52 protein-coding genes and 11 pseudogenes are annotated in these 57671 nt (G+C 36.8%); 20 read left to right on the top strand and 43 right to left on the bottom strand.

Features of this window, described 5'->3' with window-relative positions; all coding sequences use genetic code 11:
* Window positions 1–3 precede the first annotated feature (3 nt).
* The 7 genes and pseudogenes from HED61_RS03795 to HED61_RS03765 all read right to left on the bottom strand — a co-directional run.
* The gene (locus HED61_RS03795) at window positions 4–1425 is read right to left on the bottom strand and encodes an MDR family MFS transporter (protein WP_003129285.1); all 1422 of its coding nucleotides are present in this window, start codon (window positions 1423–1425) and stop codon (window positions 4–6) included.
* A complete protein-coding gene (locus HED61_RS03790; RefSeq protein ID WP_005469888.1) occupies window positions 1409–1864 on the bottom strand; it encodes a MarR family winged helix-turn-helix transcriptional regulator in 456 nt (151 codons plus the stop codon). Before HED61_RS03790 ends, HED61_RS03795 begins: the two co-directional genes overlap by 17 nt.
* 148 nt (window positions 1865–2012) lie before the next feature.
* A complete protein-coding gene (locus tag HED61_RS03785; RefSeq protein WP_005469887.1) occupies window positions 2013–3026 on the bottom strand; it encodes a tRNA dihydrouridine synthase in 1014 nt (337 codons plus the stop codon).
* A 111-nt stretch (window positions 3027–3137) separates the two neighbouring features.
* Window positions 3138–4313, bottom strand: a complete 1176-nt coding sequence (locus tag HED61_RS03780; protein WP_005469885.1) for a multidrug effflux MFS transporter — start codon at window positions 4311–4313, stop codon at window positions 3138–3140.
* Window positions 4314–4649: 336 nt separating this feature from the next.
* The gene (locus tag HED61_RS03775) at window positions 4650–5141 is read right to left on the bottom strand and encodes a hypothetical protein (protein WP_003129279.1); all 492 of its coding nucleotides are present in this window, start codon (window positions 5139–5141) and stop codon (window positions 4650–4652) included.
* A gap of 15 nt (window positions 5142–5156) precedes the next feature.
* Window positions 5157–5624: a GNAT family N-acetyltransferase gene (locus tag HED61_RS03770; RefSeq protein WP_003129278.1), complete on the bottom strand. Its 468-nt coding sequence runs from the start codon at window positions 5622–5624 to the stop codon at window positions 5157–5159.
* A 147-nt stretch (window positions 5625–5771) separates the two neighbouring features.
* A pseudogene (locus tag HED61_RS03765) lies at window positions 5772–6494 on the bottom strand (BglG family transcription antiterminator); the annotation flags it as partial.
* Between the two features lie 76 nt (window positions 6495–6570).
* On the opposite strand from HED61_RS03765, the gene HED61_RS03760 reads away from it, so the two are divergent.
* Window positions 6571–7251 (top strand): IS6-like element ISEnfa1 family transposase, encoded by a 681-nt coding sequence (locus HED61_RS03760; protein ID WP_000191454.1) that lies wholly within the window; start codon window positions 6571–6573, stop codon window positions 7249–7251.
* Window positions 7252–7458: 207 nt separating this feature from the next.
* Here the strand turns inward: HED61_RS03760 and bcrD are convergent, their stop codons facing one another.
* The 5 genes from bcrD to HED61_RS17050 form a co-directional block, all read right to left on the bottom strand.
* The gene (gene bcrD / locus HED61_RS03755) at window positions 7459–8286 is read right to left on the bottom strand and encodes a bacitracin resistance undecaprenyl-diphosphatase BcrD (RefSeq protein WP_086321365.1); all 828 of its coding nucleotides are present in this window, start codon (window positions 8284–8286) and stop codon (window positions 7459–7461) included.
* A complete protein-coding gene (locus HED61_RS03750) occupies window positions 8286–9035 on the bottom strand; it encodes an ABC transporter permease (protein WP_000933358.1) in 750 nt (249 codons plus the stop codon). The genes bcrD and HED61_RS03750 overlap by 1 nt, the downstream gene beginning before the upstream one ends.
* Window positions 9028–9945 (bottom strand): bacitracin ABC transporter ATP-binding protein BcrA, encoded by a 918-nt coding sequence (gene bcrA, locus HED61_RS03745; protein ID WP_002346952.1) that lies wholly within the window; start codon window positions 9943–9945, stop codon window positions 9028–9030. The genes HED61_RS03750 and bcrA overlap by 8 nt, the downstream gene beginning before the upstream one ends.
* Before the next feature lie 182 nt (window positions 9946–10127).
* Complete coding sequence (gene bcrR, locus HED61_RS03740) at window positions 10128–10742, bottom strand: bacitracin resistance transcriptional activator BcrR (protein ID WP_000395511.1); 615 nt, start codon at window positions 10740–10742, stop codon at window positions 10128–10130.
* The gene (locus HED61_RS17050; protein ID WP_174122861.1) at window positions 10732–11058 is read right to left on the bottom strand and encodes a DNA-binding protein; all 327 of its coding nucleotides are present in this window, start codon (window positions 11056–11058) and stop codon (window positions 10732–10734) included. Before HED61_RS17050 ends, bcrR begins: the two co-directional genes overlap by 11 nt.
* 36 nt (window positions 11059–11094) lie before the next feature.
* Between HED61_RS17050 and HED61_RS03730 the strand changes: the two genes are divergently transcribed.
* Window positions 11095–11259, top strand: coding sequence for a helix-turn-helix domain-containing protein (locus HED61_RS03730; RefSeq protein ID WP_001808810.1), 165 nt, complete (start codon window positions 11095–11097; stop codon window positions 11257–11259).
* A 38-nt stretch (window positions 11260–11297) separates the two neighbouring features.
* Window positions 11298–11978 (top strand): IS6-like element ISEnfa1 family transposase, encoded by a 681-nt coding sequence (locus tag HED61_RS03725; RefSeq protein WP_000191454.1) that lies wholly within the window; start codon window positions 11298–11300, stop codon window positions 11976–11978.
* Between the two features lie 132 nt (window positions 11979–12110).
* Here the strand turns inward: HED61_RS03725 and HED61_RS03720 are convergent, their stop codons facing one another.
* From HED61_RS03720 to HED61_RS03635, 18 genes and pseudogenes are all read right to left on the bottom strand, one after another.
* Window positions 12111–12383, bottom strand: a complete 273-nt coding sequence (locus HED61_RS03720) for an antitoxin (protein ID WP_002326825.1) — start codon at window positions 12381–12383, stop codon at window positions 12111–12113.
* 17 nt (window positions 12384–12400) lie between these two features.
* On the bottom strand, window positions 12401–12616 hold the full coding sequence (locus tag HED61_RS03715; RefSeq protein WP_001835296.1) for a peptide-binding protein: 216 nt from the start codon (window positions 12614–12616) through the stop codon (window positions 12401–12403).
* A gap of 91 nt (window positions 12617–12707) precedes the next feature.
* Complete coding sequence (locus HED61_RS03710) at window positions 12708–13604, bottom strand: ParA family protein (RefSeq protein ID WP_002326827.1); 897 nt, start codon at window positions 13602–13604, stop codon at window positions 12708–12710.
* Between the two features lie 102 nt (window positions 13605–13706).
* A pseudogene (locus HED61_RS03705) lies at window positions 13707–13967 on the bottom strand (topoisomerase DNA-binding C4 zinc finger domain-containing protein); the annotation flags it as partial.
* 169 nt (window positions 13968–14136) lie between these two features.
* A complete protein-coding gene (erm(B), locus tag HED61_RS03700) occupies window positions 14137–14874 on the bottom strand; it encodes a 23S rRNA (adenine(2058)-N(6))-methyltransferase Erm(B) (protein WP_002292226.1) in 738 nt (245 codons plus the stop codon).
* 124 nt (window positions 14875–14998) lie between these two features.
* Window positions 14999–15082, bottom strand: coding sequence for a 23S rRNA methyltransferase attenuation leader peptide (locus tag HED61_RS03695; RefSeq protein ID WP_001814874.1), 84 nt, complete (start codon window positions 15080–15082; stop codon window positions 14999–15001).
* A gap of 48 nt (window positions 15083–15130) precedes the next feature.
* A pseudogene (locus tag HED61_RS17045) lies at window positions 15131–15300 on the bottom strand (MLS leader peptide).
* Between the two features lie 316 nt (window positions 15301–15616).
* A complete protein-coding gene (locus tag HED61_RS03685; RefSeq protein ID WP_197696175.1) occupies window positions 15617–17188 on the bottom strand; it encodes an IS1182 family transposase in 1572 nt (523 codons plus the stop codon).
* A gap of 160 nt (window positions 17189–17348) precedes the next feature.
* Window positions 17349–17987 (bottom strand): oxygen-binding di-iron domain-containing protein, encoded by a 639-nt coding sequence (locus tag HED61_RS03680; protein ID WP_002343778.1) that lies wholly within the window; start codon window positions 17985–17987, stop codon window positions 17349–17351.
* 67 nt (window positions 17988–18054) lie between these two features.
* Window positions 18055–18330 (bottom strand): annotated as a pseudogene (locus HED61_RS03675) (hypothetical protein); the annotation flags it as partial.
* The gene (locus HED61_RS03670; RefSeq protein WP_001255866.1) at window positions 18327–19235 is read right to left on the bottom strand and encodes an aminoglycoside nucleotidyltransferase ANT(6)-Ia; all 909 of its coding nucleotides are present in this window, start codon (window positions 19233–19235) and stop codon (window positions 18327–18329) included. The gene HED61_RS03670 and the pseudogene HED61_RS03675, both read right to left, overlap by 4 nt.
* 18 nt (window positions 19236–19253) lie before the next feature.
* A pseudogene (locus HED61_RS16900) lies at window positions 19254–19370 on the bottom strand (topoisomerase DNA-binding C4 zinc finger domain-containing protein); the annotation flags it as partial.
* Between the two features lie 169 nt (window positions 19371–19539).
* Window positions 19540–20277: a 23S rRNA (adenine(2058)-N(6))-methyltransferase Erm(B) gene (gene erm(B) / locus HED61_RS03660; protein ID WP_002292226.1), complete on the bottom strand. Its 738-nt coding sequence runs from the start codon at window positions 20275–20277 to the stop codon at window positions 19540–19542.
* 124 nt (window positions 20278–20401) lie between these two features.
* Entirely contained in the window at window positions 20402–20491 is a 90-nt protein-coding gene (locus tag HED61_RS03655; RefSeq protein WP_104775479.1) for a 23S rRNA methyltransferase attenuation leader peptide, read from the bottom strand.
* A gap of 48 nt (window positions 20492–20539) precedes the next feature.
* A pseudogene (locus HED61_RS17040) lies at window positions 20540–20709 on the bottom strand (MLS leader peptide).
* 205 nt (window positions 20710–20914) lie between these two features.
* Window positions 20915–23059, bottom strand: a complete 2145-nt coding sequence (locus HED61_RS03645) for a type IA DNA topoisomerase (RefSeq protein ID WP_013438841.1) — start codon at window positions 23057–23059, stop codon at window positions 20915–20917.
* Complete coding sequence (locus HED61_RS03640; RefSeq protein ID WP_001062587.1) at window positions 23059–23676, bottom strand: recombinase family protein; 618 nt, start codon at window positions 23674–23676, stop codon at window positions 23059–23061. Before HED61_RS03640 ends, HED61_RS03645 begins: the two co-directional genes overlap by 1 nt.
* A gap of 13 nt (window positions 23677–23689) precedes the next feature.
* A complete protein-coding gene (locus tag HED61_RS03635; RefSeq protein WP_000713595.1) occupies window positions 23690–23860 on the bottom strand; it encodes a hypothetical protein in 171 nt (56 codons plus the stop codon).
* A gap of 443 nt (window positions 23861–24303) precedes the next feature.
* On the opposite strand from HED61_RS03635, the gene HED61_RS03630 reads away from it, so the two are divergent.
* The 16 genes and pseudogenes from HED61_RS03630 (at window position 24304) to dfrG (ending at window position 40475) form a co-directional block, all read left to right on the top strand.
* Window positions 24304–24618 carry a YdcP family protein gene (locus HED61_RS03630; RefSeq protein ID WP_000420682.1) on the top strand — a complete coding sequence of 105 codons (315 nt, stop codon included), beginning with the start codon at window positions 24304–24306 and terminating at the stop codon, window positions 24616–24618.
* 15 nt (window positions 24619–24633) lie between these two features.
* A complete protein-coding gene (locus HED61_RS03625; protein WP_000985015.1) occupies window positions 24634–25020 on the top strand; it encodes a YdcP family protein in 387 nt (128 codons plus the stop codon).
* Between the two features lie 28 nt (window positions 25021–25048).
* Window positions 25049–26434, top strand: a complete 1386-nt coding sequence (locus tag HED61_RS03620; protein ID WP_000813488.1) for an FtsK/SpoIIIE domain-containing protein — start codon at window positions 25049–25051, stop codon at window positions 26432–26434.
* A 177-nt stretch (window positions 26435–26611) separates the two neighbouring features.
* The gene (mobT, locus tag HED61_RS03610) at window positions 26612–27817 is read left to right on the top strand and encodes a MobT family relaxase (RefSeq protein WP_000398284.1); all 1206 of its coding nucleotides are present in this window, start codon (window positions 26612–26614) and stop codon (window positions 27815–27817) included.
* Window positions 27818–27859: 42 nt separating this feature from the next.
* Window positions 27860–28081: a hypothetical protein gene (locus HED61_RS03605; protein WP_001009056.1), complete on the top strand. Its 222-nt coding sequence runs from the start codon at window positions 27860–27862 to the stop codon at window positions 28079–28081.
* Between the two features lie 116 nt (window positions 28082–28197).
* Window positions 28198–28695 (top strand): antirestriction protein ArdA, encoded by a 498-nt coding sequence (locus HED61_RS03600; RefSeq protein ID WP_000342539.1) that lies wholly within the window; start codon window positions 28198–28200, stop codon window positions 28693–28695.
* An 88-nt stretch (window positions 28696–28783) separates the two neighbouring features.
* The gene (locus HED61_RS03595; RefSeq protein WP_000723888.1) at window positions 28784–29176 is read left to right on the top strand and encodes a conjugal transfer protein; all 393 of its coding nucleotides are present in this window, start codon (window positions 28784–28786) and stop codon (window positions 29174–29176) included.
* Window positions 29160–31607, top strand: coding sequence for a conjugal transfer ATPase TcpF (gene tcpF, locus HED61_RS03590; RefSeq protein ID WP_000331160.1), 2448 nt, complete (start codon window positions 29160–29162; stop codon window positions 31605–31607). Before HED61_RS03595 ends, tcpF begins: the two co-directional genes overlap by 17 nt.
* Window positions 31608–31609: 2 nt before the next feature.
* Window positions 31610–33787, top strand: coding sequence for a CD3337/EF1877 family mobilome membrane protein (locus HED61_RS03585; protein WP_001574271.1), 2178 nt, complete (start codon window positions 31610–31612; stop codon window positions 33785–33787).
* Window positions 33784–34785, top strand: coding sequence for a bifunctional lytic transglycosylase/C40 family peptidase (locus HED61_RS03580; RefSeq protein WP_001574272.1), 1002 nt, complete (start codon window positions 33784–33786; stop codon window positions 34783–34785). The genes HED61_RS03585 and HED61_RS03580 overlap by 4 nt, the downstream gene beginning before the upstream one ends.
* Window positions 34782–35714 carry a conjugal transfer protein gene (locus HED61_RS03575; RefSeq protein ID WP_001224319.1) on the top strand — a complete coding sequence of 311 codons (933 nt, stop codon included), beginning with the start codon at window positions 34782–34784 and terminating at the stop codon, window positions 35712–35714. The genes HED61_RS03580 and HED61_RS03575 overlap by 4 nt, the downstream gene beginning before the upstream one ends.
* 313 nt (window positions 35715–36027) lie before the next feature.
* Window positions 36028–36075 (top strand): annotated as a pseudogene (locus tag HED61_RS17005) (hypothetical protein); the annotation flags it as partial.
* Between the two features lie 15 nt (window positions 36076–36090).
* Window positions 36091–38010 (top strand): tetracycline resistance ribosomal protection protein Tet(M), encoded by a 1920-nt coding sequence (tet(M), locus tag HED61_RS03565; protein ID WP_001574275.1) that lies wholly within the window; start codon window positions 36091–36093, stop codon window positions 38008–38010.
* Window positions 38011–38107: 97 nt separating this feature from the next.
* Window positions 38108–38170, top strand: a pseudogene (locus HED61_RS17000) (tetracycline resistance efflux system leader peptide).
* Window positions 38171–38203: 33 nt separating this feature from the next.
* Window positions 38204–39580: a tetracycline efflux MFS transporter Tet(L) gene (tet(L), locus tag HED61_RS03560; RefSeq protein ID WP_001574277.1), complete on the top strand. Its 1377-nt coding sequence runs from the start codon at window positions 38204–38206 to the stop codon at window positions 39578–39580.
* A gap of 397 nt (window positions 39581–39977) precedes the next feature.
* On the top strand, window positions 39978–40475 hold the full coding sequence (gene dfrG, locus HED61_RS03555; protein ID WP_000868795.1) for a trimethoprim-resistant dihydrofolate reductase DfrG: 498 nt from the start codon (window positions 39978–39980) through the stop codon (window positions 40473–40475).
* A 71-nt stretch (window positions 40476–40546) separates the two neighbouring features.
* Here the strand turns inward: dfrG and HED61_RS03550 are convergent.
* The 13 genes and pseudogenes from HED61_RS03550 to HED61_RS03490 form a co-directional block, all read right to left on the bottom strand.
* Window positions 40547–41830: pseudogene (locus HED61_RS03550) on the bottom strand (insertion element protein); the annotation flags it as partial.
* A gap of 54 nt (window positions 41831–41884) precedes the next feature.
* Window positions 41885–42565: an IS6-like element IS1216 family transposase gene (locus tag HED61_RS03545; protein WP_185080512.1), complete on the bottom strand. Its 681-nt coding sequence runs from the start codon at window positions 42563–42565 to the stop codon at window positions 41885–41887.
* A gap of 268 nt (window positions 42566–42833) precedes the next feature.
* A complete protein-coding gene (gene gtfA, locus HED61_RS03540; RefSeq protein ID WP_002335326.1) occupies window positions 42834–44294 on the bottom strand; it encodes a sucrose phosphorylase in 1461 nt (486 codons plus the stop codon).
* Window positions 44291–45511: an alpha-amylase family glycosyl hydrolase gene (locus HED61_RS03535; protein ID WP_002342361.1), complete on the bottom strand. Its 1221-nt coding sequence runs from the start codon at window positions 45509–45511 to the stop codon at window positions 44291–44293. The genes gtfA and HED61_RS03535 overlap by 4 nt, the downstream gene beginning before the upstream one ends.
* A gap of 60 nt (window positions 45512–45571) precedes the next feature.
* On the bottom strand, window positions 45572–47755 hold the full coding sequence (locus HED61_RS03530; protein WP_002343072.1) for an alpha-galactosidase: 2184 nt from the start codon (window positions 47753–47755) through the stop codon (window positions 45572–45574).
* Between the two features lie 39 nt (window positions 47756–47794).
* Window positions 47795–48625 carry a carbohydrate ABC transporter permease gene (locus tag HED61_RS03525; protein ID WP_002343071.1) on the bottom strand — a complete coding sequence of 277 codons (831 nt, stop codon included), beginning with the start codon at window positions 48623–48625 and terminating at the stop codon, window positions 47795–47797.
* Window positions 48626–48636: 11 nt separating this feature from the next.
* A complete protein-coding gene (locus HED61_RS03520; protein WP_002290370.1) occupies window positions 48637–49509 on the bottom strand; it encodes a carbohydrate ABC transporter permease in 873 nt (290 codons plus the stop codon).
* A gap of 9 nt (window positions 49510–49518) precedes the next feature.
* Window positions 49519–50778: an extracellular solute-binding protein gene (locus HED61_RS03515; protein ID WP_029486207.1), complete on the bottom strand. Its 1260-nt coding sequence runs from the start codon at window positions 50776–50778 to the stop codon at window positions 49519–49521.
* Window positions 50779–50926: 148 nt separating this feature from the next.
* Window positions 50927–52237 (bottom strand): alpha-glucosidase/alpha-galactosidase, encoded by a 1311-nt coding sequence (melA, locus tag HED61_RS03510; protein WP_002329911.1) that lies wholly within the window; start codon window positions 52235–52237, stop codon window positions 50927–50929.
* Window positions 52238–52268: 31 nt separating this feature from the next.
* A pseudogene (locus HED61_RS03505) lies at window positions 52269–53092 on the bottom strand (carbohydrate ABC transporter permease).
* A gap of 15 nt (window positions 53093–53107) precedes the next feature.
* A pseudogene (locus HED61_RS03500) lies at window positions 53108–54004 on the bottom strand (carbohydrate ABC transporter permease).
* Window positions 54005–54086: 82 nt separating this feature from the next.
* Window positions 54087–55352, bottom strand: coding sequence for an extracellular solute-binding protein (locus HED61_RS03495; RefSeq protein ID WP_016853349.1), 1266 nt, complete (start codon window positions 55350–55352; stop codon window positions 54087–54089).
* Between the two features lie 136 nt (window positions 55353–55488).
* Entirely contained in the window at window positions 55489–56514 is a 1026-nt protein-coding gene (locus HED61_RS03490; RefSeq protein WP_002338088.1) for a LacI family DNA-binding transcriptional regulator, read from the bottom strand.
* A gap of 347 nt (window positions 56515–56861) precedes the next feature.
* On the opposite strand from HED61_RS03490, the gene HED61_RS03485 reads away from it, so the two are divergent.
* Window positions 56862–57542: an IS6 family transposase gene (locus tag HED61_RS03485; RefSeq protein WP_060815326.1), complete on the top strand. Its 681-nt coding sequence runs from the start codon at window positions 56862–56864 to the stop codon at window positions 57540–57542.
* Window positions 57543–57671: the final 129 nt, after the last annotated feature.

The following is a 57671-nucleotide window of genomic DNA, read 5'->3' as shown; positions in this document are numbered from 1 at the left end:
TGATTAATTTTCTACTTCTATCAGAACTTCTGTGCGACTATCTTTGATCAAAAATAATCCCGTGAACAATAGCAGTCCCGAAGCGACGGTCATGACTAAAAACGAAACATTCATGCCGTGGAGCAAAGCGGCGGAGCCAGTCAATGTATGACTGTTGCGGGCGACCGTATTCATGATCCCAACAAAAACAGCTGTGCCGATGGCGCCGGCGACCGTCCGCAGCGATGTCAGTAATGCGGTACCATGAGCAGTCAATTCTGGCGGGATATTTTTATTACCCCAGGTAACAAATGGCATCAATAAACAGCCCGTGGCGGCACAGCGTAAAATATTCAGGCAGACCGCCATCCAAATTCCTGTGTGTATATGAATAAAAAACATACCGATATTACTTAAAACTAACGAACTGCCGCCAATGATCGTTATGATGCGGATACCGACTTTGTCATAGATACGGCCAGCGATAGGACTCAAAAAGGCAGAAACTAACGAACCTGGCAATACCACCAACCCTGAGATTGTTGCAGATTTTCCAAGAATGGATTGTACATACAAGGGCATCAGCATTGAAGAGCCCATTAAAACAAGATAGAGTAAAATACTCCCAAACACACTTAGCGCATACTCTTTCGTTTTGAGGACCCGCAGATCCAAGAAGGGCACTGCCGCTTTCATTTGGCGGTGGGCAAATAAGATGCCGCCAATCAAACCTATGAGCAATGCACCCAAGACAGGGAGACTGGCAAAGCCATAGGTTCCTAGATTCCCGAATCCTAATGTGAAGCCGCCAAAAGTCACAGCGCTGAGTAAAAAGGAGAGCAGATCAAATTTTTTCTTCGTTACATCCAAGACATCTTCAAAGACATTCAACGCCCAAATCAACGAAACAAAAACAATGGCACCGACAATATAAAAAATGGCATGCCAGTTCAATTTATCAACGATCATTCCAGCTAATGTAGGGGCGATCACTGGTGCGGCAGTGATCGATAACCCATACCAACCCATGATTGCACCAATTCGATCCATTGGATAGATCGTCAATAGAATCACTTGAGCCATTGAGATCAAAATACCATTACCAATGGCTTGGAGGATACGAGACATCATCATAATGGGGAAGTTCGGTGCTAACGCACATAGAACCATCCCAATAAGAGCGATTACCAATGCGGAAAGATATAATTTTTTGGTAGGTACCCGATTCATCAAAAAAGCGGTCAACGGCATGACGATAGCCATGGCGAGGGAATAGCCGCTGGTCAGCCACTGTCCAGTGGTCACAGAAATTTGCAAGTCGGCCACGATGGCCGGTAATGCGGTGGTCAATGCGGTGGATAACATCGTTAGTGCGATACAAGTAAGAATCAGATTAATAAAAATAAAGGTTCTTTTACGGTTTGTCAGATTACTCGGTTGGTTCAATAGATTCCGCCTCCATGCGTTGGTAATAAGCTTCAATTTTTTCTAACCCGCGACCAAAGGCTTGTTTTTCTTCTTCTGTTAGATCGGTCAGCATATCTTGGTGTGCTTTGCTGCGTTTTTGTTTCATCGCAGCAGCTTCAGCTCTTCCTTCTTTCGTTAATGAGATCAACTGGATTCGTTTATCTTGCGGAGATGTTTCTTTTTTGATCCAGCCTTTTTTCTCCATTTTTTTTAAGAGCTCCCCTGCTGATGTCGAGCGGATCGCCAAATAGGCGGCTAAGTCTTTCTGATTCAGTGTGCCGCGCTCGTCCAAAACTAACAAACAGTTGAACTGTCCCCGCCCAGGCATGAAGGGACCATATTTTCTTTCAGAATAACGACGATTCAATTTATACACTTCAAAAAACCGTTCAACGATCTTTTGCTCTGAGTAAGACATATGTATTGCTCCTTTTTTGTTCATTAAAACCAATTAAATAGGTACCTACTTAACAGACTGCTCTCTATTTTACATAGGTACCTATCTATTGTCAAGGTTACTTCTACATACAAAAAAAGCATTTCTCTCCTTGGAGAGAAATGCTCAGTTATTTGTGCTCCTCAGCAGCATCAGATACTTCTTCAGACAATGTTCCCGCAGCTTTATTAGCATGAAACTCTGCTAGAAGTCTGCGAACTTCATCTGTCGACTTAGTTGTCATCAATTGTGCGCGCAAATCGCTCGCCCCAGGAAATCCTTTGACATAAATCTTAAAGAAGCGATGCAATCCGGCAATGGATCGGGGAACCATCGTAGCATAATGGTCTTGCAGGTCTAGCTGCAATTGCAGCAACCCTAATAATTCCTCCGATGAGTGTTCTTTTGGTTCTTTCTCAAAGGCATAGGGATTTTTGAAAATGCCCCGTCCAATCATGATTCCGTCTACGCCATACTGTTGGGCTAACGCTAGTCCTGCTTGACGATCTGGAATATCGCCATTGATAGTGATCAATGTTTGAGGTGCCACTCGATCACGAATCGCTAGAACTTCTGGGATCAGATCCCAATGGGCAGGGACTTTACTCATCTCTTTGCGGGTCCGCAAATGAACAGAAAGATTGGCAATGTCTTGCTGCAACAAGTGAGTGATCCAAGCTTCCATCTCAGCCATTTCTGTGTAGCCGATCCGTGTTTTGACGCTGACTGGCAACCCACCTGCTTTTGCCGCTTCAATCAACTCAGCCGCCACATCGGGACGCAAGATCAAGCCGCTGCCTTTGCCGCGACCGGCAACATTTGGGACAGGACACCCCATATTGATATCGATCCCTTTAAATCCCATTTCCGCCATTCCAATACTCATTTGCCGGAAAAATTCCGGCTTGTCTCCCCAAATATGGGCGACGATCGGTTGCTCGTCTTCTGTGAATGTCAGTCGACCACGAACACTCTCGATCCCATCTGGATGGCAGTAACTATCTGAATTGGTAAATTCCGTAAAGAAGACATCTGGCGCCCCTGCTGTCTGCACAACATGGCGGAACACTACATCTGTCACATCTTCCATTGGTGCTAAAATAAAAAAAGGCTTCGGTAACTCCGCCCAAAAATTTGTTGTCATGCTTTCCGCTCCATTTCTTAGTGACCGGATCACTTCTTTGATCCAACTTACAAAAACATAGTCATTATACTAGGAATAAGCAAAAGAAGCAAAAAGCGAGACCATCCGCACTCATGGTCTCGCTTCTTGTTTCATTACTCGATAGACGCCTAATGCACCGATTTCGCACAAAAAGATCAGTAACGCTAGTGGAAGATAGGTATGACTGCCCATGATACCCACTAGCGGCGTACAGATGATCCCGATGCTGTACATGCCGATCCCTAAGATCGAGGAAGCGACCCCAGCGTGTTCACCTTGCCGATCCATCGCTAATGTAGTTACCACCGAATTGACGATCCCTAATGTCGCCACGACCAGAAATAGCCCAATGATCGCTAATGCAATAGAATTTCTGATGCCACTCAGCATCACCAGTACACTGCCAATAAAACCGATCACCAATCCGCTGCCTAATTGCTGGACTAGGGACAATCGCCGCGATAAAATCCCCGAAAGCTCCGCAGTCACAATGATACCGATCCCGTTGATACCATACAATAGGCTATACATTTGATCACTGAGCCCATAGACATTTTGGAACATGAAAGAGGATCCTGAAATATAACTAAACAATGCACCATAAATAAATCCTTGGATAAGCACCAGTAACATAAAGATGCGATCAGACAATACTGCCCGCCAGCCAGATTCCATCTGATGGATGTGTTCTTGCGGCTGTAATGTTTCCTGATAGCCAAAGAGAATACCAAGCAATAGCAAGATGCCTAAACCACCCAAAAAAAGAAAAATCGTTTGCCAAGAAGCCACTGCCAAAATCGCACTGCCTAGCAGTGGGGAAATGATCGGGAAAATACCGTTCACTGCAATCAGCATCGCAAAAAACTTCGTCAGCCGTTCGCCGGTAAATAAATCTTTCGCAATCGCACGGGTCAAAACGATCCCTGCGGAACTGGCGATTCCTTGCAAGAGACGCAAAGCTAGGAATAACCAGATATTTCGCACGAAGGGAACAAGTAAACAGCAAAGAATCGCTACGGTAATCCCTATAGCAAGAGGTTTCTTGCGCCCAATCCGGTCACTAAGTGTTCCGATTGCTAATGGACCTAATGCTAAACCAATCAGACACATGGTCAAACTCATTTGTGTGAGAGAAGCACTGATTCCTAATTCTTCTTGAATGACTGGAAAAGCCGGTAAATAAGCATCCATTAGTAAAGGGCCATAGGCGCTCAATGTGCCAAGCAATAAGGACAGCCAAATGATCCTACCTTTTGATAACTCCATTTTTCCTTCTCCTTTCCTATCTAAAAAACCTACCTCTAGAATACTAGCTGATTCCGTGGTGATTTTCAATGAGAATTTTTCTTAATTTCAGATATTTTTAAACAACTAAAACAATTCGTTTGGATATGGCTTTTTTTTAGTTTTTGGTTCTAAGAAGCTTTAAAGACAATAGGGCGTTTCACCCTTCAATTCCTAACAGATCTCGAAAAAAGCTTATTGCCTTCTCCCTACCAAAAAACTAGTAGTAAGAAAACAATAAGCGTTTCACATGAAGATAATTATTGAATGATTTGAGCGATAAAAAGCCAGTGGCAGTATTTCAGCGATCATTTTTACTTACTCATCGTGTTGAATCTGGTACACTAACTGATCGAGCAATGGACCATAATCTACTCGCTGATAATCCGTCACATCAAATTCATAGAGCGTTCCCAAAGCAAATTCAGCGTACTTTCGTTCATTGATGATTCGTCGGAATTCTTCCTTTGTAATATGATTGGTTCCTAATGAACGGTCTTCTAGACTATCGCCATAATGATAGTGATCCATGATATAGCTCAAATGCCGTTCCGGCTCCCGATCTCGCTGGTAACGCCGTTCCCACAACACTTCGAAATCAGCCGTTAAGCGAATCGTGATTACTTCATAAGCATAAGTATCAGCAAGGTCTCGCAAGCGTCCTTTTTGCTTCTCGCTAAATGGATACTCCGAAACAATGACTTTTTTCTCCGCTTCCATATATAACTCTAATGCGCGATAAAAGAACGGATAGTGACACTGAATGGTTCGAATCGAAAAGGGCGAATACCTTTCTCCTTTATTACCCATTTAGTAAGAAACAAGTTAAAGCGGATAAACCAAAAGATGCTGCGGTCCTTTGGGTCCCATTTTCTCTTCACCACTATCTACAAAACCCACAGAATAATACAGTTTTTTTGCTGCACTATTTTTTTTATTGACTGCTAGAACAATTTGTTTCATTGCTGGAAAATGAGTTTTTACAAAATCAGGCAATAATCGCAATGCTTCTTTTGCATATCCCCTCCTTAGAAATCTCGCATCAGTAGAGAAACTCCGCAACAAAAGAGCGTCATTTTCATCCGTATAGTCTGCTTTTTGGGGTCCTGCATCCAAAACAAAAAAAGTGACCAGTTTCTGTTGGGAAAAAGCCAAGATCGGATGATGCTGGGGATTCTTTTGGGAAAGTGCAATATTCTCTTGTGGCGTCCCTGTGAAATAGGTCATTTCGTCAGTCAGAAAATAATTGACAACATCTTCTTTGTATTCATCTCGATATTTCATTAGTTCCATCTTTTATACACACCTCTTCTGGTCTAAAACAATAGCCCATTCATTTGTAGGTCATTTTATCAAGTATTGCTTGAAATTACGAATAAAGTCATATACCTGATCGTTACACAGGTATATGACTTACAGACAGGTCCAAAATCAGGCTTCTTATTGTTCAATCGCCGAATGATTCATTAAACGATTGATATGGACACCTAGAAAAACGATCTCATTCTCAGGGATTTTCGTTTGATATTCATTATCTACATACGCCTTTACCTTTGTTGCAATCTCCATAGCATTTGGGTAAAGGGCCCACATTTGCCGATACAGTCCTTCGTCTTTTTCTTGCAATAATCCTTCTGTAAAGAAACGATCTACAAAAAAACGGACATGTGTGATAAAGCGGCTATAATGAATCGAATTTGTATTCACATCTTGCTGGATCGAATAGCGGACAAGGTTTACGATAATCCCAATCAATTTCGCTTTCTTCAACCCATCCTGATTATCCGCAGACGCAGATTGGGCATTGATCAAATGAAAAGCAATATTTGATGCTTCTTCTTCTGGAAGAAAGATTTGATACTTTTCACGTAACAAAAGTAACGCTTGTTCTGCAACTGCGTATTCTTTTGCATAATAGTTTTTGATTTCCCAATACAAACGATTGGTGATACTTAACCCCTTCTCTTGGCGTTCAACAGCAAAATGCAAGTGATCCGACAACGTTAAATAGATCGTAGAGTTTAGCGGATTGGGCATTAACTGTTGGGCCAATTGAACGATTTCTTTCGTCATCTCAAAAAACCTAATGGGTATCTCATCAATTAATTCAGCAAACTGCAGAGATCTCGTTTCATCAATTGGGAGAAATACTTGATCAATTTGAGGGTTCTGTTGCAAAGTTTCCGATAAGCTCATTTTGAGGTAAAATAATTGAAAAAGATAGCTTGGAGGAATGAAGATGACTCAGTTCAAAGGAAAACAATTTCAAAAAGACGTGATTATCGTAGCCGTCGGCTACTATCTTCGGTACAACCTGAGTTATCGTGAAGTGCAGGAAATTCTGTATGACCGAGGAATTCACGTTTGTCACACCACAATTTACCGTTGGGTGCAAGAATACGGAAAGATTCTTTATCAAATTTGGAAAAAGAAAAACAAACAGTCCTTTTATTCATGGAAAATGGACGAGACTTATATCAAAATTAAAGGAAAGTGGCATTATTTATATCGCGCTATCGATGTAGATGGCTTAACCTTAGATATCTGGTTACGGAAAAAGCGCGACACACAGGCTGCGTATGCTTTTCTAAAACGACTGAAGAACCAGTTTGGAGAACCAAAGGTTCTAGTAACGGATAAAGCACCCTCTATTAAGAGTGCCTTCAGAAAGCTTCAGAAAAATGGACTGTATATAACAACAGAACATCGAACAATCAAGTATCTGAATAATCTGATTGAACAAGACCATCGTCCAATTAAGCGAAGAAACAAATTTTACCAAAGTTTGCGAACAGCCTCAACCACGATTAAAGGCATGGAAGCGATTCGAGGAATTTATAAAAAAAGCCGAAAAGAAGGGTCTCTTTTTGGCTTTTCCGTCTGTACAGAAATCAAAGGACTATTAGGAATCCCTGCTTAAATAAGAATCATCTTGAAAAACTAATGACCTTTTTGAGACTTTGCAACAGAACCCATTGGTTTGTGTAAACGCAAAGAAACGGCGGCTCTGAAAATCAAAGCCACCGTTTCATAGGCGTGAAAATATGTCTGCTGTACGACGGCTTTTTTCTTTTGCCGTCGTGCGGCAGATTATTGCTTATGGAATTGTTTTTCTATCACATTACTGTTATAAGTACAACAAGTATACCAAGATACCAAGCACAATTCGATACCAACCAAACACCTTAAAATCATGTTTTTTGATAAAGTTCATTAGGAATTTAATTACTAAGACAGATACCGCAAATGCCACAGCCATACCGAGAACAAGAGCGAGCAGTTCTGCACTTGTAAAATCAAACCCGAATTTTAACAGCTTAAAAGCACTTGCTCCAAGCATAGTAGGTACTGCGAGGAAAAAAGTAAACTCTGCTGCTGCCACTCGTGAAACTCCTATGAGTAAAGCACCTATAATCGTTGCTCCCGACCGTGATGTGCCGGGTATAAGTGATAACACTTGAAATGCCCCTATCAAGATTGCTGTTTTATAGCTGATGTCAGAAAGTGCCATAGTAGTAGGAGTACGCTTTTTATTCCAATTTTCTATGAGAATGAATAACAAACCATAAAAGATTAACATGATTGAAATCACAATGGGGGTTTGGAGGTAAGCATCCAAATAATCATCAAATAAAATCCCCATAATACCTGACGGTATACAAGCCACTGCAACCTTGAACCACAACGAGAAAGTATCCTTTTTAACAAGTGGCTGCGATTTATCCTTTAGCTGAAATGGAAACATCTTGTTCCAAAACATTACAACCACTGCGAGTATAGCTCCAAGTTGAATAACAACAAAAAACATTTCTTTAAATGCTTCGCTCATATTAAGTGTGATAAATTTGTCCGCAAGAATCATATGTCCTGTGCTGCTGATAGGTAGCCACTCAGTAATACCCTCAACAATTCCAAGAAAAATAACTTTTAAAATTTCTATAAAATCAAGTACCATTATTTCAAATCCTCCTTTTTAAAATGATGAAAGGTCATAAGAAAACCAACTGCTGATACAAGAATAATAATAGATACAGACAGCAGTGTAGGATAGCCGGTACTCTGAAGTTTACCCTGCACCAAGAAATAGGTGGCTGTCCACGGATACAACGCTCCCCATTCTTGATTTGAAAGTGCGGCACTTCCCATGACAATCACGGCAGAGCCAATCATCGGGGCGACAAATCCTTTTGTTTTCATAGCAACAAACACAAAAGGAGAAACTGTTAAAAACATCAGGATACTGCCAAACAAAAACTTGGGGAGCCATACTATTGCCACTAGTAAGCTATATCCCTCCAATGTAAAGACAGCGTGATATAGCCCACAAGCGATAAATATACCTGCCCATGTTACAAGGGTGAGCATAACAATCCAAAGAAGCAGGGTGCAAAATTTTCCAATTAATAGTTTTGTCCTTGAAATGGGTATGGGCAATATGGTTTTGAGTGTGCTTTCTGTGTACTCTCTGCTAAACAAGTAAGCTGCAATTGCCACATATATCATAATGTTTACCAGCAGCATGATATACAGTACACTGTCGCTGTATATGTCAGACAAGGTAAAGATAATCTCCGGCTTATCAAAATGTGTTTGCAAGGCTTCTATTAACATCAAAAGTGGGGTAGATAATACCCCTGCCACACTAATTAGCACCATTTTTGAACGCTTTAGTTTTAATAATTCACAAGAAATAAGATTAAGCAATACCGCCACCTCCAATCAGTTTAGAAAAGTAGTCCTCTAAGTTTTCCTCACTATCATCTATCCTTGTCACGAGCAGTCCATTTCGTGCAAATTCTCGATTGATTTCTCCAACACTTTGGCTAAAGTCATAAATTCTCACCGTACCGTCCTGCACTGTAAAATCCGTCATGTGGTAGTGGCTTTCTAAAATCTTTCCAGCTATCTCACTGTCAGATAAATCAAATTGAATGTATTTTCGATTCCTTTTGTGAAGCTCGGATATATTCACTTCCTCTACTAAATGCCCCTCGTGCATAACGCCGATAATATCTGCTATCTGTTCAATCTCGCTTAAAACATGGCTTGAGATAAAAATGGTAATGCCATGATTGTGACTAAGTTCAGATAAAAATGAGCGTATTTCAACTATTCCAATGGGGTCAAGTCCGTTAATCGGTTCGTCAAGTATTAAAAGCTCCGGCTCGTGCATAATGGCGGCGGCAATACCAAGCCGTTGCTTCATTCCGAGGGAATAATCGGAAAAGACTTTTCTTTTCTCTTTATGCAGCCCCACAACTTCAAGAGCTTTTTCTACTCCACTTTTAGATACTCCCCCTCGCAGTTTAGCGAGAATTTGCAAATTCTCATACCCTGTTAAATTACTGTAAAATCCCGGTGTTTCGATAATAGAGCCTACTTTGCTATAAAGGGTATGGATATTTTCCTTATAGTTTGTGCCAAACAAGCGTACCGTTCCATCCGTTGGGAGAGCAAGCTGCAACATCATTTTCATTGCTGTGGTTTTGCCTGCTCCGTTTCTGCCGAGCAAACCATAAATTTTGCCCGTTGGCACATGAAGATTGACCTTATCGACAACGGTGGCTGTTCCGTATCGCTTCGTAAGATTTTCTGTTTCAATGATATAATCCATATTTGATTTTCCTTTCCGTTGGTTGCTGTTCTTGTTTTCACTGACCACAATTTTATTATCACAGGAGCTATATCAAAAGCCAAGAAACCTACCGTCACATCGCCTACATCTATCATGTCAACATGAAAAAAAGCCCCGACACTTATCGTGTCAGAGCCTATTTCAAGGGATTTATATCGTTTTTACTTTGTTCCGTTCTGCTTAATCCAAACAACTATTTTTGCGACAAACAGCAGAAACATAAGTGCTGTTATATATGGTTCTCTTGCTGCTGCTAAGAAACAGATAGCCAAAGCAGTGAGTCCAAGGGAGCATTTTGTAGCAATGCCGCCCCATGTTTCTTTATCTAAATGGGTAAGTATTATTTTAGCAATCCCTATTACAATCAAGGCGGCAAAAGCACTCCAGTAGACTGCAAGATTGAATGGTGTGGTGGCTGTAAATGATAGTAGATTGACCGCATAAACATAACCGCCAACAGAGTTTCCATATAACGGAAGAAATATAAACGCAACTGCCATCATATCCAATATTCCATAAATATAGTTGTAAATCTTTTTCAAGTTGGAACGATTTTCAGTTTCGGCAAGTGTAATCAGTTCTTCGCCCGATAGTAGTTCATCTATGGTCACAGAAAAGAATTTAGAAATACACTTGAGCGACTCAATGTTAGGGTAACCCTTGCCGCTTTCCCATTTTGAAATGGCTGTTCTTGATACATATAATTGCTCCGCAAGTTGTTCCTGCGTTAAGTTCTTTCCAGTCCTAAGCTGTTGTAGCTTTTCATTAAATTCCATGATTCTCCTCCTGTTTGTTCCTTGTTTTCATACGTCCATCAACGGGTTTTTCTGCATCTTTTGGTATCATCCATGCACGACCAAATTTTTCAGTTCCGTCAATGCGATTTTCCTCACATAATTTTTGTATCCGTCTTTCCGATATGCCCCATTTTTCAGAAGCGGCTTTCACAGAAATGTAATCCATAATATCAACTTCCTTTCGCAAAGAGTATATAATTATTATATACGGAATGACGAATAATAGCATTTTTCTCTCCACTAATACGAAATTATACACTACTAAACATAAAATCATACTTCGTTCAAATATCATCACCCGAAATGTACAATGATATAGGGTGATATTAAAATGTACCAAGATGAAAGAAAACTTGATTTTAAGCCGTTAGGTATAGCGATAAAAAAAGCTCGGGAAGCAAAAGGGTGGACACAGGAATATCTTGCCCAACTGGTAGACCTTACGCCACGCTCTATTATGGGTTCTGTTGCAAAGTTTCCGATAAGCTCATTTTGAGGTAAAATAATTGAAAAAGATAGCTTGGAGGAATGAAGATGACTCAGTTCAAAGGAAAACAATTTCAAAAAGACGTGATTATCGTAGCCGTCGGCTACTATCTTCGGTACAACCTGAGTTATCGTGAAGTGCAGGAAATTCTGTATGACCGAGGAATTCACGTTTGTCACACCACAATTTACCGTTGGGTGCAAGAATACGGAAAGATTCTTTATCAAATTTGGAAAAAGAAAAACAAACAGTCCTTTTATTCATGGAAAATGGACGAGACTTATATCAAAATTAAAGGAAAGTGGCATTATTTATATCGCGCTATCGATGTAGATGGCTTAACCTTAGATATCTGGTTACGGAAAAAGCGCGACACACAGGCTGCGTATGCTTTTCTAAAACGACTGAAGAACCAGTTTGGAGAACCAAAGGTTCTAGTAACGGATAAAGCACCCTCTATTAAGAGTGCCTTCAGAAAGCTTCAGAAAAATGGACTGTATATAACAACAGAACATCGAACAATCAAGTATCTGAATAATCTGATTGAACAAGACCATCGTCCAATTAAGCGAAGAAACAAATTTTACCAAAGTTTGCGAACAGCCTCAACCACGATTAAAGGCATGGAAGCGATTCGAGGAATTTATAAAAAAAGCCGAAAAGAAGGGTCTCTTTTTGGCTTTTCCGTCTGTACAGAAATCAAAGGACTATTAGGAATCCCTGCTTAAATAAGAATCATCTTGAAAAACTAATGACCTTTTTGAGACTTTGCAACAGAACCATTTTTAGTTAGTCGTTCAACATTCTTTTCTAAACGATCTTCAAATTGCTTTTCGGTGAAGTCAGTAATATTCGCCATGTTAAGCCACTTTCTCTTTTGTCAAAATTTGTTTTGAATATTGATTCATTGACCGCCAATACTCATGAATAGCTTGTAATTCTTCAAATGGTTGTTGAAATAAATCAACTTCTTGTGCCACTTCTAATTGATTTAAAAGATTCACTTCTAGTAAACGAGTATTTTTAGTATCTAGTTCATGGTTCAAAACATAGTTTAATACTCGATTATAAACGCTTGCCGATAATTCGTTAATGATCTCTATTTCAAATGTTTTTTCATACGTAACTGCCATTTCATTTTCACTCCTTTTTAAAGTTTATCAGGTAAATATTTCCGTATATATTCTTCTAAGGCTTGATCCATAACTTCTTTTACGTTTCCGCCATTTTTTGCTGTTTCAATTTTTATAATATGGTGTAAGTCAGCACGAACACGAACCGTCTTATCTCCCATTATATCTTTTTTTGCACTGATTGGTGTATCATTTCGTTTTGCTTTTTGTGCGCCTAAATTTCCCACAATCACTCACTTCTTTCTATTTCTTCTTATTCTTATTTTATCATCAACAATCACAAATCACAAGTGATTTGTGATTAATCACTTGTGATTTGTGATTCTATTCTTTTTCGTTTTCTAATTGAATAATTCGCTCAAGCATTTCAAAAAATACGTTCTCATACATGGATAAAACTTTTTTGTCATAGCCTTTGTGTTCTGTAATTCCATTTTTAGACCAGGTACTTACTTTATTACTTCGCTTGATAATATTTTGGAAAACCAAGTTATCTTCTTTATGTTGCTTGTACAGTTCTTCCAGGTTTGATTTTATCGTTGCGCTGTCCGTATCAACTAAATAAGGAACAAAACCGATCATATCTAGTCCAGGGTTAAATTGTTCTTGTAAATCAATCAAATAGGAAATATAGTTTTGAATGTTGTTTGTACTTTCTTCTTCTGCTTGTAAAGGGATCATAACGTAATCACTCGCCACGATTGCATTATTTGTATAAACGCTTGGCGTTGGTACAGTATCAATAATAATGAGATCATAGTCACTTTTTAAAGGTGCTAAAAGAGTAGCAAGCAATCTACTTTCATTTTCAAAAGTCCATGAGCGAGTTAATTTTGGCAGTAACATCAAATCAAACGTGCCAGGGATCAAGTCTAAATTATCAGTCAAATGAACAATAGAAGAAGCCAAGTTTCCATTTTTCAAGCCTTCATAAAAATTGACACGTGGCAATTCTACCTCAAAAGTTTTTGCTAAGTCTTTTGTCAATGTTGCCTGTAAGTCCTTATCGATCATTAAAACTTTTAAATTCAATTTGTCTGTCAAGTAAGCAAACATAGTCGATAATTTGGACTTTCCAACACCACCTTTAAAGTAATTATTCAAGATAATAATTGCTTCATTTTTATTGTTTAAAATACGTCTTAATTCTTCAAGTATTTTTAGTTTTTCCTTCTCCATAACTACGCCCCATTCTTTTTTTGTATAGTAATATTGTATCATTAAGAATCACAAATCACAAGTGATTTGTGATTAATCACTTGTGATTTGTGATAAGTGATTTGTGATTAATATATAAAAGCCCTCTTTAAAGGGCTTTTATGTTTATTTTGAAAAAGAGATAAAATCAATATATCCCTTTTCCCCAATTTTTACAACGGCATTGTAGGGCTTTTTCTCTTTGTTTTTGATTCCTTTTACCAGGGTTTCTTTTCCCTCCAGTAATTCTTTTACATTCGTTTTGGTTAGTTTTTTCTTTCTAAAATGTTCAGCTAAAGTAAACTTACATTCAGGATAATTTGAACAACCATAAAACGATTTTTTTAATACAATATTGTTGCCACACTTAGGACATTTTCCTACAAGGGGTCCCGAGCGCTTAGTGGGAATTTGTACCCCTTATCGATACAAATTCCCCGTAGGCGCTAGGGACCTCTTTAGCTTCTTGGAAGCTGTCAGTAGTATATCTAATAATTTATCTCCATTCCCTTTAGTAACGTGTAACTTTCCAAATTTAAAAAAGCGACTCATAGAATTATTTCCTCCCGTTAAATAATAGATAACTATTAAAAATAGACAATACTTGCTCATAAGTAACGGTACTTAAATTGTTTACTTTGGCGTGTTTCATTGCTTGATGAAACTGATTTTTAGTAAACAGTTGACGATATTCTCGATTGACCCATTTTGAAACAAAGTACGTATATAGCTTCCAATATTTATCTGGAACATCTGTGGTATGGCGGGTAAGTTTTATTAAGACACTGTTTACTTTTGGTTTAGGATGAAAGCATTCCGCTGGCAGCTTAAGCAATTGCTGAATCGAGACTTGAGTGTGCAAGAGCAACCCTAGTGTTCGGTGAATATCCAAGGTACGCTTGTAGAATCCTTCTTCAACAATCAGATAGATGTCAGACGCATGGCTTTCAAAAACCACTTTTTTAATAATTTGTGTGCTTAAATGGTAAGGAATACTCCCAACAATTTTATACCTCTGTTTGTTAGGGAATTGAAACTGTAGAATATCTTGGTGAATTAAAGTGACACGAGTATTCAGTTTTAATTTTTCTGACGATAAGTTGAATAGATGACTGTCTAATTCAATAGACGTTACCTGTTTACTTATTTTAGCCAGTTTCGTCGTTAAATGCCCTTTACCTGTTCCAATTTCGTAAACGGTATCGGTTTCTTTTAAATTCAATTGTTTTATTATTTGGTTGAGTACTTTTTCACTCGTTAAAAAGTTTTGAGAATATTTTATATTTTTGTTCATGTAATCACTCCTGAAGTGATTACATCTGTAAATAAATACAGAAGTTAAACGATTTGTTTGTAATTTTAGTTATCTGTTTAAAAAGTCATAAGATTAGTCACTGGTAGGAATTAATCTAACGTATTTATTTATCTGCGTAATCACTGTTTTTAGTCTGTTTCAAAACAGTAGATGTTTTATCTACATTACGCATTTGGAATACCAACATGACGAATCCCTCCTTCTTAATTACAAATTTTTAGCATCTAATTTAACTTCAATTCCTATTATACACAAAATTTTAAGATACTGCACTATCAACACACTCTTAAGTTTGCTTCTAAGTCTTATTTCCATAACTTCTTTTACGTTTCCGCCATTCTTTGCTGTTTCGATTTTTATGATATGGTGCAAGTCAGCACGAACACGAACCGTCTTATCTCCCATTATATCTTTTTTTGCACTGATTGGTGTATCATTTCGTTTTTCTTTTTGTGCGCCTAAATTTCCCACAATCACTCACTTCTTTCTATTTCTTCTTATTCTTATTTTATCATCAACAATCACAAATCACTTGTGATTTGTGATAAGTGATTTGTGATTAATATGGGGCTGTCGCATTAGCGGGTTAAAATCCTTTAGCGATAGCTCCTTTTTCAAATTGTAAAAAATATTTCCTAATAAAATATTCTAATAATAATGAAGTCTTTAAAAATAAGCGCACTTTAATAAGCCTCTTTAAAAGACTTTTTTAAAAATATAATTATGCTGTTTTCTTTAATTCAAATAAATGCTTACCAGTACGGTTTGCTTGAATCTTCCTATGTAGTTTATTTATATTAAGTGCCATAGCAAGAAGTATGCTTTCTGCTAATACGTTATTTTGTCCTCGACACATAAATCTTCTAAAATCCATATCTTGCTTTAGTTGGGCAAAAGAGCCCTCTGCTTGTATACTTCTATTTACTCTAAGAAGACAGCCTTCGTCACTCACAATTCTTTCCAAATCATCTTTTCTTTGACGATTGAATTTTTTTGATGTTTCAAATTTCTTAGTTCTCTGTTCTATAGGTATTTTTGAATTATTTCCTTTTATGCAGCTGATTTTACAGCTACAATTGCTGCAATCCTCACAAGCATAAATTGTTTTTTCACTTTCATATCCTGTTTTAGATTTTTTGATTTTTATGCTTTCTTTTTTTAATTGCTTGCCACTTCGGCAGGTATAGAAATCTTTAGCTTCATTGTATTCCATGTTTTCTATCTTCCCGATATCATTTTTAAATTTTCTTGTTTTTGATATTTCATAATTAGCTGGTTTGATGAAAGCTATCTGATTGTTTTCTTCAATAAATGAATAATTTTCTTCGCTTTCATATCCAGCATCTGCAACTATTTTTAAGTATTTAAATTTTAATCTTTCCTCCATAATTTTAAGAAAAGGTATAAGAGTTGTTGTATCTGTTGGTTGTGGACCAATAGTGAGCCACACAACATATTCTGAATCTACACCATGTTGCAAATTATAAGCTGGTTTTAGTTGTCCATTTTTCATAGCATCTTCTTTCATTCTCATAAATGTAGCATCCACATCAGTTTTTGAATAACTGTTCCGACTACCGCAAGTGTATACCTTTTTTGTATATTCTTTAAACTTTGATAGGTATTCTTCAAGAGTTTCAATTGAACGTTGTAATGAAGTTTTTCTTTTTCCACATCCGTGGACGAATTGTATACCCTCTGAATTTTTCAGTGCATAAAGCTTTTTTCTAAGTTTTTTTACATGTTTCATCTGCACCATATTTTTGTAAGCAACCTTAATATCATAAAGATCTTCACACTCTTTAACAAGGTCTGCTATTTTGATTAATAGTTTTGCCGTATTCTTTGTTACGGCTTTTTTCCAAACAAAAGAATATTTATTTGCATAAGCTTCAATTTTGGTTCCATCAATAAATATAGCTTCTCCTGAAATTTCACCGATATCATAAAGAAAATTGCTCATTTCCGCAAGAATTTTTTCTGCACATGGAGCAAAATGCAAACTCCTAAATCTTGCAAATGTTGCATGATCCGGAGCAGGAGAATCTTCAAGTAAAAACATAAAATTAATATCTCTGCGACATGCATTTTCAATGTCTCGGGATGAATAAAATTTGTTCATATAACCATAAATCATAATCTTCAGCATTTTTCTTGGCGATACTTGATTTTCCCTTACTCGGGAATAAGTCGAATATAAATCTGTTAAATCCATCTCCTCTACAAATTGACTTAGCAAACGCACTGAATCATTAGCTGGTATCATATAATCAATATTTAATGGAAGCTTCAATTGATAAAACTTCTGATTAATTGTATAATCTTTATGTAAAATGTTTCTTATTCGCATAAAAATATTTTACTATAAATCTCAGATTCATTGAAGTCTGAGATTTATTTTTTTACTTAAAAGGAGCTGTTCACTAATTATTTAGTGCGACAGCCCCTTTTATCTATTGTAGTTTAATACATGCTCCATGACCAGTTGCTATAAAACTAGGATTTAACTGTCCTAAATTATTCTTTAACTGTTCAAGTTTACTAGGGTCAGGAACTTGCTCTAAACTAATATTATTTATTTCTCCACACCAATTAGATTCTTTTACTGTACCTATTTCTTTTCCCATTGCTAGCATTAAATCACTACTAAAAAATATTTTACGTTTATTCTCCATAATTAATAATCCATCCCAAAGATGCATTTCTGACGGATAATTTATGAATTCCAATTCGTAACTGCCAGTACTTAAAATTTCTCCAGCTTTTTTAACAATAGTTTCTGCCTTAATGCCAAAACCATTTAATTGAAATGCTGTAACTTCTGAACAAATTGTTTTAGCTTTAGGAAATTGTTCTAATATTACTCTCAATCCACCACACTCATCGGCTTCAAAATGTGATATAAAAATATATTTTAATTCTTTGCCCTTAAGTGCTGCTTTAAGCTGTGGCAACAAAGCTTCAGCCTGAATTATATTACCCGTATGAACTAACACTGGTTCATCACCAAGTAGTAAGTATTGATGGAAAGTAAGATTAATTGGCTCAATATAAGTACTAAATTGGTACAATTCCTCATTTAACACTGTCATATAAATCCCTCATTTCTTTTCAAACTAAATTTAAAGCTAAAAATACTGATTTTTAATCTTTAAGCTTATTTTTTCGCAGTTTAACTTTTCCGACGCATTTATCGTCTTGGTAGTAAAGATATATTATCTTATCAGTATTGTCAATATATTCAAGGCAATCTGCCTCCTCATCCTCTTCATCCTCTTCGTCTTGGTAGCTTTTTAAATATGGCGCTTCATAGAGTAATTCTGTAAAGGTCCAATTCTCGTTTTCATACCTCGGTATAATCTTACCTATCACCTCAAATGGTTCGCTGGGTTTATCGATATCTTTCAGGTGCCCTGCTTTCATTTCTGTAATCACTGTTCCCGCCTCTCTTCTATATCAGCGGCATATGTGCTATCCAGGCAGCCGGTTTTACCAGTGTATTTTTTATACATGTCCCTGGTATATTTTGTTATATTCCTATCATACTCCGGATAGGCATAATGAAGCCTTTCCGCCACCTCACCGGATACCGCCCTGAACAATTGATGGCATAGAAATAATGCTTCCCATATGTTTTCATAGGAATCCATCCGGTAGGTGGACAAAAGTTTCTCCCACAAATCCTCGGATATATACCTTTCAATAAACTTATAGTTCTTGCCTACACTTAATTTAAAGCCTGTTTCGATGCCGACCTTCCATGATATCATTCTCAGCAGCTCATGGCGAACAATCTGATTAAAATGATCAATAGCAAATAAAATTTCCTTACGGCACAATCCTTTAATAACATAAGGTGTTACATTCCAAAATTCATTGCAGCAATCATCATACTCCCTTGCGCTTGGCTTTCTTACATGATAATCTATATCAGTCGGAACTATGTCCCTTTTAATTCTACAATCTTTATCAATTAGAACCTTTATTAATTTATCGCCCTTTAGGTAATTATCTAACTCTTCCAAGGGCAATAAGGTAAGATCAATTTTATTGTAATCATCAAATAGCATAAGATAGGAAAATCCCTTTTCTTCAGGTGGGAATAATTCCATATCCTCCGGCTTTTGCATCATTATTATATTCCCAAATTGATTAAGCCAGTCATCATTAGATATAAACGGTTCTATATCACTTACAAAATATGTAATATCATAATCCTGAAATTCATCTTTAGGTATATTAATATTTGCGCGTGACCCCTCAAGGGTCACAATTCGAATACGTTCATCCTGTTCTGCTAAAGAAAGTACTAAATCCATCATTTCTTTTTCTGATCTCATTTACATACTCCTCGTTTATTTTTTCTTTCTAAAATGTTCAGCTAAAGTAAACTTACATTCAGGATAATTTGAACAACCATAAAACGATTTTTTTAATACAATATTGTTGCCACACTTAGGACATTTTCCTACAAGGGGTCCCGAGCGCTTAGTGGGAATTTGTACCCCTTATCGATACAAATTCCCCGTAGGCGCTAGGGACCTCTTTAGCTCCTTGGAAGCTGTCAGTAGTATACCTAATAATTTATCTCCATTCCCTTTAGTAACGTGTAACTTTCCAAATTTACAAAAGCGACTCATAGAATTATTTCCTCCCGTTAAATAATAGATAACTATTAAAAATAGACAATACTTGCTCATAAGTAACGGTACTTAAATTGTTTACTTTGGCGTGTTTCATTGCTTGATGAAACTGATTTTTAGTAAACAGTTGACGATATTCTCGATTGACCCATTTTGAAACAAAGTACGTATATAGCTTCCAATATTTATCTGGAACATCTGTGGTATGGCGGGTAAGTTTTATTAAGACACTGTTTACTTTTGGTTTAGGATGAAAGCATTCCGCTGGCAGCTTAAGCAATTGCTGAATCGAGACTTGAGTGTGCAAGAGCAACCCTAGTGTTCGGTGAATATCCAAGGTACGCTTGTAGAATCCTTCTTCAACAATCAGATAGATGTCAGACGCATGGCTTTCAAAAACCACTTTTTTAATAATTTGTGTGCTTAAATGGTAAGGAATACTCCCAACAATTTTATACCTCTGTTTGTTAGGGAATTGAAACTGTAGAATATCTTGGTGAATTAAAGTGACACGAGTATTCAGTTTTAATTTTTCTGACGATAAGTTGAATAGATGACTGTCTAATTCAATAGACGTTACCTGTTTACTTATTTTAGCCAGTTTCGTCGTTAAATGCCCTTTACCTGTTCCAATTTCGTAAACGGTATCGGTTTCTTTTAAATTCAATTGTTTTATTATTTGGTTGAGTACTTTTTCACTCGTTAAAAAGTTTTGAGAATATTTTATATTTTTGTTCATGTAATCACTCCTGAAGTGATTACATCTGTAAATAAATACAGAAGTTAAACGATTTGTTTGTAATTTTAGTTATCTGTTTAAAAAGTCATAAGATTAGTCACTGGTAGGAATTAATCTAACGTATTTATTTATCTTTATCTGCGTAATCACTGTTTTTAGTCTGTTTCAAAACAGTAGATGTTTTATCTACATTACGCATTTGGAATACCAACATGACGAATCCCTCCTTCTTAATTACAAATTTTTAGCATCTAATTTAACTTCAATTCCTATTATACACAAAATTTTAAGATACTGCACTATCAACACACTCTTAAGTTTGCTTCTAAGTCTTATTTCCATAACTTCTTTTACGTTTCCGCCATTCTTTGCTGTTTCGATTTTTATGATATGGTGCAAGTCAGCACGAACACGAACCGTCTTATCTCCCATTATATCTTTTTTTGCACTGATTGGTGTATCATTTCGTTTTTCTTTTTGTGCGCCTAAATTTCCCACAATCACTCACTTCTTTCTATTTCTTCTTATTCTTATTTTATCATCAACAATCACAAATCACTTGTGATTTGTGATAAGTGATTTGTGATAAGTGATTTGTGATTAATATATAAAAGCCCTCTTTAAAGGGCTTTTATGTTTATTTTGAGAAAGATATAAAATCAATATATCCCTTTTCCCCAATTTTTACAACGGCATTGTAGGGCTTTTTCTCTTTGTTTTTGATTCCTTTTACCAGGGTTTCTTTTCCCTCCAGTAATTCTTTTACATTCGTTTTGGTTAGTTTTTTCTTTCTAAAATGTTCAGCTAAAGTAAACTTACATTCAGGATAATTTGAACAACCATAAAACGATTTTTTTAATACAATATTGTTGCCACACTTAGGACATTTTCCTACAATACTTTTTTCTGCTTCTTTTTCTTTCTGTTCCTGGTAATCAGAAAAATTTAGTTTTTCTATATCGTTAGGTACAGCTTCCAGTAAATGAACAATGAATTTTTTGATATTCGTAATAAAGTTCTCTTGATTGCCTTCTCTTTTACCGATTTTTTTTAAATACGTTTCCCATTTAGCCGTCATTTCAGCACTCGTTAAAAGGTGCTGACTTTCAACTGCCTGGCACAATAATTTTCCTTTTTCAGTTACAACAAGCTTATTCTTAATCACTTGGATATATTCTTTTTGTTTTAACGCTTCAATAATACTTGCTCTTGTCGCTTCTGTTCCAATCCCCTCAACTTCTTGTAAAATCTTGATTGCTTCTTCATCATCAACCGTTTTATTCGCCGTTTTCATAGCAGTTAATAATGTACCCTCTGTAAAAGCTTTTGGCGGTTGCGTTTCTTTTTCAACACTCTTAACACCAACTTCGGCACGTTCGCCAATGATAACGAGTGGTAACGTTTGAACGTCCTCTTTTTCTTCTTTGGTTTGTTGTTTGAAAAGAATTTTCCACCCTTCTTGCTTTGGTGTCTTTCCGATCGATTGAAACAGCAAATCAGCTACTTTCGTTTGTATCTTGGTTTCTTCATACAAGTAATCAGGTAAAAACATGGCAACGGTCGTTTTAACGACTAAAGCATAAATTTTTCGTTGTAAATCGTCCATTTTCGCTAATGCAGATTCGGTAGGTACTTGTTTTGTTGGGATAATGGCGTGGTGTTCCTGTACCTTACTACCGTCCACATAACGCTTTCTAGGCTCTGTTTGAACCATTTCAAGATCAAGTCCTAAAAAACCGCTATATTTGCCAAAATTCGCTTTTAAATAAGCAAATTCGTTCTCTGTAATAAATGGTGTATCTGTTCTTGGATAACTCAATAATTTTGCTTCATACAGTCCTTGCATAGCTTTTAAAGTTTGGCTCGCTGTCGCTTTATAAAGCTGATTGACTTTTGATTGCAAACTACTTAAAGAAAACAAACTCGGACTATTCGTTTTCTTCTCTTTGGTTTGAACATCAGCAATTATCCCCTCTTGATTGCCTATTTTAGCTTGTTTAGAAGAAACAAAAGCTAAAAGCTCCTCTTGGGTTTTAAAACGCTGTGTGGGGCTTAGAACGCCCTTAAACGACCCTTGGTTTACTTTTATACTAGCTTCCACCTCGAAAAAAGGTTCTTTTTTAAAATTCTCTATGGCTTCCTGGCGCTGAAAAATAAGGTATAAGGTGGGCGTTTGAACACGTCCTAGTGAAAATGTACCTTGTACGCCCTTCTGTTGTAAATTTAACGTATACAAAGGGCTTGCGTTCATGCCGATCAACCAATCGGCAATTTGGCGTGTTTGCGCTTCTTGATAAAAGGGATAGTAATTCATTCCAGGTTGCAAATTTTGAAAACCGCTTCGGATTACATCTTTTTCTAAGCTATTGATCCATAGTCTTTTAAATGTTTTATCTTTTGAAAAGGCATTTGCTTTATGGATAATCGACCAGGCGATATTTTCACCTTCTCTGTCGCTATCTGTTGCAACAATAATTGTATTTGCCTTTTTGAGAAGTTCTGCAACAATTTTAAACTGCTTTCCCTTATCTTTTGCAACTTCAAAATCGTATCGATCAGGAAAAATCGGCAAAGATTCAAGTTTCCAATTTTGCCACTTTTCGTCATAATGACCTGGTTCTGCTAATTCCACTAAATGCCCAAAACCAAAGGTGATAAACGTTTCATCTGTAAATAGTGGGTCTTTGATCTCAAAATAACCGTCTTTTTTGGTGCTTTGTTTTAAAGAACTTGCGTAGGCTAATGCCTGGCTTGGTTTTTCAGCTAAAATAACCGTACTCATTAACTATCCCTCTTTTCATTGTTTTTTCTTTGATCGACTGTCACGTTATATCTTGCTCGATACCTTCTAAACGTTCGGCGATTGATTCCAGTTTGTTCTTCAACTTCTTTATCGGATAAACCATTCAAAAACAAATCGAAAGCATGCTTTAAACGTGGATCATTTTCTTTAAATTTATGCTGACGACCTTTGAATTTGCCTTTTTTCTTAGCAATTTCGATTCCTTGTGCCTGACGTTCCTTAATTTTTTTTCGTTCTGATTCTGCTTGATACTTGTACAATTCAATGACAAGGCTATTAATCAAACGCCTTAAATTTTCATCTTCAATACCATTCATTGAGGGTAAATTTAAGACTTCCAGGGTTGCCCCCTTAATTTGAATTTGATTCATCAATTCTGTTAATTCTTTATTATTTCGTCCTAATCGATCTAATTCAGTAACAATAACAATATCCCCTTCACGAATATAGTTAAGCATAGCTTGTAATTGTGGGCGTTCGACCGATTGACCGCTTAATTTGTCTGAAAAGACCTTAGAAACGCCCTGTAACGCTTGTAATTGCCGATCTAAGTTCTGTTCTTTGCTACTGACACGTGCATAACCAATTTTAGCCATTTTCAACCAACCTCTAAAATTCTCTCGGTTGCAATAACCAATCAGCAATATCTACTTTTTCAATTTCAAATTGCTTATCAGAAATTGTCTTTTCGTAAGCGATAAAATCTTGCGCATATTGTTGCTCATTAAAAATAGCCACCACTTCGTCATTTTCTAAAACTCGATAAATAAATTTTTTCATTTTACTCCTCCTATTATGCCCAACTTAAATGACCTATTCACCAAGTCAATTATACTGCTAAAACCATATTAGGACAAATAGGTATACCTTATTGCTCTTTTTTAATTAAAAATAGCATAAAAATCTAGTTATCCGCATAAAAACTGGACTTATCACACTTTATCAAGGTCAAAACCACTCAATTTACTACTAATTTACTACTTATGAATGAGCTTTGATACGACGATTTATCCTTGAAAAGTGAAGATATAAAGATACTTCCAATAAAATTTGAATATTTAATAGGTAGACACTTCAAAAAATGAGGTGTCTATTTTTTTACCCGATTTTGAAAGGAAGTGAACTTATGAAAACAAAAAATCAAGAATCAAAAGGTCGTTCCCCACTCTTTAAGACCATCAAACATTCATTCAGCCAATAAAAAAGAAAGGATAGGTAAAAATATGGAACTTAAATTTGTGATTCCCAACATGGAAAAAACATTCGGCAATTTAGAATTTGCTGGCGAGGATAAAGTCGTTCAGCGAAGAATCAACGGACGGCTAACTGTCTTATCAAGAAGCTATAATCTCTATTCTGATGTTCAAAGAGCAGATGATATTGTGGTGGTGCTTCCTGCTGAAGCTGGCGAAAAACATTTCGGCTTTGAGGAACGTGTGAAGTTAGTCAATCCACGTATTACCGCAGAGGGCTACAAAATCGGCACTCGTGGTTTTACAAATTACCTTTTACATGCTGACGACATGATAAAAGAATAAAGAAAGAGAGGAAAAATGATGAGATTAGCAAATGGCATTGTATTAGATAAAGACACGACTTTTGGAGAATTGAAATTCTCTGCTCTACGTCGTGAAGTGAGAATCCAAAATGAAGACGGGTCGGTTTCAGATGAAATCAAGGAACGTACCTATGACTTAAAATCCAAAGGACAAGGACGCATGATTCAAGTAAGTATTCCTGCCAGCGTGCCTTTGAAAGAGTTTGATTATAACGCACGGGTGGAACTTATCAATCCCATTGCGGACACCGTTGCTACTGCCACCTATCAAGGAGCAGATGTTGACTGGTATATCAAGGCAGACGATATTGTGCTGACAAAGGATTCTAGTTCATTCAAAGCTCAACCACAAGCAAAGAAAGAACCGACACAAGACAAATAGTCGCTAGGTAGAAAGGAGACTTTTTCGCATGAAACAGCGTGGTAAAAGGATTCGCCCATCTGGTAAAGATTTAGTCTTTCATTTTACGATAGCGTCACTCCTGCCTGTTTTCCTGCTGGTTGTCGGACTGTTTCATGTGAAGACAATCCAGCAGATCAACTGGCAGGATTTTAACCTATCACAAGCAGATAAGATTGACATTCCCTATTTAATTATCAGTTTCAGTGTCGCAATTCTTATCTGCTTGCTGGTAGCGTTTGTATTCAAACGGGTTCGCTATGATACGGTTAAACAACTTTACCACCGTCAAAAACTGGCAAAGATGATACTTGAAAACAAGTGGTATGAATCTGAACAGGTCAAAACAGAGGGTTTCTTTAAAGATAGTGCTGGTCGTACAAAGGAAAAGATAACCTACTTCCCTAAAATGTATTATCGACTTAAAAATGGCTTGATACAGATACGGGTGGAAATCACGCTGGGAAAATATCAAGACCAACTCTTACACTTGGAAAAGAAATTAGAGAGTGGCTTGTACTGTGAGCTGACGGATAAAGAGTTAAAGGATTCCTATGTGGAATATACTTTGCTCTATGACACCATAGCCAGTCGTATTTCTATTGATGAAGTAGAAGCTAAAGATGGTAAACTTCGCTTAATGAAAAACGTATGGTGGGAATATGATAAGCTCCCTCATATGTTGATTGCTGGTGGTACAGGTGGCGGTAAAACTTACTTTATACTGACACTGATTGAAGCCTTGCTTCATACAGATTCAAAACTGTATATTCTTGACCCGAAAAATGCTGATCTTGCGGACTTAGGTTCTGTGATGGCAAATGTCTACTATAGAAAAGAAGACTTGCTTTCTTGCATTGAAACATTCTATGAAGAAATGATGAAACGTAGTGAGGAAATGAAGCAGATGAAGAACTATAAGACTGGCAAAAATTATGCTTACTTAGGTCTCCCGGCACACTTCTTAATCTTTGATGAATACGTCGCTTTCATGGAAATGCTGGGAACAAAAGAAAACACCGCAGTTATGAATAAGCTGAAACAGATTGTCATGTTAGGTCGTCAAGCTGGCTTCTTTCTAATACTGGCTTGTCAACGTCCAGACGCAAAATATTTAGGCGACGGAATCCGTGATCAGTTTAATTTCAGAGTGGCTTTAGGTCGTATGTCTGAAATGGGCTATGGCATGATGTTTGGCAGTGACGTACAAAAGGATTTCTTCTTAAAGCGAATCAAAGGTCGTGGCTATGTTGATGTAGGAACAAGTGTCATATCAGAGTTTTATACTCCCCTTGTACCAAAAGGATATGATTTCTTGGAGGAAATTAAAAAGTTATCCAACAGCAGACAGTCCACGCAGGCGACGTGCGAAGCGGAAGTCGCAGGTGTGGACTGATCTTGCTGGCTGGTGTGGCAATAGCCACGCCAGCACTTAACCCCCCGTATCTAACAGGGGGGTACAAATCGACAGGAAACAGTCAAAAAAACATTAGAAAATCCTTTGGTTACAAGGGATTTACAAAATTTCAGCGTATGTCAAATGGGCTTTAAAAGTTGACATACGCCTTTTTGATTGGAGGGATTTTTACTGAATGAACAAACTTGGTTACAGCATTTAAAAGAAAAACGCTTGGCTTATGGACTATCTCAAAACCGTTTAGCTGTTGCGACTGGTATTACAAGGCAGTATCTAAGCGATATTGAAACAGGAAAAGTCAAGCCATCAGAGGATTTACAGCAGTCCCTTTGGGAAGCTCTGGAACGCTTCAATCCCGACGCTCCCCTTGAAATGCTGTTTGATTATGTAAGAATTCGCTTTCCGACAACAGACGTACAGCAGGTGGTCGAAAACATCTTACAACTGAAACTGTCCTATTTTCTTCATGAGGACTATGGTTTCTATTCTTATTCAGAGCATTATGCTTTAGGCGACATATTCGTCCTTTGCTCCCATGAACTGGACAAAGGAGTTCTGGTGGAATTGAAAGGTCGTGGGTGCAGACAATTTGAAAGCTATCTTCTGGCACAACAAAGAAGCTGGTATGAGTTCTTTATGGACGTTTTGGTGGCTGGCGGTGTGATGAAACGCCTTGACCTTGCCATTAACGATAAGACAGGGATTTTAAATATCCCTGTACTCACTGAAAAGTGCCAACAGGAAGAATGTATCTCCGTCTTCCGCAGTTTTAAAAGCTATCGCAGTGGCGAACTGGTACGCAAAGAGGAAAAGGAATGTATGGGAAACACCCTCTATATCGGTTCATTACAAAGTGAAGTTTATTTCTGTATCTATGAAAAGGACTACGAGCAGTACAAGAAAAATGATATTCCCATTGAAGACGCAGAAGTAAAAAACCGTTTTGAGATTCGATTGAAAAATGAGCGTGCCTATTATGCAGTCCGTGATTTACTCGTCTATGACAATCCAGAGCATACCGCCTTTAAAATTATCAATCGGTATATCCGTTTTGTAGATAAAGACGATTCCAAACCTCGTTCTGATTGGAAACTGAATGAAGAATGGGCTTGGTTTATTGGGAACAATCGTGAACGATTAAAACTAACCACAAAACCAGAGCCTTACTCCTTCCAAAGGACGCTGAACTGGCTATCTCATCAAGTTGCCCCGACCTTAAAGGTTGCGATTAAACTTGATGAAATCAACCAGACGCAGGTTGTAAAAGACATTCTCGACCATGCGAAACTGACAGACCGACACAAGCAGATTTTGAAGCAACAGTCAGTAAAAGAACAGGACGTGATAACAACAAAAAAATAACTCAAATACAAATTCATTGAATATAGAGAGGAGAACATTTTTATGAATTTTGGACAAAACCTTTATAACTGGTTTCTATCAAACGCTCAATCACTGGTGCTTTTAGCAATCGTTGTGATTGGCTTGTATCTTGGCTTCAAGCGTGAGTTTAGCAAACTGATTGGCTTTTTAATTATTGCGATTATTGCGGTTGGCTTAGTCTTCAACGCTGCTGGAGTAAAAGACATTTTACTAGAGCTATTCAATCGCATTATTGGTGCTTAAATAAAACCGTTCTTTTGTGGAATATAAGTGGTTTTCTTATGTTCCGCAAAGGAATGGTACACCAAACGAAGTGCGGTAGGGATTTTTGAATCTCTACAAAGAAAGGACGTGAATATATGGACGATATGCAAGTCTATATTGCGAATTTAGGCAAATACAATGAGGGCGAATTGGTCGGTGCGTGGTTTACCTTTCCCATTGACTTTGAGGAAGTCAAAGAGAAAATCGGCTTGAATGATGAATATGAGGAATACGCCATTCATGACTACGAGTTACCCTTTACGGTTGACGAATACACTTCCATTGGCGAACTCAATCGACTATGGGAAATGGTATCGGAATTACCCGAAGAATTACAATCGGAGCTATCTGCTCTGCTCACTCATTTTTCAAGCATTGAAGAACTAAGCGAACATCAAGAGGATATTATCATTCATTCCGATTGTGATGATATGTATGACGTGGCACGCTACTACATTGAAGAAACGGGTGCTTTAGGCGAAGTACCAGCTAGTCTTCAAAACTATATTGATTATCAAGCCTATGGTCGGGATTTAGACCTTTCAGGAACGTTTATCTCAACCAATCATGGGATTTTTGAAATCGTCTATTAAATCTGTCGGTACATTACTACTGGCAGATTTTCTATTTTACGGGGTGGCTCAATCAGCTACCCCTATTTTTTATGAAAGGATTGATTACATGAAGAAAATACGAAGCTATACCAGTATCTGGTCTGTGGAAAAGGTACTGTATTCTATCAATGATTTTAGACTTCCGTTTCCCATAACCTTTACGCAAATGACATGGTTTGTCGTGTCACTCTTTGCAGTGATGATACTTGGCAACTTGCCCCCTCTTTCCATGATAGAGGGAGCATTTCTCAAATACTTTGGGATTCCTGTGGCTTTCACATGGTTTATGTCTACAAAAACTTTTGATGGTAAAAAGCCTTATGGATTTTTGAAGTCTGTCATTGCTTATGCACTGCGACCAAAGCTGACCTATGCAGGAAAAAAAGTAACGCTTGGCAGAAACCAGCCACAAGAAGCCATTACAGCAGTTAGGAGTGAATTTTATGGCATATCCAATTAAATACATTGAAAACAATCTCGTCTGGAATAAAGACGGGGAATGTTATGCTTACTATGAGCTTGTTCCTTACAATTACTCATTTCTAAGTCCAGAACAGAAAATACAAGTGCATGATTCTTTCAGACAGCTTATCGCACAAAATCGTGATGGCAAAATTCATGCTTTACAAATCAGTACAGAATCCAGCATACGTTCTGCACAAGAGCGTTCCAAAAATGAAGTCACTGGCAAGCTCAAAGCGGTTGCCTATGACAAAATCGACCAACAGACAGACGCTTTAATATCCATGATTGGCGAAAATCAAGTGAACTACCGTTTCTTTATCGGCTTTAAGTTGCTTCTCAACGATCAGGAGTTTTCTATGAAAAGTCTTACCGTTGAAGCAAAAAATGCTTTGTCTGATTTTGTCTATGATGTGAACCATAAGCTGATGGGCGATTTTGTTAGTATGAGTAATGATGAAATCCTGCGTTTTCAGAAGATGGAAAAGCTCTTAGAAAATAAAATCTCTCGTCGTTTCAAAATCCGCAGGTTAGATAAGGACGACTTCGGCTATCTGATTGAACACCTTTACGGACAGACAGGCACTGCCTATGAAGAGTATGAGTACCATCTATCAAAGAAAAAGCTGGATAATGAAACGCTGATTAAATACTATGACTTGATTAAGCCTACTCGCTGTTTGGTGGAAGAAAAACAGCGATATTTGAAAATCCAGCAGGAAGATGAAACCGTCTATGTAGCTTACTTTACCATTAACAGCATTGTCGGAGAACTGGACTTCCCGTCCTCTGAAATCTTCTACTACCAGCAACAGCAATTTACATTCCCGATTGATACGTCAATGAATGTGGAAATTGTAGCGAATCGTAAAGCCCTATCTACTGTCCGCAATAAAAAGAAAGAACTGAAAGACTTGGATAACCACGCTTGGCAAAGTGATAATGAAACCAGCTCCAATGTGGCGGAAGCTCTGGAAAGTGTGAATGAGCTGGAAACCAATTTAGACCAAAGCAAGGAATCTATGTACAAGCTGTCTTATGTGGTAAGGGTATCAGCAAATGATCTTGACGAACTCAAACGTCGTTGTAATGAAGTGAAAGATTTTTATGACGATTTAAGCGTAAAACTGGTACGACCATTTGGGGATATGCTCGGCTTACATGAAGAATTTTTACCTGCCAGCAAGCGTTATATGAATGATTATATTCAATACGTGACCTCTGATTTCCTCGCTGGTTTAGGTTTTGGTGCTACTCAAATGCTGGGGGAAAATGAGGGGATTTATGTTGGCTACAGCTTAGATACTGGACGCAATGTCTATCTGAAACCTGCTCTTGCCAGTCAAGGGGTTAAGGGTTCAGTAACCAATGCGTTAGCGTCGGCTTTTGTTGGTTCGCTGGGTGGTGGTAAATCCTTTGCGAATAACCTTATCGTCTATTATGCGGTGCTTTATGGGGCACAAGCAGTGATTGTAGACCCAAAAGCAGAACGTGGCAGATGGAAAGAAACCTTGCCAGAGATTTCCCATGAAATCAATATCGTCACTCTGACTTCTGATGAGAAAAACAAAGGCTTACTTGACCCTTATGTGATTATGAAAAATCCCAAAGATTCTGAATCACTGGCTATTGATATTCTGACATTCCTTACGGGGATTTCCTCTCGTGATGGGGAACGCTTCCCAATCCTTAGAAAAGCCATTCGTGCAGTAACCAATAGTGAAGTACGAGGGTTGATGAAAGTGATTGAGGAATTACGGGTTGAGAATACGCCACTAAGTACCAGTATAGCCGACCATATCGAAAGTTTTACAGACTATGACTTTGCACATTTATTATTCAGTAATGGTTATGTGGAGCAGTCTATCAGCTTAGAAAAACAACTGAACATTATACAGGTTGCGGACTTGGTACTTCCCGACAAGGAAACTTCCTTTGAGGAATATACCACTATGGAGCTTTTATCCGTTGCTATGCTGATTGTCATTAGTACCTTTGCTTTAGACTTTATCCATACAGACCGAAGCATTTTCAAGATTGTAGATTTAGACGAAGCATGGAGCTTTTTACAGGTAGCACAAGGAAAAACACTATCTATGAAGCTGGTTCGGGCTGGTCGTGCTATGAACGCTGGGGTATATTTCGTGACCCAAAATACAGACGACCTCTTAGATGAAAAACTGAAAAATAACCTCGGCTTAAAATTTGCATTTCGTTCCACTGACCTTAACGAGATTAAAAAGACCTTAGCCTTTTTTGGTGTAGACCCAGAGGACGAAAACAATCAGAAGCGATTGCGTGATTTGGAAAACGGGCAATGCCTTATCAGTGATTTATATGGTCGTGTCGGTGTGATACAGTTCCACCCTGTATTTGAAGAACTGCTCCATGCCTTTGATACCAGACCACCTGTGCGAAAAGAGGTGTAAATGTGAAACCATCAATAGTAAACAGAATAAAATCAAACTGGACGCTGAAACGTCTAGGTAAAGTGGCAATGACAGTGGCTTTCACACTTGTGATTGCCATTTTTCTTTTAGCCATGCTGGGAACGGTGGTTCAAGCTGCGGGCTTGGTAGATGATACGGTCAATGTGGCAAATGAATACAGCCGATACCCACTTGAAAACTATCAACTGGATTTTTATGTGGATAATAGCTGGGGCTGGCTTCCGTGGAACTGGTCGGACGGGATTGGAAAACAGGTCATGTATGGACTATATGCCATTACCAATTTTATTTGGACAATCAGTTTGTATGTTTCCAATGCGACAGGTTACTTAGTACAGGAAGCCTATTCCTTAGACTTCATTTCCGCTACAGCAGATTCCATTGGTAAGAATATGCAGACCTTAGCTGGTGTGAGTGCAAACGGATTTTCAACAGAGGGTTTCTATGTTGGATTCCTCTTACTCTTGATTTTGGTTCTTGGGGTTTATGTTGCCTATACGGGACTGATAAAGAGAGAAACCACAAAGGCAATTCATGCCATTATGAATTTTGTGCTGGTGTTTATCCTATCGGCTTCCTTTATTGCCTACGCTCCCGACTACATTAAAAAAATCAATGACTTTTCATCAGACATCAGTAATGCCAGTTTATCACTTGGCACGAAGATTGTCATGCCCCATTCCGATAGTCAAGGCAAGGACAGCGTGGACTTAATCAGAGATAGCCTGTTTTCCATACAGGTTCAGCAACCGTGGCTACTGCTTCAATACAACAGTTCAGACATTGAAAGTATTGGTGCTGACCGTGTGGAAAGTCTACTTTCAACCAGTCCAGACAGTAATAATGGAGAAGACAGAGAAAAAATTGTAGCAGAAGAAATCGAAGACAGAAACAATGTGAACATGACGATTACAAAAACTATTAACCGTTTGGGTACAGTCTTCTTTCTCTTTGTATTCAATATCGGGATTTCTATATTCGTATTCCTACTAACAGGAATCATGATTTTCTCGCAGGTACTTTTTATCATCTATGCCATGTTTCTGCCTGTGAGCTTTATTTTAAGCATGATTCCGTCCTTTGATGGTATGTCAAAACGAGCCATTATCAAACTCTTTAATACCATTTTGACACGAGCTGGAATCACGCTGATTATTACGACAGCCTTTAGTATTTCAACCATGCTCTATACCTTATCGGCTGGTTATCCGTTCTTTTTGATTGCCTTTTTACAGATTGTGACCTTTGCAGGAATCTACTTCAAACTGAGCGATTTAATGAGTATGTTTTCGCTTCAAAGCAACGATTCTCAAAGTGTGGGAAGTCGTGTGATGAGAAAACCTCGTATGCTTATGCACGCTCATATGCACCGCCTACAGCGTAAACTTGGACGCTCCATGACAGCTTTAGGTGCTGGCTCTGCCATTGCCAGTGCTACAGGAAAACAAGGACAGTCGGGTAGTTCTGGTAGGACACAAGCAGATCACACCCGTCCAGACGGACAGGAAAAATCAACACTTGGAAAACGTATCGGACAAACAATCGGAGCAGTTGCTGATACCAAAGATAAAATCGTTGATTCTGCTGGTAATCTCAAAGAACAGGTTAAGGATATTCCGACCAATGCAAGATATGCAGTGTATCAAGGAAAATCCAAAGCAAAAGAAAATGTTCGTGACCTAACTTCCAGTATTTCTCAAACCAGAGCAGACAGAGCCAGCGGACGCAAGGAACAGCAGGAACAAAGACGCAAAACCATTGCAGAGCGTCGCTCTGAAATGGAACAGGTCAAACAGAAAAAACAGCCAGCTTCTTCCGTTCATGAAAGACCAGCTACTAAGCAAGAACAATCTCATGATGGACAGACCGCAAAACAATCTTCTATTCAGACTTCACGCATGGAATCTCAACAAGCCAAACAGGAGCGTCCAGCAGTTAAGTCCGATTCTTTAAGTTTAAAAGCGGAACGACAAAACCGTACTACACAAGAAAGAACAGTTCAAAAGCCAGCAACTTCAACTACACCAGCAGACAGAGCTTCACAACGTCCAGTCACAAAAGAGCGTCCGTCTACTGTTCAAAGAGTTCAAAGCCAAAACCTTAGAAATAGACCACCAATAAAATCCGCCACTATCAAGAAAGGCAGTAAGAAACCATGAAACTGAAAGCTTTAGTGATTGGTGGTTCTGGGCTATTCTTGATGGTCTTCTCACTGCTTCTGTTTGTTGCCATTTTATTTTCAGATGAACAGGACAGCGGAATTTCCAATATTCATTATGGAGGTGTGAATGTTTCCGCAGAAGTGCTGGCTCATAAGCCTATGGTAGAAAAATATGCCAAAGAATATGGCGTTGAAGAATATGTCAACATACTTCTTGCGATTATACAGGTGGAATCGGGCGGTACTGCGGAAGATGTTATGCAGTCCTCGGAATCCCTCGGTCTTCCACCTAATTCATTGAGTACAGAAGAATCCATTAAGCAAGGTGTGAAGTATTTCAGTGAATTATTAGCCAGTAGCGAAAGGCTCAGTGTAGATTTAGAATCGGTTATCCAGTCCTACAATTATGGTGGTGGTTTCTTAGGGTATGTGGCTAATCGTGGAAATAAATATACCTTTGAACTGGCTCAAAGTTTCTCAAAAGAGTATTCAGGTGGCGAAAAAGTGTCTTACCCCAATCCCATAGCCATACCTATCAATGGGGGCTGGCGATACAACTATGGCAATATGTTTTATGTGCAACTGGTAACGCAGTATCTTGTCACAACAGAGTTTGATGATGATACGGTACAAGCCATCATGGACGAAGCACTGAAATATGAGGGCTGGCGATACGTTTACGGTGGAGCTTCCCCGACTACTTCTTTTGATTGTAGCGGACTGACACAATGGACGTATGGAAAAGCTGGAATTAACTTACCACGAACCGCACAACAGCAATATGATGTGACCCAGCATATCCCACTATCGGAAGCACAAGCTGGCGATTTGGTTTTCTTTCATTCTACCTATAACGCTGGCTCTTATATTACTCATGTTGGGATATACCTTGGCAATAACCGTATGTTTCATGCAGGCGACCCAATCGGTTATGCCGACTTAACAAGCCCCTACTGGCAACAGCATTTAGTGGGAGCAGGACGAATCAAACAATGAGAAAGGAAGATTTAATGATGAAATTTAGAAAAAATCAGAATAAAGAAAAACAGATACCAAAGGAAAAGAAACCTCGTGTCTATAAGGTCAATCCTCATAAAAAGGTTGTGATTGCCTTGTGGGTACTTTTAGGGCTTAGTTTCAGCTTTGCGATATTCAAGCACTTTACAGCTATAGATACTCATACTATTCACGAAACAACTATCATAGAAAAGGAATACGTTGATACTCATCATGTAGAAAATTTTGTAGAGAACTTTGCGAAAGTCTACTATTCATGGGAGCAATCCGATAAGTCCATTGATAATCGAATGGAAAGTCTAAAAGGCTATCTGACAGATGAACTTCAAGCTCTCAATGTTGATACAGTACGCAAAGATATTCCTGTATCGTCTTCTGTAAGAGGATTTCAGATATGGACGGTAGAGCCAACTGGCGACAATGAGTTTAATGTAACCTACAGTGTAGACCAGCTCATTACAGAGGGAGAAAATACAAAGACCGTCCACTCTGCTTATATAGTGAGTGTCTATGTAGATGGTTCTGGAAATATGGTACTGGTTAAGAATCCGACCATTACCAACATACCTAAGAAATCAAGTTATAAACCAAAAGCCATTGAAAGTGAGGGGACGGTTGATTCCATTACAACCAATGAAATCAATGAGTTTTTAACGACGTTCTTCAAGCTCTATCCTACAGCGACAGCCAGTGAACTTTCCTACTATGTGAATGACGGGATATTAAAACCAATCGGAAAAGAGTACATCTTTCAAGAACTGGTAAATCCTATTCACAATCGTAAGGATAATCAAGTCACGGTATCGCTGACAGTGGAGTATATCGACCAGCAGACCAAAGCAACGCAGGTATCTCAATTTGATTTGGTACTTGAAAAGAACGGGAGTAATTGGAAGATTGTAAAATAACAAATATTGGTACATGATTACAGATACTTTGTAATCATGTACTCTTTTTGATAAAAAATTGGAGATTCCTTTACAAATATGCTCTTACGTGCTATTATTTAAGTGACTATTTAAAAGGAGTTAATAAATATGCGGCAAGGTATTCTTAAATAAACTGTCAATTTGATAGCAGGAACAAATAATTAGATGTCCTTTTTTAGGAGGGCTTAGTTTTTTGTACCCAGTTTAAGAATACCTTTATCATGTGATTCTAAAGTATCCAGAGAATATCTGTATGCTTTGTATACCTATGGTTATGCATAAAAATCCCAGTGATAAAAGTATTTATCACTGGGATTTTTATGCCCTTTTGGGTTTTTGAATGGAGGAAAATCACATGAAAATTATTAATATTGGAGTTTTAGCTCATGTTGATGCAGGAAAAACTACCTTAACAGAAAGCTTATTATATAACAGTGGAGCGATTACAGAATTAGGAAGCGTGGACAAAGGTACAACGAGGACGGATAATACGCTTTTAGAACGTCAGAGAGGAATTACAATTCAGACAGGAATAACCTCTTTTCAGTGGGAAAATACGAAGGTGAACATCATAGACACGCCAGGACATATGGATTTCTTAGCAGAAGTATATCGTTCATTATCAGTTTTAGATGGGGCAATTCTACTGATTTCTGCAAAAGATGGCGTACAAGCACAAACTCGTATATTATTTCATGCACTTAGGAAAATGGGGATTCCCACAATCTTTTTTATCAATAAGATTGACCAAAATGGAATTGATTTATCAACGGTTTATCAGGATATTAAAGAGAAACTTTCTATGGAAATTATAATCAAACAGAAAGTAGAGCTGCACCCTAATATGTGTGTGATGAGCTGTACGGAACCTGAGCAATGGGATGTGGTAATAGAAGGAAATGATGACCTTTTAGAGAAATATATGTCCGGTAAATCATTAGAAGCATTAGAACTCGAACAAGAGGAAATCAGAAGATTTCAGAATTGCTCCTTGTACCCTGTTTATCATGGAAGCGCAAAAAGCAACATAGGGATTGAGCAGCTTATAGAAGTGATAACGAATAAATTTTATTCATCAACATACAGAAAGAAGTCTGAACTTTGCGGAAATGTCTTCAAAATTGAATATTCGGAAGAAAGACAACGTCTTGCATATGTACGCCTTTATGGCGGAATCCTGCATTTGCGGGATTCGGTTAGAATATCGGAAAAGGAAAAAATAAAAATTACAGAAATGTATACTTCAATAAATGGTGAATTATGTAAAATTGATAAGGCTTATTCCGGGGAAATTGTTATTTTGCAAAATGAGTTTTTGAAGCTAAATAGTGTTCTTGGAGATACAAAGCTATTGCCACAGAGAGAGAGAATTGAAAATCCGCTCCCTCTGCTGCAAACAACTGTTGAACCGAGCAAACCTCAACAAAGGGAAATGTTACTTGATGCACTTTTAGAAATCTCCGACAGTGACCCGCTTCTACAATATTATGTGGATTCTACGACACATGAAATTATACTTTCTTTCTTAGGGAAAGTACAAATGGAAGTGATTAGTGCACTGTTGCAAGAAAAGTATCATGTGGAGATAGAACTAAAAGAGCCTACAGTCATTTATATGGAGAGACCGTTAAAAAATGCAGAATATACCATTCACATCGAAGTGCCGCCAAATCCTTTCTGGGCTTCCATTGGTTTATCTGTATCACCGCTTCCGTTGGGAAGTGGAATGCAGTATGAGAGCTCGGTTTCTCTTGGATACTTAAATCAATCATTTCAAAATGCAGTTATGGAAGGGATACGCTATGGTTGCGAACAAGGATTATATGGTTGGAATGTGACGGATTGTAAAATCTGTTTTAAGTATGGCTTATACTATAGCCCTGTTAGTACCCCAGCAGATTTTCGGATGCTTGCTCCTATTGTATTGGAACAAGTCTTAAAAAAAGCTGGAACAGAATTGTTAGAGCCATATCTTAGTTTTAAAATTTATGCGCCACAGGAATATCTTTCACGAGCATACAACGATGCTCCTAAATATTGTGCGAACATCGTAGACACTCAATTGAAAAATAATGAGGTCATTCTTAGTGGAGAAATCCCTGCTCGGTGTATTCAAGAATATCGTAGTGATTTAACTTTCTTTACAAATGGACGTAGTGTTTGTTTAACAGAGTTAAAAGGGTACCATGTTACTACCGGTGAACCTGTTTGCCAGCCCCGTCGTCCAAATAGTCGGATAGATAAAGTACGATATATGTTCAATAAAATAACTTAGTGTATTTTATGTTGTTATATAAATATGGTTTCTTGTTAAATAAGATGAAATATTTTTTAATAAAGATTTGAATTAAAGTGTAAAGGAGGAATTAATTATGAAGTGAAATGAATGTAACAGGGTTCAATTAAAAGAGGGAAGCGTATCATTAACCCTATAAACTACGTCTGCCCTCATTATTGGAGGGTGAAATGTGAATACATCCTATTCACAATCGAATTTACGACACAACCAAATTTTAATTTGGCTTTGCATTTTATCTTTTTTTAGCGTATTAAATGAAATGGTTTTGAACGTCTCATTACCTGATATTGCAAATGATTTTAATAAACCACCTGCGAGTACAAACTGGGTGAACACAGCCTTTATGTTAACCTTTTCCATTGGAACAGCTGTATATGGAAAGCTATCTGATCAATTAGGCATCAAAAGGTTACTCCTATTTGGAATTATAATAAATTGTTTCGGGTCGGTAATTGGGTTTGTTGGCCATTCTTTCTTTTCCTTACTTATTATGGCTCGTTTTATTCAAGGGGCTGGTGCAGCTGCATTTCCAGCACTCGTAATGGTTGTAGTTGCGCGCTATATTCCAAAGGAAAATAGGGGTAAAGCATTTGGTCTTATTGGATCGATAGTAGCCATGGGAGAAGGAGTCGGTCCAGCGATTGGTGGAATGATAGCCCATTATATTCATTGGTCCTATCTTCTACTCATTCCTATGATAACAATTATCACTGTTCCGTTTCTTATGAAATTATTAAAGAAAGAAGTAAGGATAAAAGGTCATTTTGATATCAAAGGAATTATACTAATGTCTGTAGGCATTGTATTTTTTATGTTGTTTACAACATCATATAGCATTTCTTTTCTTATCGTTAGCGTGCTGTCATTCCTGATATTTGTAAAACATATCAGGAAAGTAACAGATCCTTTTGTTGATCCCGGATTAGGGAAAAATATACCTTTTATGATTGGAGTTCTTTGTGGGGGAATTATATTTGGAACAGTAGCAGGGTTTGTCTCTATGGTTCCTTATATGATGAAAGATGTTCACCAGCTAAGTACTGCCGAAATCGGAAGTGTAATTATTTTCCCTGGAACAATGAGTGTCATTATTTTCGGCTACATTGGTGGGATACTTGTTGATAGAAGAGGTCCTTTATACGTGTTAAACATCGGAGTTACATTTCTTTCTGTTAGCTTTTTAACTGCTTCCTTTCTTTTAGAAACAACATCATGGTTCATGACAATTATAATCGTATTTGTTTTAGGTGGGCTTTCGTTCACCAAAACAGTTATATCAACAATTGTTTCAAGTAGCTTGAAACAGCAGGAAGCTGGTGCTGGAATGAGTTTGCTTAACTTTACCAGCTTTTTATCAGAGGGAACAGGTATTGCAATTGTAGGTGGTTTATTATCCATACCCTTACTTGATCAAAGGTTGTTACCTATGGAAGTTGATCAGTCAACTTATCTGTATAGTAATTTGTTATTACTTTTTTCAGGAATCATTGTCATTAGTTGGCTGGTTACCTTGAATGTATATAAACATTCTCAAAGGGATTTCTAAATCGTTAAGGGATCAACTTTGGGAGAGAGTTCAAAATTGATCCTTTTTTTATAACAGGAATTCAAATCTTTTTGTTCCATTAAAGGGCGCGATTGCTGAATAAAAGATACGAGAGACCTCTCTTAAGTAGTTCAGTTTTGGAGTACAAAATGACAAAATGTACTTCAAAATGGACTACTTTTTTCATTTTAACTTACATACCAAATTACATACAAAATGATTTATAAAATGCAATTGAAAATGATAATTGAATGAAAATTTGTGATTTTGTGGTATTATGATAATATAACTTATAGAAAAAATTGCTTATTCAACTAACGGGCAGGATAATGAGAAAAGGTTTTTTGATAGAAATAAGAAATTAGATGGTAAATTAGTTAAAAAGGCTGTGTTATAAATGAAAGTTTCTTTGATTGCTGCGATGGATAAGAATAGAGTGATTGGCAAAGAGAATGACATTCCTTGGAGGATTCCCAAGGACTGGGAATATGTTAAAAATACTACAAAGGGACATCCGATAATATTAGGTAGGAAGAACCTTGAATCAATCGGAAGAGCCTTACCTGACAGAAGAAATATTATTCTGACGAGAGATAAGGGGTTTACCTTTAATGGTTGTGAAATTGTTCATTCAATAGAAGATGTTTTTGAGTTATGTAAAAACGAAGAAGAAATTTTTATTTTCGGAGGAGAACAGATTTATAATTTGTTTTTCCCTTATGTTGAGAAAATGTACATCACAAAAATACATCATGAATTCGAAGGAGATACTTTTTTTCCAGAAGTGAATTATGAGGAATGGAATGAGGTATTTGCCCAAAAAGGGATAAAGAATGATAAAAATCCGTATAACTACTATTTTCATGTATATGAAAGAAAAAACTTATTGAGTTAACGGGTGCGTTAATTGAAGAAGAACAGTAAAGATAAAGCACAAGAGCTTGGGATTACTCCAAGCTCTTTTTGTCATTTGAAATAAATTATATCTTTCCAATCAAATTGTTTATCTGTAATCCCTAATCTTTGAGCAGGTGTCAAAACCTTTTTATCCGCTGATTTAAAAGGGCGACAAAAGTTGTAGTAAGTTCTTAGAATTGTAATCGCAAATTGAGCATACTTCGGATTGAAGTTAGCGTAAATATAGCTCTTCTTATCACCACGAGCTGTTGTTAATGGTCTTTCAAGAGATGATATATAACGTCTTATCTGTTGAATAAAGCTATTGGTCGAATGGTCATTAACATTTAATAGCATCTTTGCGATTTCGTTTGGTTCCAGAGCAGATAAATCCGTTCTACAATCAACTGAATAAAATCCTTTATCCTTAGTGGCTAATGGATGTTTGATAGGGTTATCGGCATATTTGCGATATCTTTCTCCATCTTTACTAATAGCCTCTTCGTGGAATTGATGACTTGTTAGTAATTCAGTTAGATAATGAGATGCCAAAGTCCGTAGAAACTTTGTTTTGAATCCTCTGATATCTCCCCAATCGAGCAGTTCTGCTTTTGCTTGTCCGAATTCTTTTAAGCATTGTTTTCTGCTTTTCGTCTTGTTAACTTGGCAAATAAAATGATGTGCATCGCTCAACCTTAATTCTTTCGTGAATACTCTATAAAAGGCGTTTCTAATAGAGAAGTCATCATCACTAATCATTCGCCATTCGTCGGCATTAACCATTTGTTTAATTAACCAATAGTGAGCAGTTGTAGTATAAGGAGCATCAACATTTAAACCATCGACAAATCTACTCCTATTAGTAATTTTCCCTAATTCGTGAAGATAAGCATTCCTATTTTCGCTATCGTTAGCGGATGGTTCTTGTGGATAATAAGACCAATCTAACCTATCATTTTTACGACTAAAAGTATTGAGATGGTCTTCTTTGAATTTTCTTGTATCTTCATTTAATTCATCCATTGAAATATTCCAATCATAGGCAACATCAGAACGGAACACATATCTTGATAAGACCTCAGCAGATACAACTATATACGTTTGCATATTAAGGTCTTCAAACCCCGTATATTTCTTTGAACCTTGTCCTTTCTTACGGACGTTATTTAGGTAGTAGTGCATCTTGTCCGTATTAAGCCACATCTCGTTAAATTTCTTTGTTTGAAGGGGTTGTGTCTCATATCGTTCTAAAAACTCCAAACAACGCCTATACAGCCACTCCAGCTTATGATAGTAGGTTCCAACTCCAATTCCTAAAATATCACAAGTACGACTGACTGAAACCCTTCCAACGGTTCTGTTGCAAAGTTTTAAATAAAGAATAAAATCCCTTACGGTATCTATGATTTAAGCTGGGATTCCCAATAATACCTTGATTTCAGTACAGACCGAAAACCCGAAGAGAGTGCCTTCTTTTCGGGTTTTCTTATATAATCCTCGAATGGCTTCCATGCCTTTAATCGTGGTAGAGGCAGTGCGTAAACTTCGATAGAATTTATTGCGTCTCTTTACTGGACGATGGTCTTGTTCAATCAAATTATTCAGGTATTTAATGGTACGATGTTCTGTCCCTTGATAAAAGCCGTATTCTTTTAGTTTCTTAAAGGCACTTGTAATAGAGGGGGCTTTATCTGTGACTACAACCTTCGGTTCATCAAACTGCTTCACTAACCGCTTAAGAAAAGCATAGGCTGCTTGTGTGTCCCGTTTTTTACGTAACCAAATATCCAAGGTTAAACCATCTGCATCGATGGCTCGATACAAATAATGCCATTTTCCTTTAATTTTGATGTACGTTTCATCCATTTTCCATGAATAAAAGGATTTTTTATTTTTCTTTTTCCAAATTTGATAAAGTAGTTTGCCATATTCTTGCACCCAACGATAAATCGTAGTATGACAAACATTTATTCCACGATCATATAAGATTTCTTGAACTTCACGATAGCTAAGGTTATAACGAAGATAGTAGCCCACGGCTACAATAATCACATCCTGCTGAAATTGCTTTCCTTTAAAATGATTCATCGTCATTCCTCCTGCTATCTTTTTCTATTATTCTACCTTATTTGATAGTAGATTTAAAACTTTGCAACAGAACCGTTTTTTACGATACGAATTGTAATCAAAAATACATTTTTGGGAGTTGACAGAAAGTTTTCCTAATTTTATGGCAGAAAACCATTTATTAAATGCTGTATTTGTTTTATACTTATCCATGTATGAGTCCTTTTTATTGGTCTTGGATAAGTCATCCAAGTGCTAGTATAAAGGATTTTTTGTTCTATGGAATAGGTTAAAATTTTAATGCAACACTAGTGAAAATTTTTATATCTTTAGACTCAATGATAAATTCTTTCGTATCCAAGTTAGCCGTTAATGTTGCACTATCACTACCGTTTTTATTTTTACGTGTAATCACTATTTCTGATTCTGATGGCGTTGCTACTTCAATCGTTCCATCCAAATCAAACGCCGCAGATTCATTTCTAAATTTTAAAAGTGCAAATAATTGTTGAATCACTGGCCGTTGCACTTCTTCTTCAATTTCGGCTAAATCATAGTAATGACGATTAATATTACGCCCTTCTTTCGTTGCTTCCAACAGTTCAATATCATTTTTTCCTGCTAATAACCCAACGTAATAAATTTGTGGAATCCCTGGCGCAAATACTTGAATCGCACGTGCTAACAGATAGCTACGGTCATTATCGCCTAATGCACTATAATAGGTGCTGTTAATTTGATAAATATCTAAATTATTGTAATTGGCACTTGAATAGACCTTCTTCACATTCGCCCCGACTTTATACAATTCCTCAGAGGTGTAATCCAATTCTTCATCTGTTAATAAATCACGAGCGTCCACAACACCAATTCCATCATGCGTATCCAATGTTGTAAACTGCTTCATCGGACTCATTTTCAACCAATTGGCTAAACGTTCTGATTTTCCACTATAAAGTGAATACAGAGTGACCATTGGCAAGGCGAAGTCATAGATATAATAATCATGATTGGCAATTTTCATTTGAATGGAATAATGCTCATGGATTTCTGGTAATAATTCGACGTCATATTTCGCTGCTTCTTGACGCACTTCGTCTAAAAGTTCCCAAATATCTGGTTCCACGAAGAAATCATTGGTATCTAATTTTTTAATCGCATAAGCAAACGCATCTAATCGAATTAAAGAACAGCCATGGTTCGCCATATCTTTGATGGTTTCTCGAATAAATTCTTTCACAACTTCTTTGGTCACATCTAAATCAATTTGTTCTTCCCCAAAGGTATTCCAAACCTCTTCTGTCGTACCATCCGCAAATTCTACCGTTTGAAACGGCGCTTTGTCTTTACGCTTGTAGATTAAATCAATATCTTCTTGTGTTGGTCGATTTTCTGGGAAAAATTCATGAATACGGATAAACATTTCTTTGTATGGTGACTGCTCATGGTTTTTTTTGAAATCTTGGAAAAATTTTGATTCACGAGAAATGTGATTAATCATAAAATCAAACATCAAATAATAATCTTCACCTAATGCTTCCACATCTTCCCATGTTCCAAGAGCTGGATCAACTGTCGTATAATCACTCGGCGCAAAGCCTCGATCACCTGTCGATGGAAAAAAAGGCAACAGATGTACACCACCAATAACACCTTGTAAATGTTTGTCTAAGACTTGTTTTAATTCGCCCATGTTTTTTCCTAAACTATCTGCATAGGTGATGAGCATTGCTTCGTTTTTAATTTTCATAATTGTCCTCCATAATTAGCTAATACAATACTTTCAAACGGTCGTAAACGCAATTTTCGACTTTGATCTAATAAAACATCTTCATAATTATTGATTAATACTTGTTGGTACTGTTCATCTACATAATATTCTTGTTCTGTTGCTGTAACGTTTAAGATAACTAATACGATTTTATCTTCTAATTGGCGTTCATAAAGCAAAATATGTTCATTTTTATCTTTCACTGGTAGAAATTGTCCGTAGATTAGCACGTCTTTGTATACACTATTTTTTCTTAATTTAATTAATTGATGATAATAATTGAATACCGACTGTTGATTGGTTAACTGAGCTTCTGCATTGAGTTCTGGATAATTAGGATTTACTTTTAACCATACATTATCAGAAGTTGAGAATCTGGCATTTTTTTGCGTATTCCATTGCATAGGTGTGCGAGAATTATCCCGACTTCGTTTATTGACAGCTTTCAATGCTTGCTCTGGTGCCAATCCATATTCTAATGCCCGTTTATACTGAGAATGCGTAGCTACATCATCAAAATCTTCTAATGATGCCATTTCTATGTTGGTCATTCCTAGTTCTTGTCCTTGATAAATAAAAGGGGTACCTCTTAGTAACATAAAAAGCGTCGCCAACATTTTTTTACTATAATCATTGATCCATTCTTCTGGAATATATTTATTAATTGAACGTGGTTGATCGTGGTTTTCTAAATATAAGGCGCCCCAACCTTTATCTTGCGTAACTAATTGATTCGTAAAAATATTGGTACGCATATCCGTCCATGTCCATTGGCTATCTTTAAACCATTCACCAGTTTCAGGTACATCAATATCCGTATAACTAAAATCAAAAACCATCGAATAATAGCCATCTTCACCAATATATTCATCTAAACGTTCATTAGGAACATCGGCTTCTGCTACCGTCATACTATTATGTGGTTTAAATGTCCGCTCTCTCATTTCTTTTAACCACACTTCAATGCCCGACTGATTAAGAATCCAGGGCCCAATGAAGGCTAACCCATCTTCTCCATCAGATTCAAAGATGCCATACTCTAGTTTTTTTTTGATGTTTAATATCGCATCGATTCTAAATCCGCCTAGTCCTTTATCTAACCAATAGTTAATCATTGCATAGATTTCTTCACGTACTTCTTCATTTTCCCAATTCAAATCAGGCTGCTTTTTAGTAAATGCGTGTAAATAAAACATATTTTCTTCGTTTGGAATGAGTCTCTTTTGGTGTTGCACTTATATTGTAAATTCAAGCTACTATATCTGTTTCAAATAAAAGCGTTGTGTCGCATAATCACCATGTAGTTCTGAGTCAATATAAAAACCGAGATTCATCAATTCATCGCCAGCAAATGTTACATCTTCCATTTGATAAGTTGCTTCTTCTGCTAATCCTGCTAATTTCAATGTGACTAATGGATGCGCAGCTTCTGCTAATACTCGGAAATAAAAGACCATGGCTTCTGTTTGGTCTTTTGAGACAAACATCCATGCAGTATCATTGCCTTCAAACGGACTTTCCAAGCGATAAAAAGTTCCATATTGCAAAAGTTGGCGATGCTTTTTATAAAAGGCAACTTGTTCTTTAATTTCTGCTTTTTCTTCAGAAGTTAATTGCGTTAGATCTAGCTCATAACCAAAAACACCAGCCATCGCAGCATTGCCACGAATAGTTAAACTCGTTTCTCTTCCTGTTTGATGATTTGGGACTGCTGAAACATGCGCACCCATACTTGAAATTGGATACACTAAGCTGGTTCCATATTGAATTTTCAGACGAGCCACGGCATCGGTATTGTCGCTCGTCCAAGTTTGTGGCATGTAATACAAGAAACCTGCATCAAAACGACCGCCTCCACCCGAACAACTTTCAAATAAAATAGTTGGATAATTCGTTGTTAACTTTTCTAAAAATTCATATAACCCTAACATATAACGATGAGCCACTTCACCTTGCATCGTTGAGTCCAACAAGACAGAATAGACTTCTGTCATATTTCGATTCATATCCCACTTCACATAATCAATCGGTACACGATCAAAAATCGCCGTCATTTGTTGATAGATATTATCACGAACATCTTGTCTTGAAAAATCAAGAACATATTGATTTCGACTAATTGAGCGGTCACGACCTGGAATACCCAATGCCCAATCTGGATGTGCTCGAAATAGTTCACTATCTTCAGAAATCATTTCCGGTTCAAACCAAATCCCAAATTTCATCCCGTTATCATGCACTTGCTTGGCTAAATTTTCCAAACCACAAGCAAGTTTGCCTTCTGTTTCAACCCAATCACCTAATGAAGTGAAGTCATTTTCACGACCGCCAAACCAACCATCATCTAAAACAAACATTTCAATGCCCAAGTTCTTCGCATCATCGACAATATTCATGATTTTTTCTTCGTTAAAATCAAAATACGTTGCTTCCCAGTTGTTGATTAACGTGGGACGTTCTTGTAAACGATAGTTTCCACGAATTAAACGGTGATTATACAATTCATGATACGTCTGTGATAACGTATTCAGACCTTCATTACTATAAACCATCACGACTTCTGGCGTTTGAAATGAGTCGCCAGTTTTTAGTTGCCAACCAAAATTAAATGAATTAATTCCCATAATGACCCGTGTTTGGTCAAATGGATCTTTTTGAATCACCGTTTCGTGATTACCGCTATAAACTAAATTAAATCCATATGCCTCTCCTTGAAATTCATCTGTTTTGGCATCTACTAAAGCAACAAACGGATTTTGTTGATGGCTGCTTGATCCGCGTTTACTATCTAATACTTTTATCCCTGTGTGAATTTTTTCTCTAGTCATTTGACGTTCTCTTGCCCAGGTACCATTTAAATGAATTAACTCGAGTGGACGATTTGAAAAATCAATTGATTGACTAGCTAAGCGGTTAATCTCCACTGTTTCATCACTATTATTTACTAATTGCGTAGAACGAATAATTACACTGTGATTTTGATAAATTGTGTAGAACAACTGTAAAGTCAATCCACTAATCGCGTCTTTCAATTGAATAATCAGCGTTTCAGCTTCATCATCATCTTCCGTATATAAGGCTGGCAATCCCGCTAAGCTGGGCTTTCCTTTTTGAATTTCGTAGCTATCATAACGAAAATCATTTACACGACTACCGTTTCCTAATTTAATATTATGCGCCGGTTCTCTAAAATCACCATGTCCATATCCTGGAAATTCTAATGGTAATGTATCTAAAGATAATAAACGATCTTGTGCATTTGCATTGTTGGGTGAGAAGGAACGATCTGTTCGGGGGTAGCGATACCCACCAGAATAGTGCGTAATCTTTTTTCCAAAATAAAGATGCGTTAAATAATTATTTTCTTCGATTCCTAATAGATAGCTAATTTTTTTATTTTGTAAATGAAATGTTTGTGTGTGATTGTCAAATATAATCATAAGTTTATGAACTCCTTTATAATGAGAATAATTTATTGGTTATTTCACTGCTCCATTGCTCATTCCAGCTATAATACTTCTTTGGAAAGCAAGATAAACTAGTGTAATCGTGACAATTCCTACTGTATAGGAAGCAAAACTTGGACCATAGTCGTTAAAATATTGTCCCGTATAATTATATTGAAACAATGGTAGTGTCCACATATTAGACTCACGATTTAAAATTAATAATGGTAGCATGAAATCATTCCAAAACCATAGAGCATTAAGAATAATAGTCGTCGCATGCATTGGTTTTAACATTGGGAAAACAATTTTGAAATAAGTTGTAAAGTGACTAGCCCCATCAATTTCAGCAGCCTCATCCAGACTGATAGGCACATTTAGTTTAATAAAACCAACATATAAAAATAGTGTCTGTGGTACGGCATAAGTGAGATAGAGTAAGATTAATCCCCACATATTTGCTAAACCAATTTTACTCATCATAACGGTAATCGGAATCATAATTACTTGGAAAGGAACAAAAATTCCTAAAATTAAAAATAAATACATCAATCCGTATGCTTTCCCACGAGTCATTTTTCTTGCTAGTGAATAAGCAGCCATAGGAATAATTGCTGTCACAGCAACTACTGCAATGATTGTGATGATTGCCGAATTCCAAAAGTAATGACCAATTCCATCCGCTAACAATCTTCGGAAATTTTCCAAAGTCGCTGGATTAGGAAAACGAAAGAAATTATTCATAATATCGGGTGTTGTCTTAAATGAACCGAATAGCGTTGAAACTAAGGGAACTAAAATCATGAAGCCCCCTAATAATAAAAGCAAGTATTTAGAAATATTTTTTTCTTTTGATGTTTTCATTGGGAAACCTCCTAGATTTCAAATTTTTTCGATAATTTTAATTGTGCCAGTGAAACAATCCCAATTAAGATAAATAAGACTAAAGCAATAGCATTCGCATAACCAAACTGATTGTTTTTAAAAGCATAATTATAAACAAGTAACCCCAAAGATGTTGTGGCATCGCTTGGTCCACCACCAGTTAAAGCAAAAATTTGATCAAATGCTGTTAAGCCACCTTTTAATGCCATAATAAATACCATTGAAATACTTGGTAATAAGTAGGTGATTTCAATATTCCAAAAAATTTGCTTATCATTCGCCCCATCCATTCTAGCAGCTTCAATAATTTCTTGTGGAATACTTTGAAAACCCGCTAAGAAAATGATGACTGGCATGGCAATTCCTTGCCAAAGTAAAACAAAAATTACTGCAAAAATCGCTCCCCATGTTGTTCCTAAAAGACTGGTTTGTAAAAATTCAATGCCTAACATACTACCAATTTTTGGTAAACCATAGTTAAAAATTTGTTTAAATACTAAGGAAACAACCACGCCCGATAAGACCGCTGGAAAAAAGAACCATGCTCTAAAGAATGTTTTCCCTTTAATATTTGCGTTCAACGCCCGCGCAATCAAAATACCAAAACCAATTTGTCCAGCAATCATGCAAAGCGTCACAATTAAAGTGAAGCCAATCGATTTGATAAACTTCGGATCAGAAAAAAGAATCTTATAATTGTTCAAACCCACAAAATCAAAATTATAAGTCAGACCAGTCCAATTAGTTAAACTGTAAAAAGCACCTTGAACCATTGGAAAGTAGAAAAAAATCATCTGCAAAATAATTGGAATTGCTACAAAAATGATTGCCCAGTAACGATTTAAAATTTCTTTTATTTTCATTTTATTTTCCTACCTTCCGTCAGCTTTCATTGGATTAAAGAAAGCATTTAATGCGTTAATCATGGCTTTTTGATTGCCATTGTGTAAATAATTTGTTGTTAAGGTATAAAAATCATTTTCACTATTCCAATCTTTGGCTAACCAAACTAAATGACGATCAGTAAAAGCAAGTTCAGTTAAACCACTTAATGGTGAATCCTGAGTATTCTCGATAACGCCCTCAACAGCACACGGTGCACCATCTACATCATAATATTTCTGCATCGCTTCAGGTGTTGTCATATATTCTACAAAACGTTTGGCTTCTTCTTTATGTTGAGAAGTTGCAGAAACTGATAAGGCTAGGTCTCCTGCGCCAATCGTTAGACTTTGACCTGCTTCATCTGCTGGAAAAGGAAAAGTTCCTACTTCAAAATCTGGATTTTGTGAATGAATCATCGGCATTGCCCATGAACCATTCGGCATAATCAACGCATCACCTTTTGTAAAAGTAACTACTGTATCGTTATAACCGGCACCTTGCCAGTTGTTTTGCAAAGCTTTTGGTTCTCTTAACAAATCTAATCGATTAAAATCTTTTTGCATTTCTTTGCTTTCAGCATTAATTCCATTAACTTCTGAGAAACGCCAAACATTGTTCGCTTCCTCTTCACCACCAGCAGCAGTCGCTAAAGCTAGTTGGTGATAACCATTTAAAGTCCAGCCTTCTGCTCCTGCAATCGCAAACGGTACTTTGTTTTGATCTTTAATCTCAGCTACTATTTTTTCAAATTCTGCCCAAGTTTCTGGTGCTTGAATTCCCATTTCCTCAAAAGCAGTTTTGTTATAGTAAAAACCATAGACATTAGCGGTTAATGGTATGCTATATACACGATCCTCAATAGCAAAACGTTGTGCATATCCATTTTTGATATTCTCTAAATACGGTTCTTCGGTTAAGTCCTCTAAATAACCAGCTTTCGCCCATTCTTTCAATTCTATACTTTGAGGATAAAGATTAATGACATCTGGTACATCGCCTGCAAGCATACGTGTTTTAATTACTTCACCAGCATTCGGTACATCCACAACTTTTACATGAATATCAGGGTTTTTTGCTTCAAAATCTTTAGCAATCTCCTGAATCGTTTGAGTCATTTCTTTTTTTTGATTAAAAAACTCTATTTCTACCTTACCGCTTGCATCTTCCTGATTTTTTCCACAAGCAGTCAAAGAGATCGTTGCTCCTAGTGCTATACAAGTTAAAATGATTTTTTTAGACCACTTCATTTTATGCTCCTCCTTATACAATTTGAATGCGTTTTCTTTTTTGTTAACACTAATGTAACTGTTTACTAAGTGTTTTGTCAATATTTTTACTAAATTTAACTAAGAAAAGAGTAAGGAATTGAAAATTCCTTACTCTTTCAGATTCTTTTTAATTATATTCAGGTAAATAGTCCCCATGTGCTTCGATTAAATCATCCACTAAATTTTTGATATCTGTTAAAGACAATTCAGATGATAGATGTGGATCTAAATACGCTGCTTGATAAATTTTTGATTTATCTAGTGTTAAAGCGGCTTCTACTGTCAGTTCTTGAACATTGATATTCGTCCGATTTAAAGCAGCTAATTGTGTTGGCAATTCACCGACATAGGTTGGTTGCACGCCATTTTTATCGACTAAACAAGGTACTTCCACACAAACATCTGTCGGTAAGTTTGTGATTAAGCCTTTATTTAAGACATTTCCTGCAATCACTGACGGAGTTCCTGTCGTAATAGAATCCATGATATATGAAGCATATTCACGGCTTCTCGTATGTGTTAACTCCCCATTATTTACAATGTCCTCTCGCATGCTTTCCCAATCATTAATTTGTTGTTCACAACGACGTAAGTATTCATCCAACGGAATCCCTAATTCGTCAATCAATTCTGGGTATTTTGATTTAATAAAGTATGGATGGTATTCTGCATTGTGTTCACTTGATTCTGTAATATAGTAACCAAAACGTTTCAACAATTCAAAACGTACAGAATCTGGATGTGGATTTGGTTTTTCTGCAGCTAACTGACGAATTGTTGGATAGAAATCTTCCCCATTTTTTGTAATTTCCAACAAGAATGCCATATGATTAATGCCTGCAATTTTCCATTGAAAGTCATTTAAGTCATATTGATCGGCTATTCCTAAATGCTCAAACAATTCTGGTACGCATACTTGAACGCTATGACATAAACCAACAGTCTTAATACTCGTCGCTTTTAAAACACCCATGGTTAACATCGCCATCGGATTTGTATAGTTCAATAACCAAGCATTTGGACAAACTTCTTCCATTTCTTTAGCAAAGTCTAACATTACTGGTAGTGTCCGTAGGGTTCTAAAAATCCCACCAATCCCCATGGTGTCACCAATAGTTTGTCGCAACCCATATTTTTTAGGAATATCAAAATCAATCACTGTTGAAGGTTTATAACCACCCACTTGAATAGCATTGATAACAAAATCAGCCTCTCTTAACGCTTCTTTGCGATCATAATAAGAAACAATATCAGCACGATTTTCATTCGAATTTTTATTAATATTTTTAAGCATTAAATTTGATTCTTTTAGTCGTTTTTCATCAATATCGTACAATGCAATATGTGCATCTTGTAGACTTGGAGTTAACATCGCATCGCCTAATACGTTTTTTGCAAAAATAGTACTTCCTGCACCAATAAATGTAATTTTTGTCATGTACTTACTCTCCAATCACTAATTAATAGTTTTATAATTTACCACCTGTTGTAGCAATTCCTTCAATGAATTTTCTTTGGAAAACGATGAATATCACAACTATTGGCCAAATTGCTAATAACGAACCTGCCATTAATTGTGGGAAGTTCGTGGCATATTGTCCTTGTAAGTTTGCTAATCCCGGAGCTAAAGGCATCTTATCAATTGAAGTATTGACAATCAATGGCCACATTAAATCTTTAAATGCAAACAACGCTGTGAATATTCCAAGTGCAACCAATTCTGATTTAGCAAGCGGCAACATAATTTTGAAAAAGATCGTCCAAATATTGGCACCTTCTAAATAGGCCGCTTCCTCCAATTCATCAGGTAAACCTAAGAAAAATTGTCTTAATAAAAACGTACCAAACGCACTAACTACCCTGGTAATATTAATGCTGGAATTGTATTTAAAATACCCAATTTTTGTGCTAATAAATACTGTGGAGTAATAAAAATGGAACCGGGAATCATCATTTGAATAAGTACTAAGCTGAAAAAGATATTTTTCCCTGGAAAACTTAGACGCGCACAAGCATATGCAGCCATTGCTGAAAATAAAACCGAGCCAATCACTCGTCCAACAACCATTAAAAATGTATTGATATAAAAAGCCATGAATGGTAATAAATCAAGTACTTGTTGATAGTTACTTAGCTGAAATTTCTCAGGGAAAATTGTAGGTGGAATTTGGGTAGATTCAACCAACGTTTTCCCTGAAGTTAAAATCATCCAAATAAAAGGTAATGCCATTGCAATACCACCTAAAATAAGCATGATATGGATTGGCGCATTTGAAAAAAATTTATTTTTCATAATTTGATAGCCTCCTTAATAGTTTACCCACTTTTTCTGCAACTTCATTTGAATTGCAGTAATAATTAATATAATCACTAAAAGGAACATAACGATTGCCGAACCATATCCCTTGTCATTTAAAATAAATGAATGTTTATAGAATAAATAGGCTAATGATTGTGATTTAAACATGGCGGTACTATTAGGAGTAATCATCATAAAAATAACATCAAATACTTGGAAAGCATTGATAACTGTTGTTACAACTACAAAAAATAATGTTGGTGTAACTAATGGTAACGTAATGTTGAAAAACTGCTGGATTGGACTAGCACCATCAATTTCCGCTGCTTCATAATAATCTTTAGGAATTTCTTATAAGCCGGCTAGTAATAACACCATGTTATAACCAATAGCACTCCAAACTCCTACAATGATAATAGAATAAATCGCAATCGATGGATCCGTTAACCATGCTGGTCCATCGAGACCTATTTTAGCCAACATGTTATTAATCAGTCCATAATCATTATTGAACATCCAGCGCCAAATCATTGCGACTGCGGATGGTGCAGCAACGACTGGTAGAAAATAAATTGTCCGATAAATCGACAATCCTTTAACTTTTCTATTCATTAAAACTGCCACCAACAAGGATAATACAACAATACTAGGTATCGAAACCACTGCATAAATTAATGTGTTTAATAAAGACTGAAAAACTTCACCGTCTGCAAACATTTTTTGGTAATTTCTTAATCCGACCCATTCAGTATCACCGAACCCTACCGTTTTTTGAAAACTTAAAATTGCTGTTTGAATTGCTGGCCATATATTTAATAAAATTAATCCTAATGCCGTTGGAAAAATAAAAATATAGCCCCATATCACTTGATCTTTACGATATTTTCCAAAAATTCGATTTTTCATAATATCCCCCTTTTTGGTATTCATCCATTAATATACAGACGAAATAGAATCCTTTCGCCTGTATATTATATAATTAACTAATTTAATTTCCGCTCAATATCGCATTGACTTCTTTTTCAATTTGAGCGGTTCCATCTTCAACAGTTACTTCACCAGACAGAATACGGTTAATAATTTGAACTTCTGCTTGTTCAGCTCGTAATCCATCTTTATTGTATGGACGAGGGACTCCATACTCCAACATTTTTCCAAAAGCACTCAAATCAATTGTATCTGAAGAAGCAGCCCACTCGTCTTCAAAGCCTTTTAGTGCTGGGATTGATGCCCCCGTTTCCGCTTGGATTTTATTGGCGTCCTCACTAGCTAAAAATGCCATTAGTTTTTTCACTTCTTCTGGGTATTTTGTATTCGCACTGGCAGCCCAACCAAGTCCATTTGTAATTGTTGCATTAACTTTTCCCTTAGGTAACACGGCAGAAGCAACATTTTCAACTAGATAGTCATTTTTCAAAAATCCCGGTGCAAACCAGTTTCCTTCAATCATCATTGCTAATCTACCTGATTGAAAACGACTTAACTTATCAGGATCTTGTAATTCTGTAATTGTTGGTGAAGCATGATCAACAAGTGCAATATCTCGATAAAAAGCTAAAGCTTCTTGTGCTTCTGGGGTATTCAAACCTGATTTTGTATTGTCATCGGCAAATACTTCTCCCCCATTTTGATAAATAAATGGCCAGTAGCCAGTCTCTGTTCCAATATGTGATGCAAAACCATAGATGCCTTTTGATTCATCTGTTAAATCAATTGCAGCTTGTCTGAGTGTTTCCCATGTCCATGTTTCATCTGGATAATCGACACCTGCATTATCAAATAATTCTTTGTTGTACCATAGCCCCACTACAGAAGCATCTTTAGGGATTGCGTATAGTTCGTCTTCAAGCGTATAGAAATCAGCAATTCCTTCAGTAAAGTTTCCCATGTCAATATCATTTTCTTTGATAACATCATCAAGTCCCATCAAAGCATTCTGTGACATATATTTATAGGATTCGCTAGAGTGCATGGTTACTACATCTGGCATATTACCTCCCGTTGTTGCAGCTTCTAATTTAACCCAATATTGATCCCAAGGCGTTGTCTCCATTTCTACTTTGATATCAGGATTTTGTTTTTCAAATTCATCTAACATTTTTCTTAGTCCTGGAGCTTGGTCAGTATCCCAACTCGCATAGCTTAAAGTTACTTGCCCGTCTTTAGAATTACTATCTCCCCCACCACATGCTGCGAGTAATGTCCCAGTTAAAACAGCTATCCCTGTTAAAGCTATTTTTTTGAAATGTTTCATCTTAATTCCTCCTGTTTTGAATGCGTTTTCTTTTTGTTAACAACACCATAACTGTTTACTTAATGTTTTGTCGAGATTTTTTACTAAAAATATTAGTAAACAAAAAAGTAAACACCCTTTTTTGGATGTTTACTTTTTAATCGATATTTTTTTCACTTTCTCTAACAATAATATTATTAGAAACAATCACTTTGATCGAAACATTTCTAACTTCTTTTATTCGTTCATTAACCATGCGAACTGCTAGTTTTCCAATTTCTTCTGTATTCACATTCACCGTATTTAATGCAGGTGTTAAAAATTCAGCAACTTCAATATTATCAAAACTCACAATCGAAATATCTTCTGGAATATGTAGACCATTTTTTTGAAGTGAACGATAAACCCCCACAGCAATAGGATCATTTCCTACCATGATAGCAGTCGGCAACTTATCTTTAGCATGTTTTTTCAAAAGTAAATCTGCTGCCTGCATTCCGTCAAGTGTGGTCCAGCCTTCTAAATAAATTTGACTATATTTTTCTAATCCTTTTTGTTTCATCCACGTCTCATAGGCTATTTTTCGATAATCATCATCTGACACGTGTTTATTTCCTTGGCTATCTAAACGAACACGTCCTCCTCCGATAAACGCAATGTTTCGGTGTCCTTTTTTATACAATCGATCTAAATGCTGATTCGTTGCTTTTGTTAAATCAGTATAAACTGCATCTACTTCAGCTTCAATACTAGGGTCATCAATCACTACGACATTCGAATTAATTGCTGATACTTCTTCAATCACAGAAGATAGCACCTGCCCAATAATCAACACACCTTGACATTTTAGCAAATCGTCTTGCTCCAACGGTGTTTCTGACAAACGAATAATTTTCTTCAAATTGACTTTGCTTTGTTCTGCTTCGACTTGAATCCCTCTGCGAATCGTTCGAAAATAGGGATCTTCCAACTCATCTACTTCAGAAACTGTCGTTATTAATGCAATATTTGTTAAATTTTTTGCAACGGGACTTTTTTTGACATAATGATAAAAATTAACCGATTCTGCAATCTTTCGTTTGGTTTCATCGGTTACTGAAAGTGTCGGATCCTCATTTAGCACGCGCGATACTGTTGCAATGGACACACCCGCCCGTTTTGCAACATCCCTAATTCCTACCATAATAGCTCCTCTTTTCATATTTGAAAGTGTTTACTAAAATATAATCATACATTTTGAAAATAAGCAAATTTCGTTAAAAATAGGCACTGTAATCATAATTAAAAACAAGAAAAAATATCCGAACAATTTAGAGTAAATAATGCTAATTCTAGTGAATTTGCGACGAGGAACTGCTAGATCACAGTTCATTCTCTCTATCGTTCGGATATTTTATTGTTAACTATACTTATTTCACAGAGCTTTTTTATTTGATTTTGTGAACAGAGTCTCGAGGGTTCTGTTGCAAAGTTTTAAATCTACTATCAAATAAGGTAGAATAATAGAAAAAGATAGCAGGAGGAATGACGATGAATCATTTTAAAGGAAAGCAATTTCAGCAGGATGTGATTATTGTAGCCGTGGGCTACTATCTTCGTTATAACCTTAGCTATCGTGAAGTTCAAGAAATCTTATATGATCGTGGCATTAACGTTTCTCATACAACGATTTATCGTTGGGTGCAAGAGTACAGCAAAGTCCTCTATTATCTTTGGAAAAAGAAAAATAAAAAATCCTTCTATTCATGGAAAATGGATGAAACGTACATCAAAATTAAAGGAAAATGGCATTATTTGTATCGAGCCATCGATGCAGATGGTTTAACCTTGGATATTTGGTTACGTAAAAAACGGGACACACAAGCAGCCTATGCTTTTCTTAAGCGGTTAGTGAAGCAGTTTGATGAACCGAAGGTTGTAGTCACAGATAAAGCCCCCTCTATTACAAGTGCCTTTAAGAAACTAAAAGAATACGGCTTTTATCAAGGGACAGAACATCGTACCATTAAATACCTGAATAATTTGATTGAACAAGACCTTCGTCCAGTAAAGAGACGCAATAAATTCTATCGAAGTTTACGCACTGCCTCTACCACGATTAAAGGCATGGAAGCCATCCGAGGATTATATAAGAAAACCCGAAAAGAAGGCACTCTCTTCGGGTTTTCGGTCTGTACTGAAATCAAGGTATTATTGGGAATCCCAGCTTAAATCATAGATACCGTAAGGGATTTTATTCTTTATTTAAAACTTTGCAACAGAACCACATTTCTTGTTGGATTCTTTCTGTTTTTTTCATATTCTCCTCCAAAGGTGTCATGAAATGAAACCATTAACTGT

Source organism: Enterococcus gallinarum (assembly GCF_021496385.1).
Classification (GTDB): Bacteria; Bacillota; Bacilli; order Lactobacillales; family Enterococcaceae; genus Enterococcus_D; species Enterococcus_D gallinarum.
This window is presented reverse-complemented; position numbering and strand designations above follow the sequence as displayed.

What these genes read in the sequence shown, in the direction of transcription:
- HED61_RS03790 (WP_005469888.1), bottom strand. Translation starts at nt 1,864, where the DNA reads ATGTCTTACTCAGAGCAAAAGATCGTTGAACGGTTTTTTGAAGTGTAT.
- HED61_RS03785 (WP_005469887.1), bottom strand. Translation starts at nt 3,026, where the DNA reads ATGACAACAAATTTTTGGGCGGAGTTACCGAAGCCTTTTTTTATTTTA.
- HED61_RS03780 (WP_005469885.1), bottom strand. Translation starts at nt 4,313, where the DNA reads ATGGAGTTATCAAAAGGTAGGATCATTTGGCTGTCCTTATTGCTTGGC.
- HED61_RS03775 (WP_003129279.1), bottom strand. Translation starts at nt 5,141, where the DNA reads ATGGGTAATAAAGGAGAAAGGTATTCGCCCTTTTCGATTCGAACCATT.
- HED61_RS03770 (WP_003129278.1), bottom strand. Translation starts at nt 5,624, where the DNA reads ATGGAACTAATGAAATATCGAGATGAATACAAAGAAGATGTTGTCAAT.
- HED61_RS03760 (WP_000191454.1), top strand. Translation starts at nt 6,571, where the DNA reads ATGACTCAGTTCAAAGGAAAACAATTTCAAAAAGACGTGATTATCGTA.
- bcrD (WP_086321365.1), bottom strand. Translation starts at nt 8,286, where the DNA reads ATGGTACTTGATTTTATAGAAATTTTAAAAGTTATTTTTCTTGGAATT.
- bcrA (WP_002346952.1), bottom strand. Translation starts at nt 9,945, where the DNA reads ATGGATTATATCATTGAAACAGAAAATCTTACGAAGCGATACGGAACA.
- bcrR (WP_000395511.1), bottom strand. Translation starts at nt 10,742, where the DNA reads ATGGAATTTAATGAAAAGCTACAACAGCTTAGGACTGGAAAGAACTTA.
- HED61_RS17050 (WP_174122861.1), bottom strand. Translation starts at nt 11,058, where the DNA reads ATGATATTTGAACGAAGTATGATTTTATGTTTAGTAGTGTATAATTTC.
- HED61_RS03730 (WP_001808810.1), top strand. Translation starts at nt 11,095, where the DNA reads ATGTACCAAGATGAAAGAAAACTTGATTTTAAGCCGTTAGGTATAGCG.
- HED61_RS03725 (WP_000191454.1), top strand. Translation starts at nt 11,298, where the DNA reads ATGACTCAGTTCAAAGGAAAACAATTTCAAAAAGACGTGATTATCGTA.
- HED61_RS03720 (WP_002326825.1), bottom strand. Translation starts at nt 12,383, where the DNA reads ATGGCAGTTACGTATGAAAAAACATTTGAAATAGAGATCATTAACGAA.
- HED61_RS03710 (WP_002326827.1), bottom strand. Translation starts at nt 13,604, where the DNA reads ATGATACAATATTACTATACAAAAAAAGAATGGGGCGTAGTTATGGAG.
- HED61_RS03695 (WP_001814874.1), bottom strand. Translation starts at nt 15,082, where the DNA reads ATGTTGGTATTCCAAATGCGTAATGTAGATAAAACATCTACTGTTTTG.
- HED61_RS03680 (WP_002343778.1), bottom strand. Translation starts at nt 17,987, where the DNA reads ATGACAGTGTTAAATGAGGAATTGTACCAATTTAGTACTTATATTGAG.
- HED61_RS03670 (WP_001255866.1), bottom strand. Translation starts at nt 19,235, where the DNA reads ATGAGATCAGAAAAAGAAATGATGGATTTAGTACTTTCTTTAGCAGAA.
- HED61_RS03655 (WP_104775479.1), bottom strand. Translation starts at nt 20,491, where the DNA reads ATGTTGGTATTCCAAATGCGTAATGTAGATAAAACATCTACTGTTTTG.
- HED61_RS03645 (WP_013438841.1), bottom strand. Translation starts at nt 23,059, where the DNA reads ATGAGTACGGTTATTTTAGCTGAAAAACCAAGCCAGGCATTAGCCTAC.
- HED61_RS03640 (WP_001062587.1), bottom strand. Translation starts at nt 23,676, where the DNA reads ATGGCTAAAATTGGTTATGCACGTGTCAGTAGCAAAGAACAGAACTTA.
- HED61_RS03635 (WP_000713595.1), bottom strand. Translation starts at nt 23,860, where the DNA reads ATGAAAAAATTTATTTATCGAGTTTTAGAAAATGACGAAGTGGTGGCT.
- HED61_RS03630 (WP_000420682.1), top strand. Translation starts at nt 24,304, where the DNA reads ATGGAACTTAAATTTGTGATTCCCAACATGGAAAAAACATTCGGCAAT.
- HED61_RS03625 (WP_000985015.1), top strand. Translation starts at nt 24,634, where the DNA reads ATGATGAGATTAGCAAATGGCATTGTATTAGATAAAGACACGACTTTT.
- HED61_RS03620 (WP_000813488.1), top strand. Translation starts at nt 25,049, where the DNA reads ATGAAACAGCGTGGTAAAAGGATTCGCCCATCTGGTAAAGATTTAGTC.
- HED61_RS03605 (WP_001009056.1), top strand. Translation starts at nt 27,860, where the DNA reads ATGAATTTTGGACAAAACCTTTATAACTGGTTTCTATCAAACGCTCAA.
- HED61_RS03600 (WP_000342539.1), top strand. Translation starts at nt 28,198, where the DNA reads ATGGACGATATGCAAGTCTATATTGCGAATTTAGGCAAATACAATGAG.
- HED61_RS03595 (WP_000723888.1), top strand. Translation starts at nt 28,784, where the DNA reads ATGAAGAAAATACGAAGCTATACCAGTATCTGGTCTGTGGAAAAGGTA.
- tcpF (WP_000331160.1), top strand. Translation starts at nt 29,160, where the DNA reads ATGGCATATCCAATTAAATACATTGAAAACAATCTCGTCTGGAATAAA.
- HED61_RS03580 (WP_001574272.1), top strand. Translation starts at nt 33,784, where the DNA reads ATGAAACTGAAAGCTTTAGTGATTGGTGGTTCTGGGCTATTCTTGATG.
- HED61_RS03575 (WP_001224319.1), top strand. Translation starts at nt 34,782, where the DNA reads ATGAGAAAGGAAGATTTAATGATGAAATTTAGAAAAAATCAGAATAAA.
- dfrG (WP_000868795.1), top strand. Translation starts at nt 39,978, where the DNA reads ATGAAAGTTTCTTTGATTGCTGCGATGGATAAGAATAGAGTGATTGGC.
- HED61_RS03545 (WP_185080512.1), bottom strand. Translation starts at nt 42,565, where the DNA reads ATGAATCATTTTAAAGGAAAGCAATTTCAGCAGGATGTGATTATTGTA.
- gtfA (WP_002335326.1), bottom strand. Translation starts at nt 44,294, where the DNA reads ATGAAAATTAAAAACGAAGCAATGCTCATCACCTATGCAGATAGTTTA.
- HED61_RS03535 (WP_002342361.1), bottom strand. Translation starts at nt 45,511, where the DNA reads ATGTTTTATTTACACGCATTTACTAAAAAGCAGCCTGATTTGAATTGG.
- HED61_RS03530 (WP_002343072.1), bottom strand. Translation starts at nt 47,755, where the DNA reads ATGATTATATTTGACAATCACACACAAACATTTCATTTACAAAATAAA.
- HED61_RS03525 (WP_002343071.1), bottom strand. Translation starts at nt 48,625, where the DNA reads ATGAAAACATCAAAAGAAAAAAATATTTCTAAATACTTGCTTTTATTA.
- HED61_RS03520 (WP_002290370.1), bottom strand. Translation starts at nt 49,509, where the DNA reads ATGAAAATAAAAGAAATTTTAAATCGTTACTGGGCAATCATTTTTGTA.
- HED61_RS03515 (WP_029486207.1), bottom strand. Translation starts at nt 50,778, where the DNA reads ATGAAGTGGTCTAAAAAAATCATTTTAACTTGTATAGCACTAGGAGCA.
- melA (WP_002329911.1), bottom strand. Translation starts at nt 52,237, where the DNA reads ATGACAAAAATTACATTTATTGGTGCAGGAAGTACTATTTTTGCAAAA.
- HED61_RS03495 (WP_016853349.1), bottom strand. Translation starts at nt 55,352, where the DNA reads ATGAAACATTTCAAAAAAATAGCTTTAACAGGGATAGCTGTTTTAACT.
- HED61_RS03490 (WP_002338088.1), bottom strand. Translation starts at nt 56,514, where the DNA reads ATGGTAGGAATTAGGGATGTTGCAAAACGGGCGGGTGTGTCCATTGCA.
- HED61_RS03485 (WP_060815326.1), top strand. Translation starts at nt 56,862, where the DNA reads ATGAATCATTTTAAAGGAAAGCAATTTCAGCAGGATGTGATTATTGTA.